Origin of the sequence: Blattabacterium sp. (Periplaneta americana) str. BPLAN (assembly GCF_000093165.1) — a bacterium.
Taxonomy (GTDB): domain Bacteria; phylum Bacteroidota; class Bacteroidia; order Flavobacteriales; family Blattabacteriaceae; genus Blattabacterium.
The window spans coordinates 57,672-115,342 of sequence record NC_013418.2; the positions used below are offsets into that span (position 1 = coordinate 57,672).

The 57,671-nt window shown below is 27.7% G+C and carries 55 protein-coding genes, 2 tRNA genes and 1 pseudogene (2 of these 58 cut by a window edge); 34 read left to right on the plus strand and 24 right to left on the minus strand.

Annotated elements, in window-relative coordinates; genetic code table 11:
• Nucleotides 1-697: the 3' portion of a 2-oxoglutarate dehydrogenase complex dihydrolipoyllysine-residue succinyltransferase gene (gene odhB / locus BPLAN_RS00230; RefSeq protein ID WP_012821210.1), read on the plus strand. It extends 530 nt beyond the left edge of the window; only the last 697 of its 1,227 coding nucleotides appear in the window; its start codon lies off the left edge, out of view; it ends in the stop codon at nucleotides 695-697.
• 23 nt (nucleotides 698-720) lie between these two features.
• On the opposite strand, the gene BPLAN_RS00235 is transcribed toward odhB, so the two are convergent.
• The 3 genes and pseudogenes from BPLAN_RS00235 to BPLAN_RS00245 all read right to left on the minus strand — a co-directional run bounded on the left by BPLAN_RS00235 (nucleotide 721) and on the right by BPLAN_RS00245 (nucleotide 2,625).
• Nucleotides 721-1,275 (minus strand): hypothetical protein, encoded by a 555-nt coding sequence (locus BPLAN_RS00235; RefSeq protein ID WP_012821211.1) that lies wholly within the window; start codon nucleotides 1,273-1,275, stop codon nucleotides 721-723.
• Nucleotides 1,276-1,279: 4 nt separating this feature from the next.
• Nucleotides 1,280-1,939 (minus strand): alpha/beta hydrolase, encoded by a 660-nt coding sequence (locus BPLAN_RS00240; RefSeq protein WP_012821212.1) that lies wholly within the window; start codon nucleotides 1,937-1,939, stop codon nucleotides 1,280-1,282.
• Between the two features lie 12 nt (nucleotides 1,940-1,951).
• A pseudogene (locus BPLAN_RS00245) lies at nucleotides 1,952-2,625 on the minus strand (ABC transporter ATP-binding protein).
• Between the two features lie 93 nt (nucleotides 2,626-2,718).
• Between BPLAN_RS00245 and sucC the strand changes: the two are divergent.
• The 4 genes from sucC to nth all read left to right on the plus strand — a co-directional run bounded on the left by sucC (nucleotide 2,719) and on the right by nth (nucleotide 8,539).
• Nucleotides 2,719-3,948, plus strand: a complete 1,230-nt coding sequence (sucC, locus tag BPLAN_RS00250) for an ADP-forming succinate--CoA ligase subunit beta (protein WP_012821213.1) — start codon at nucleotides 2,719-2,721, stop codon at nucleotides 3,946-3,948.
• A gap of 6 nt (nucleotides 3,949-3,954) precedes the next feature.
• Entirely contained in the window at nucleotides 3,955-5,679 is a 1,725-nt protein-coding gene (dnaX, locus tag BPLAN_RS00255; RefSeq protein ID WP_012821214.1) for a DNA polymerase III subunit gamma/tau, read from the plus strand.
• 89 nt (nucleotides 5,680-5,768) lie between these two features.
• Complete coding sequence (locus BPLAN_RS00260) at nucleotides 5,769-7,886, plus strand: ATP-dependent Clp protease ATP-binding subunit (RefSeq protein ID WP_012821215.1); 2,118 nt, start codon at nucleotides 5,769-5,771, stop codon at nucleotides 7,884-7,886.
• Nucleotides 7,887-7,897: 11 nt separating this feature from the next.
• On the plus strand, nucleotides 7,898-8,539 hold the full coding sequence (nth, locus tag BPLAN_RS00265; protein WP_012821216.1) for an endonuclease III: 642 nt from the start codon (nucleotides 7,898-7,900) through the stop codon (nucleotides 8,537-8,539).
• Here the strand turns inward: nth and BPLAN_RS00270 are convergent.
• From BPLAN_RS00270 to BPLAN_RS00290, 5 genes are read right to left on the minus strand one after another with little or no spacing between them, the layout of a single operon-like run.
• Entirely contained in the window at nucleotides 8,528-8,878 is a 351-nt protein-coding gene (locus BPLAN_RS00270) for a DUF3127 domain-containing protein (RefSeq protein WP_012821217.1), read from the minus strand. The genes nth and BPLAN_RS00270 overlap by 12 nt on opposite strands.
• Before the next feature lie 6 nt (nucleotides 8,879-8,884).
• A complete protein-coding gene (locus tag BPLAN_RS00275) occupies nucleotides 8,885-9,832 on the minus strand; it encodes an SPFH domain-containing protein (protein WP_012821218.1) in 948 nt (315 codons plus the stop codon).
• 15 nt (nucleotides 9,833-9,847) lie between these two features.
• A complete protein-coding gene (locus tag BPLAN_RS00280) occupies nucleotides 9,848-10,165 on the minus strand; it encodes an iron-sulfur cluster assembly protein (protein ID WP_012821219.1) in 318 nt (105 codons plus the stop codon).
• 10 nt (nucleotides 10,166-10,175) lie between these two features.
• A complete protein-coding gene (locus BPLAN_RS00285; RefSeq protein WP_012821220.1) occupies nucleotides 10,176-11,549 on the minus strand; it encodes a pitrilysin family protein in 1,374 nt (457 codons plus the stop codon).
• Nucleotides 11,550-11,609: 60 nt separating this feature from the next.
• Entirely contained in the window at nucleotides 11,610-12,896 is a 1,287-nt protein-coding gene (locus BPLAN_RS00290) for a pitrilysin family protein (RefSeq protein WP_012821221.1), read from the minus strand.
• 190 nt (nucleotides 12,897-13,086) lie between these two features.
• Between BPLAN_RS00290 and BPLAN_RS00295 the strand changes: the two genes are divergently transcribed.
• Genes BPLAN_RS00295 through BPLAN_RS00320 form a run of 6 tightly spaced genes read left to right on the plus strand, consistent with a single transcriptional unit; the run spans nucleotide 13,087 to nucleotide 21,211 of the window.
• Nucleotides 13,087-14,400 carry a c-type cytochrome gene (locus BPLAN_RS00295; RefSeq protein ID WP_041178294.1) on the plus strand — a complete coding sequence of 438 codons (1,314 nt, stop codon included), beginning with the start codon at nucleotides 13,087-13,089 and terminating at the stop codon, nucleotides 14,398-14,400.
• Nucleotides 14,401-14,440: 40 nt separating this feature from the next.
• Nucleotides 14,441-17,371: a 4Fe-4S dicluster domain-containing protein gene (locus tag BPLAN_RS00300; RefSeq protein WP_012821223.1), complete on the plus strand. Its 2,931-nt coding sequence runs from the start codon at nucleotides 14,441-14,443 to the stop codon at nucleotides 17,369-17,371.
• Between the two features lie 15 nt (nucleotides 17,372-17,386).
• Nucleotides 17,387-18,784, plus strand: coding sequence for an NrfD/PsrC family molybdoenzyme membrane anchor subunit (gene nrfD, locus BPLAN_RS00305; RefSeq protein ID WP_012821224.1), 1,398 nt, complete (start codon nucleotides 17,387-17,389; stop codon nucleotides 18,782-18,784).
• Nucleotides 18,777-19,313, plus strand: coding sequence for a DUF3341 domain-containing protein (locus tag BPLAN_RS00310; protein WP_012821225.1), 537 nt, complete (start codon nucleotides 18,777-18,779; stop codon nucleotides 19,311-19,313). The genes nrfD and BPLAN_RS00310 overlap by 8 nt, the downstream gene beginning before the upstream one ends.
• Nucleotides 19,310-19,915, plus strand: coding sequence for a cytochrome c (locus tag BPLAN_RS00315; RefSeq protein ID WP_012821226.1), 606 nt, complete (start codon nucleotides 19,310-19,312; stop codon nucleotides 19,913-19,915). The genes BPLAN_RS00310 and BPLAN_RS00315 overlap by 4 nt, the downstream gene beginning before the upstream one ends.
• A gap of 9 nt (nucleotides 19,916-19,924) precedes the next feature.
• Nucleotides 19,925-21,211: a hypothetical protein gene (locus BPLAN_RS00320; protein ID WP_012821227.1), complete on the plus strand. Its 1,287-nt coding sequence runs from the start codon at nucleotides 19,925-19,927 to the stop codon at nucleotides 21,209-21,211.
• Between the two features lie 16 nt (nucleotides 21,212-21,227).
• Here the strand turns inward: BPLAN_RS00320 and BPLAN_RS00325 are convergent, their stop codons facing one another.
• From BPLAN_RS00325 to tsaB, 5 genes are all read right to left on the minus strand, one after another.
• Nucleotides 21,228-21,575 (minus strand): uroporphyrinogen-III synthase, encoded by a 348-nt coding sequence (locus BPLAN_RS00325; protein WP_041178270.1) that lies wholly within the window; start codon nucleotides 21,573-21,575, stop codon nucleotides 21,228-21,230.
• A 290-nt stretch (nucleotides 21,576-21,865) separates the two neighbouring features.
• On the minus strand, nucleotides 21,866-22,561 hold the full coding sequence (locus BPLAN_RS00330; protein ID WP_012821228.1) for a TrkA family potassium uptake protein: 696 nt from the start codon (nucleotides 22,559-22,561) through the stop codon (nucleotides 21,866-21,868).
• Nucleotides 22,562-22,568: 7 nt separating this feature from the next.
• Nucleotides 22,569-24,200: a TrkH family potassium uptake protein gene (locus BPLAN_RS00335; protein WP_238523119.1), complete on the minus strand. Its 1,632-nt coding sequence runs from the start codon at nucleotides 24,198-24,200 to the stop codon at nucleotides 22,569-22,571.
• A gap of 154 nt (nucleotides 24,201-24,354) precedes the next feature.
• Nucleotides 24,355-25,287 (minus strand): hydroxymethylbilane synthase, encoded by a 933-nt coding sequence (gene hemC, locus BPLAN_RS00340; RefSeq protein ID WP_012821230.1) that lies wholly within the window; start codon nucleotides 25,285-25,287, stop codon nucleotides 24,355-24,357.
• A 15-nt stretch (nucleotides 25,288-25,302) separates the two neighbouring features.
• Complete coding sequence (tsaB, locus tag BPLAN_RS00345) at nucleotides 25,303-25,944, minus strand: tRNA (adenosine(37)-N6)-threonylcarbamoyltransferase complex dimerization subunit type 1 TsaB (RefSeq protein ID WP_012821231.1); 642 nt, start codon at nucleotides 25,942-25,944, stop codon at nucleotides 25,303-25,305.
• Nucleotides 25,945-25,999: 55 nt separating this feature from the next.
• Here tsaB and nadE point away from each other — a divergent pair, with 55 nt between their 5' ends.
• From nadE to cysS, 3 genes are all read left to right on the plus strand, one after another.
• The gene (gene nadE, locus BPLAN_RS00350; RefSeq protein WP_012821232.1) at nucleotides 26,000-26,803 is read left to right on the plus strand and encodes an NAD(+) synthase; all 804 of its coding nucleotides are present in this window, start codon (nucleotides 26,000-26,002) and stop codon (nucleotides 26,801-26,803) included.
• A 93-nt stretch (nucleotides 26,804-26,896) separates the two neighbouring features.
• Nucleotides 26,897-27,571 carry a GTP cyclohydrolase I FolE gene (gene folE, locus BPLAN_RS00355; protein ID WP_012821233.1) on the plus strand — a complete coding sequence of 225 codons (675 nt, stop codon included), beginning with the start codon at nucleotides 26,897-26,899 and terminating at the stop codon, nucleotides 27,569-27,571.
• A gap of 4 nt (nucleotides 27,572-27,575) precedes the next feature.
• Nucleotides 27,576-29,030 (plus strand): cysteine--tRNA ligase, encoded by a 1,455-nt coding sequence (gene cysS / locus BPLAN_RS00360; protein WP_012821234.1) that lies wholly within the window; start codon nucleotides 27,576-27,578, stop codon nucleotides 29,028-29,030.
• A 5-nt stretch (nucleotides 29,031-29,035) separates the two neighbouring features.
• Here the strand turns inward: cysS and BPLAN_RS00365 are convergent, their stop codons facing one another.
• Entirely contained in the window at nucleotides 29,036-30,181 is a 1,146-nt protein-coding gene (locus BPLAN_RS00365; RefSeq protein WP_041178295.1) for a PLP-dependent aspartate aminotransferase family protein, read from the minus strand.
• A 125-nt stretch (nucleotides 30,182-30,306) separates the two neighbouring features.
• On the opposite strand from BPLAN_RS00365, the gene atpB reads away from it, so the two are divergent.
• The 15 genes from atpB to ilvA all read left to right on the plus strand — a co-directional run bounded on the left by atpB (nucleotide 30,307) and on the right by ilvA (nucleotide 45,759).
• The gene (gene atpB / locus BPLAN_RS00370) at nucleotides 30,307-31,362 is read left to right on the plus strand and encodes a F0F1 ATP synthase subunit A (RefSeq protein ID WP_012821236.1); all 1,056 of its coding nucleotides are present in this window, start codon (nucleotides 30,307-30,309) and stop codon (nucleotides 31,360-31,362) included.
• A gap of 15 nt (nucleotides 31,363-31,377) precedes the next feature.
• Complete coding sequence (gene atpE / locus BPLAN_RS00375) at nucleotides 31,378-31,605, plus strand: ATP synthase F0 subunit C (RefSeq protein WP_012821237.1); 228 nt, start codon at nucleotides 31,378-31,380, stop codon at nucleotides 31,603-31,605.
• A gap of 9 nt (nucleotides 31,606-31,614) precedes the next feature.
• On the plus strand, nucleotides 31,615-32,109 hold the full coding sequence (gene atpF / locus BPLAN_RS00380; RefSeq protein WP_012821238.1) for a F0F1 ATP synthase subunit B: 495 nt from the start codon (nucleotides 31,615-31,617) through the stop codon (nucleotides 32,107-32,109).
• 2 nt (nucleotides 32,110-32,111) lie between these two features.
• Nucleotides 32,112-32,666 carry an ATP synthase F1 subunit delta gene (gene atpH, locus BPLAN_RS00385; protein WP_012821239.1) on the plus strand — a complete coding sequence of 185 codons (555 nt, stop codon included), beginning with the start codon at nucleotides 32,112-32,114 and terminating at the stop codon, nucleotides 32,664-32,666.
• Between the two features lie 13 nt (nucleotides 32,667-32,679).
• Nucleotides 32,680-34,260, plus strand: a complete 1,581-nt coding sequence (gene atpA / locus BPLAN_RS00390) for a F0F1 ATP synthase subunit alpha (RefSeq protein ID WP_012821240.1) — start codon at nucleotides 32,680-32,682, stop codon at nucleotides 34,258-34,260.
• A 10-nt stretch (nucleotides 34,261-34,270) separates the two neighbouring features.
• Nucleotides 34,271-35,149 (plus strand): ATP synthase F1 subunit gamma, encoded by an 879-nt coding sequence (gene atpG / locus BPLAN_RS00395; RefSeq protein ID WP_012821241.1) that lies wholly within the window; start codon nucleotides 34,271-34,273, stop codon nucleotides 35,147-35,149.
• A gap of 82 nt (nucleotides 35,150-35,231) precedes the next feature.
• Nucleotides 35,232-36,221, plus strand: coding sequence for a tryptophan--tRNA ligase (trpS, locus tag BPLAN_RS00400; RefSeq protein ID WP_012821242.1), 990 nt, complete (start codon nucleotides 35,232-35,234; stop codon nucleotides 36,219-36,221).
• Nucleotides 36,222-36,299: 78 nt separating this feature from the next.
• Nucleotides 36,300-36,851 (plus strand): nucleotide exchange factor GrpE, encoded by a 552-nt coding sequence (locus BPLAN_RS00405; protein ID WP_012821243.1) that lies wholly within the window; start codon nucleotides 36,300-36,302, stop codon nucleotides 36,849-36,851.
• A gap of 15 nt (nucleotides 36,852-36,866) precedes the next feature.
• Nucleotides 36,867-37,985, plus strand: a complete 1,119-nt coding sequence (gene dnaJ, locus BPLAN_RS00410) for a molecular chaperone DnaJ (protein ID WP_012821244.1) — start codon at nucleotides 36,867-36,869, stop codon at nucleotides 37,983-37,985.
• Nucleotides 37,986-38,055: 70 nt separating this feature from the next.
• Nucleotides 38,056-39,240 carry a tRNA 2-thiouridine(34) synthase MnmA gene (gene mnmA / locus BPLAN_RS00415; RefSeq protein WP_012821245.1) on the plus strand — a complete coding sequence of 395 codons (1,185 nt, stop codon included), beginning with the start codon at nucleotides 38,056-38,058 and terminating at the stop codon, nucleotides 39,238-39,240.
• A 358-nt stretch (nucleotides 39,241-39,598) separates the two neighbouring features.
• Nucleotides 39,599-41,284 carry a dihydroxy-acid dehydratase gene (gene ilvD / locus BPLAN_RS00420; RefSeq protein WP_012821246.1) on the plus strand — a complete coding sequence of 562 codons (1,686 nt, stop codon included), beginning with the start codon at nucleotides 39,599-39,601 and terminating at the stop codon, nucleotides 41,282-41,284.
• Nucleotides 41,285-41,290: 6 nt separating this feature from the next.
• Nucleotides 41,291-42,985, plus strand: coding sequence for a biosynthetic-type acetolactate synthase large subunit (gene ilvB / locus BPLAN_RS00425; RefSeq protein WP_012821247.1), 1,695 nt, complete (start codon nucleotides 41,291-41,293; stop codon nucleotides 42,983-42,985).
• A gap of 23 nt (nucleotides 42,986-43,008) precedes the next feature.
• A complete protein-coding gene (locus BPLAN_RS00430; protein WP_012821248.1) occupies nucleotides 43,009-43,323 on the plus strand; it encodes an acetolactate synthase in 315 nt (104 codons plus the stop codon).
• A gap of 27 nt (nucleotides 43,324-43,350) precedes the next feature.
• Nucleotides 43,351-44,397, plus strand: a complete 1,047-nt coding sequence (gene ilvC, locus BPLAN_RS00435; RefSeq protein WP_012821249.1) for a ketol-acid reductoisomerase — start codon at nucleotides 43,351-43,353, stop codon at nucleotides 44,395-44,397.
• 96 nt (nucleotides 44,398-44,493) lie between these two features.
• Entirely contained in the window at nucleotides 44,494-45,759 is a 1,266-nt protein-coding gene (ilvA, locus tag BPLAN_RS00440) for a threonine ammonia-lyase (RefSeq protein ID WP_012821250.1), read from the plus strand.
• A 5-nt stretch (nucleotides 45,760-45,764) separates the two neighbouring features.
• Here ilvA and BPLAN_RS00445 read toward each other — a convergent pair.
• The 3 genes from BPLAN_RS00445 to BPLAN_RS03255 form a co-directional block, all read right to left on the minus strand.
• Nucleotides 45,765-45,849, minus strand: a tRNA-Leu gene (locus tag BPLAN_RS00445).
• A gap of 7 nt (nucleotides 45,850-45,856) precedes the next feature.
• Complete coding sequence (locus tag BPLAN_RS03250) at nucleotides 45,857-46,189, minus strand: SDR family oxidoreductase (RefSeq protein ID WP_083773717.1); 333 nt, start codon at nucleotides 46,187-46,189, stop codon at nucleotides 45,857-45,859.
• Between the two features lie 25 nt (nucleotides 46,190-46,214).
• Nucleotides 46,215-46,529: an SDR family NAD(P)-dependent oxidoreductase gene (locus BPLAN_RS03255; protein WP_083773718.1), complete on the minus strand. Its 315-nt coding sequence runs from the start codon at nucleotides 46,527-46,529 to the stop codon at nucleotides 46,215-46,217.
• A 75-nt stretch (nucleotides 46,530-46,604) separates the two neighbouring features.
• Here BPLAN_RS03255 and dapB point away from each other — a divergent pair, with 75 nt between their 5' ends.
• Both dapB and lepB read left to right on the plus strand, forming a co-directional pair.
• The gene (dapB, locus tag BPLAN_RS00455; protein WP_012821251.1) at nucleotides 46,605-47,315 is read left to right on the plus strand and encodes a 4-hydroxy-tetrahydrodipicolinate reductase; all 711 of its coding nucleotides are present in this window, start codon (nucleotides 46,605-46,607) and stop codon (nucleotides 47,313-47,315) included.
• 13 nt (nucleotides 47,316-47,328) lie between these two features.
• Complete coding sequence (gene lepB / locus BPLAN_RS00460; RefSeq protein ID WP_012821252.1) at nucleotides 47,329-48,846, plus strand: signal peptidase I; 1,518 nt, start codon at nucleotides 47,329-47,331, stop codon at nucleotides 48,844-48,846.
• Nucleotides 48,847-48,850: 4 nt separating this feature from the next.
• Here the strand turns inward: lepB and BPLAN_RS00465 are convergent, their stop codons facing one another.
• The 6 genes from BPLAN_RS00465 to mutY form a co-directional block, all read right to left on the minus strand.
• The gene (locus BPLAN_RS00465) at nucleotides 48,851-49,552 is read right to left on the minus strand and encodes a rhomboid family intramembrane serine protease (protein WP_012821253.1); all 702 of its coding nucleotides are present in this window, start codon (nucleotides 49,550-49,552) and stop codon (nucleotides 48,851-48,853) included.
• Entirely contained in the window at nucleotides 49,549-51,312 is a 1,764-nt protein-coding gene (gene mutL / locus BPLAN_RS00470; RefSeq protein ID WP_041178271.1) for a DNA mismatch repair endonuclease MutL, read from the minus strand. The genes BPLAN_RS00465 and mutL overlap by 4 nt, the downstream gene beginning before the upstream one ends.
• Entirely contained in the window at nucleotides 51,312-51,788 is a 477-nt protein-coding gene (ribH, locus tag BPLAN_RS00475) for a 6,7-dimethyl-8-ribityllumazine synthase (protein ID WP_012821255.1), read from the minus strand. The genes mutL and ribH overlap by 1 nt, the downstream gene beginning before the upstream one ends.
• A 7-nt stretch (nucleotides 51,789-51,795) precedes the next feature.
• Nucleotides 51,796-52,437 (minus strand): hypothetical protein, encoded by a 642-nt coding sequence (locus BPLAN_RS00480; RefSeq protein WP_012821256.1) that lies wholly within the window; start codon nucleotides 52,435-52,437, stop codon nucleotides 51,796-51,798.
• A 73-nt stretch (nucleotides 52,438-52,510) separates the two neighbouring features.
• Nucleotides 52,511-53,815, minus strand: a complete 1,305-nt coding sequence (gene gldE, locus BPLAN_RS00485; RefSeq protein ID WP_041178296.1) for a gliding motility-associated protein GldE — start codon at nucleotides 53,813-53,815, stop codon at nucleotides 52,511-52,513.
• A 26-nt stretch (nucleotides 53,816-53,841) separates the two neighbouring features.
• Nucleotides 53,842-54,897: an A/G-specific adenine glycosylase gene (gene mutY / locus BPLAN_RS00490; protein ID WP_012821258.1), complete on the minus strand. Its 1,056-nt coding sequence runs from the start codon at nucleotides 54,895-54,897 to the stop codon at nucleotides 53,842-53,844.
• 85 nt (nucleotides 54,898-54,982) lie between these two features.
• On the opposite strand from mutY, the gene BPLAN_RS00495 reads away from it, so the two are divergent.
• The 3 genes from BPLAN_RS00495 to BPLAN_RS00505 all read left to right on the plus strand — a co-directional run bounded on the left by BPLAN_RS00495 (nucleotide 54,983) and on the right by BPLAN_RS00505 (nucleotide 57,085).
• Nucleotides 54,983-55,276, plus strand: a complete 294-nt coding sequence (locus BPLAN_RS00495; RefSeq protein WP_012821259.1) for an HU family DNA-binding protein — start codon at nucleotides 54,983-54,985, stop codon at nucleotides 55,274-55,276.
• Nucleotides 55,277-55,460: 184 nt separating this feature from the next.
• Nucleotides 55,461-56,984: an Rne/Rng family ribonuclease gene (locus tag BPLAN_RS00500; protein WP_012821261.1), complete on the plus strand. Its 1,524-nt coding sequence runs from the start codon at nucleotides 55,461-55,463 to the stop codon at nucleotides 56,982-56,984.
• Nucleotides 56,985-57,002: 18 nt separating this feature from the next.
• Nucleotides 57,003-57,085, plus strand: a tRNA-Leu gene (locus BPLAN_RS00505).
• A gap of 57 nt (nucleotides 57,086-57,142) precedes the next feature.
• Here the strand turns inward: BPLAN_RS00505 and BPLAN_RS00510 are convergent.
• Nucleotides 57,143-57,671, minus strand: the 3' portion of a protein-coding gene (locus BPLAN_RS00510) for a GYDIA family GHMP kinase (protein WP_012821262.1). Its footprint extends 446 nt past the window's final position; the window shows 529 of its 975 coding nt (coding positions 447-975); its start codon lies beyond the right edge, outside the window — the gene reads right to left on this strand; it ends in the stop codon at nucleotides 57,143-57,145.

Consider the following 57,671-nt stretch of genomic DNA (forward strand, 5'->3'; position numbering starts at 1 on the left):
AAGAAAACTATCTGAAAGATTGGTATCTGTAAAAAATCAAACGGCCATGCTGACCACTTTTAATGAGGTGGATATGCAGGAAATTTTTATTATAAGGAAAAAATATAAAAATATTTTTAAGGAAAAACATGGAGTTAATTTAGGTTTCATGTCTTTTTTTACTCTCTCTTGTGTGAGAGCATTAAAATTATATCCAGATGTTAATGCTATGATTAGTGGATCAGAAAAGATTAATTTTGAATATTATGATATTAGTATTGCTATATCTGGACCTAAAGGACTAATGGTCCCTGTTATTAGAAATGCTGAAGATCTATCCTTTCGTGGAATAGAAAAGGAAATTCATAGATTATCTACAAGTGTTCGTAATGGAAAAATTACTATAAATGAAATGACGGGTGGAACTTTTACTATTACTAATGGCGGAGTATTTGGGTCTATGCTTTCTACTCCAATAATAAACCCGCCACAAAGTGCTATTTTAGGAATTCATAAAGTAGTAGAAAGACCTGTGGTTATTAATGGGTCAATAGAAATACGTCCTGTAATGTATTTGGCTTTATCTTATGATCATAGAATCATTGATGGAAGAGAATCTGTTGGATTTTTAGTTTCTGTAAAAGAAGCAATAGAAAATCCAATAAAATTTTTAATGGAAGGAAGTGAAAATAACATTGAGAGAGTATTAGAATTATAAAAGATAAGAAATTAGAAAAAATATCAGAAATTTTTTCTGATAAAAGGGTTTTGCCTATTTCCTATATTCATTTTTTTCATTTGGATTTTTATGATCTGAATCTGTTCATGTAATAAACCATGAATATCCGTTTTTTTTGCTTCCAATAATAATAATTCAGCTTTTTTTTTATTCCCTTTTGATAAAGAAGCTATGGCTATATTTAATTTAGCTATAGCTATATTTTGTTTAAATTTTAATCCAAGATCTAGAGCTTTTTCCATATATTTTTCTGATTGATGTATATTAGATTCTGAATATAGAATTCCATGAAGAAAATAGTAATAAGCTAGTTGACTTTTCATTAGTTGTAATTTTGGATTTTTTATATATTCCAAATACTTTTTTAAACCTTTCATATCTCTTTTTTTTATTTTAAAAAAGGCCAATAACAAAAATTCATTTCTAAAAAGAAAAAAAACAGGAAGAAAACTTAATAATAAAAAAATTGCTCCATAGAAGTAATTTTTCTGCAAAAAAAAATAAATACTACCTATTATTATTATCAAGAATAAAACTATTTTTGTAGATTTTTTCATGATTTTAATGTTTTTTAATCCAATTAATTAAATCCTGATAATTGGAATCACATAGGACATGTCCAGAATCATATTCTTTATAGTGTAAAGAAAGTATTTGACGATTCTTAAGAAAAGACAAACCTTTTTTTACCCAATGGATAGGAATAATAGTATCATATTTCCCATGAGAAATAAAAAATTTTAAATCTGCATAAGAATCTTCACATATTTCTTCTTTTGGGAAAAGATTTTCTTCGAAATAACCACTTAAAGCTATAACCCTTTTTACCTGATTAACTTTTTTTAAAGCGATAGCATAACTTAAAATAGCTCCTTGACTAAATCCGCATAACCATACCTTATTTTTGTTTAATTTATATTCTTCAATGGCTTCATCTATAAAAGAAGATATTTTTTCAATTGTATCTTTAGCCTGTGAAATATTGATAAATTTTTTTTGATCTTGAAAATTAATATTATACCATGAATATTTTTCCTTACTCATGGGATATATTCCTTGAATACTGATTATAAAAAATTTTTCTGGAATATCCTTATGCAAGGAAAAAAGATCCTTTTCATTACTTCCATATCCGTGAATCATTAAAAAAAGAGGAGGATAATTTTTTTTATTTATTGGTTTTTTTATAATATGTTTAATAGAAAGTTTATTTAAAAGCATTTTTTTTATTTTTTACTGAATCTTATTCACTTTTCCATTTTTTATTTTTAGTTTTTCATCTGCCATATCAGCTAATTGAAGATTGTGTGTTACAATTAAAAAAGTTTGTTCTAATTCTTCTCTTAGAGAGAAAAAGAGATCGTGTAGATCTTTAGCATTTTTTAAATCTAGATTTCCGGAAGGCTCATCCGCAAAAATAACTTTAGGATCATTAATTAATGCTCTGGCTACTGATAATCTTTGTTTTTGACCTCCAGACAATTCCTCAGGTTTTGAATTTTCGTATGGAGAAAGATGCAATTTTTTTAATAATTTTTTTGCTTTTTTTTTACATGTCCTCTATCTTTTATTTTTATAAATCTTGGTAAACAAACATTTTCTAATGCGGTAAATTCAGGAAGAAGTTGAGGAGATTGAAAAACAAAACCGATTTTTTCATTTCTAATAATGGAAAGTTTTTTTTCCGATAAGGATAGGACATTTTCTCCATCTATTTTTAAAACAGTTTTTTCCTTTTTTTTGAAAGTAGGTTTTTCTAGAGTTCCCAATATATGCAATAATGTACTTTTTCCAGCTCCAGATTCCCCTAATATGCATACTATATTTCCTTTTTTCACTCTAATATTGATTCCTCTCAAAATCTCTTTTTCTCCAAAAGATTTGTAAATGTTTTCAGCTTGAACCATAAAATTTTCTATAAATTTAGAAATCTTCTCGTTAAAAAACGTTTCAAAAATAAACGAATTTTAGTTTAAATTTACTTGTAAAAACTTTTTTAAATGAATTTACATGAATTCCAAGGAAAGGAAATATTAAGATCTTTTTCTGTTAAGATCCCTGATGGAGTTTTGGTTACTACTCCAGAAGAGGCAGTTCAGGCTGCAAAAATGATTTTCAAAAAAACTAATAAAAATTCTTTAGTCATTAAAGCACAAATACATGCAGGTGGTCGTGGAAAAGGAGGAGGAATACAAATAGCCAAATCTTTGGAAGAAGTATATGAAAAATCAAAAAACCTTTTAGGAAAGTATTTGATTACTCCACAAACTTCTAAAAAAGGAAAATTAGTTCGAAAAGTACTCATTTCCGATGATGTCTATTCTACTCCTAATAGGATGGGAGAGATAATGAAAAATTCTTTTTTTTCTCCTAAAGAATATTATTTATCGATATTAGTAAATCGTGATATAGAAAAAAATGTCATTCTCTATTCTAAAGAAGGAGGAATAGATATAGAAGATATATCTAAGAAACGTCCAGATAAAATCTTTCTAGAAGAAATAGATCCATTTTTGGGTTTGCAGTTATTTCAAGTTAGAAAGATTGGATATAATTTAGGATTAAATGAAGAAGTTCTAAAAGATTTCAGAAATTTTTTAATTTCTCTATACAATGCTTATTTGTCTTGTGATGCCTTATTATTGGAAATTAATCCTTTAATTCGAACTTTTGATCATCAAATTGTGGCAGTAGACACAAAAATGGTTTTGGATGATAATGCGTTGTTTCGTCAAAAAAAATATGCTAGTTTTCGTGATCAAAAAGAAGAAGATCCTGTTGAAATAGAAGCTTTTGAAGCAAAATTAAATTTTTTAAAATTAGAAGGAAATGTAGGATGTATGGTAAATGGAGCTGGATTAGCTATGGCTACCATGGATATGATTAAATCTTGTGGAGGAAATCCGTCTAATTTTTTAGACATAGGGGGATCTGCTGATAAAGAGCGTGTTGAAAAAGCGTTTCAAATTATCTTGAAAGATCCATCTGTAAAGGCTATATTCATAAATATTTTTGGAGGAATTGTTCGTTGTGATACAGTTGCAGAAGGAATTATTAACTCATATCATAACATTGATCATAAAATTAAAATACCGGTAATTGTTCGTTTACAAGGAACCAATGAAATGGTCGCAAAAAAAAGACTTGAAAATAGTCAATTGCCTATTTATTACACATCCACTTTAAAAGAGGCAGCTGATAGAATAAAAAAAATTTTAATGACTAGATAATATATTATGGATAAATGTTTTTCATACATTGTATGGAGTTTAAAGTATAGACCTGTCAGATGGGAAGATGTCATTGGACAAATGGATGTTACAACCATTTTAAGAAATTCCATAGAAAAAAATCGTTTATCTCAAATTTTATTATTTTTGGGACCTAGAGGAGTTGGAAAAAATACCTGTGCACGAATTTTGGCTAGTGAATTGGACTCTTTTTCAAATGTTTTCGAAATAAGTGGATTTTTGAATCATTCAGTGGAATCTATATGTGAAACAATCCGTAAAATCCGTTTCTATCCAAAAGAAGGAAAATATAAAATACTTATAATCAATGATTTTAATTTTTTTTCTCAAGATTCTTTCAATATTATTTTGAAAACTCTAGAAGAACCTCCTACACATGTATTATTTATTTTTTGTGCAACAGAAAAAAATAAAATAAATTCTATTATTTCACGTTGTCAAGTCTATGAATTTAGATTTATTTCTTTAAGAGATATTTTTTTTTACTTAAAAAAAATAGCGGAAAAAGAACGTATAGAAATAGATAATGAGGCTTTGTTTCTAATTTCAAAAAATGGAAATGGTTCACTTAGTGAAGCGCTTAATACTTTCGAGAAACTTACTTTTTATGACCAAAGAAAGATTTCTAGAGAATTAGTTATGGAAAAATTAGGAATTCTGGATACTAGTTACTATTTTAAAATAATTGATTATCTATTAGATCAAAAAATCTCTCAGATATTAATTTTATTAGATAAAATTTTTCAATTCGGAGTGAGTTCTATTAATTTCATAAGTGGATTAACTAAACATTTTAGAGATCTATTGTTATCGAAAAATCCTGAAACTTTATTCCTTTTAAAATTAAAAAAGAAAACTATACAATTTTATATACAGCAATCCAGAAAAATACGTTCTTCTTTTTTAATTAATGCTTTGAGAATTTGTCGTCAAATGGAAAAAGAATCTCTAACATATAAGAATTCTAGATTAACAATAGAAATCTATCTGATCCAATTAGCCAATTGTCTATTTTCTATTCAGAAAAAAGATCCTGAGGAAATTTCTATTCAGAAAAAAGATCCTGAGGAAATTTCTATTCAGAAAAAAGATCCTGAGGAAATTTCTATTCAGAAAAAAGATCCTGAGGAAATTTCTATTCAGAAAAAAGATCCTGAGGAAATTTCTATTCAGAAAAAAGATCCTGAGGAAATTTCTATTCAGAAAAAAGATCCTGAGGAAATTTCTATTCAGAAAAAAGATCCTGAGGAAATTTCTATTCAGAAAAAAGATCCTGAGGAAATTTCTATTCAGAAAAAAGATCCTGAGGAAAAAAAAAAAATTCAATATTTACAAGAAAACTGGATAAAGTTCATCCAAAAGTTTTCTGAAAAAATTCATCCTACTTATTTAAATTCACTAAAACATGAAATAAGATTTCATATTTATAAAAATAAAATACTTCTGGTGGTCCCCCCACAATTAGAAAATCGTAATTTTTCTTTCATACAAACACATTTTATAAAATATTTCAGAAATAAATTGAATAATCCACATTTAGAATTCAAAATTTTAGTAAAAGAAAAAGATTTGGAAAATTTTCCAATAGAACAATACAATCTTTTATCCAGAAAGAATAAGTGTGTAGATAAATTGATAGAAAGATTAAATTTGAAAATTTTATCCTCTATTCCAACTAAACTATACAATAAAAAAATATCCTTATCGTAAGTAAACATTGGAATGATCCGTTTATTTATTTGTACAAATGAAAGAGATCATTTATCTTCTCAGATAAACATTTTTAATGATTTTAATTTATGATTCATAATTTTTTTATAAATGAAAAAAAGTATTTAAAAAGAATTTTTTTTTCTTCTGCTTATTCAGATGAAGATATTGAAAATGATAGTTCCACTTCCTATGGATCTGGGGGAAGTGGAACGGGATCAAGTTATTATGGAGGAGCTTCAATACGAAGTAAAACTCCAGTATTAGATAATTTTGGAAGAGATCTAAACGCCATAGCTATTCAAGGAAAATTAGATCCCGTAGTGGGAAGAGACAAAGAAGTAGAAAGGGTCTCTCAAATACTGAGTAGAAGAAAAAAAAATAATCCTCTTCTCATAGGAGAACCAGGGGTTGGGAAATCTGCTATAGCTGAAGGATTAGCATTACGTATTGTGCAGAGAAAAGTATCTAGAGTTTTATATAATAAAAGAGTAGTTGTTTTAGATTTAGCTAGTTTAGTAGCTGGAACTAAATATAGGGGGCAATTTGAGGAAAGAATGAAAGCTATCATAAATGAATCCGAAAAAAATACAGATTTAATTCTTTTTATCGATGAAATTCATACAATGATTGGAGCTGGAGGGACTACAGGTTCATTAGATGCTTCTAATATATTCAAACCTGCTTTGGCGAGGGGAGAGATTCAATGTATTGGAGCTACTACATTAAATGAATATAGACAATATATAGAAAAAGATGGAGCATTAGAACGGAGATTTCAAAAAATCATCGTACAACCCTCTTCTGAAGAAGAAACTATTGAAATTTTAAAAAAAATAAAAGGAAGATATGAAAGTCATCATAATGTAATTTATACAGAAGATGCGATAAAGGCTTGTGTACACTTAACTGGGCGATATATTGTAGATCGTTATTTTCCTGATAAAGCTATTGATGCATTAGATGAGGCAGGATCTCGTGTTCACATTAAAAATATTAAAGTTCCACAAGAAATAGTTCTTCTGGAAAAAGAATTGGAAAATATTCGTGAAGAAAAATCCCAAGTAGTTAAAAGTCAAAAATATGAAGAAGCTGCACGTCTTCGTGATACGGAAAAACGTATAGAAAAGCAATTAATACAAGCACAAAAAGCTTGGGAAGAGTCTTCCAAAGAGAATAGAGAAACTGTTTCTGAAGAAAACGTAGAAGAAGTAGTATCTATGATGAGTGGAATTCCGGTAAATAGAATAGCTCAAGCTGAAATGAAAAAGTTGAATAAAATGATAGATCTTCTAAAAGAAAAAATAATCGGACAAGATGAAGCTGTGGAAAAAATAGTGAAAGCAGTTCAAAGAAATAGAACAGGATTAAAAGATCCTAATTGTCCTATAGGATCTTTCATTTTTTTAGGACAAACTGGTGTAGGAAAAACTTATTTAGCAAAGGTTTTTGCTAGGGAATTATTTGATTCAGAAGAGTCATTAGTCCGCATTGATATGAGTGAATATATGGAAAAATTTTCTGTTTCTAGACTAATAGGAGCACCTCCTGGCTATGTTGGTTACGAAGAAGGGGGGCAGCTAACAGAAATTATACGTCGCAGACCTTATTCTGTCATTTTACTGGATGAAATAGAAAAAGCGCATCCTGAAGTATTTAATGTTCTATTACAAATGTTGGATTATGGATGTGTGACAGATAGCCTTGGAAGAAAAGTCAACTTCAAAAATACCGTAATCATTTTTACTTCAAACACGGAAATCCAAAAATTAAAAGAATTTGGCCATGAAATTGGTTTCTATACTCAGGCTAGGAAATCGAATAATTATAAAAATATTTTAGAACATGCTTTAAAACGTACTTTTTCTCCAGAATTTTTAAATAGAATAGATGACATTATTCTTTTTAACTCTTTGAAACCAGAGGATATATCTAAAATAACTCATCTAGAATTAGAAAAAATAAATACTCATATATCTAATTTAGGATATCAATTAATACTGCTTCCTGAAGTAAAAAATTTTATTGAAAAAAAAGGATTTGATAAAGAATATGGAGCTCGTCCATTAAAAAGAATTATAGAAAAATTCATAAAAAATCCTATATCGGAATGTATCATTAGTGAAACCTTAAAAAAAGGAAATCAAATTACATTGAAAATGAATGAAAAAAAAGATGGTGTTCAAGTTATCATTCAAAAACTATAGAATAGAATTTAATGTTAGAAATAGAAAAAAAAATAAAAATTATCACAGATATTTTAAATTTTATTTATCCTAATCCAATTAGTTCCTTATACTACACTAATGAATTTACTTTACTTATAGCAATCCTATTAACCTCAAGAAGTCAGGAAAAAAAAGTGAACCAAATAACAAAACTCTTGTTTAAAACAATTCAAAAACCTCAAGATATTATTCAATTATCTGTGATAAATATTCAAAATCATATAAAACATATTGGACTTTATAACAGAAAGTCTAGAAATATTTATGATTTATCCATTACTTTAATAAAAAAATATGATGGAATTATTCCAAAAAGTATTTTTGAATTAGAATCTTTACCAGGTATAGGCCATAAAACAGCCTCCGTTTTCTTGTCTCATGTATCAAAAGAACCTGTATTTCCTATAGATACTCATATTCATCGAATGATGTTTCGATGGGAACTAAGTAACGGAAAAAATATAAGACAAACAGAAAAAGATGCCAAACGTTTTTTTTCGAAAAAAAATTGGAAAAAATTACACCTTCAAATCATTTCTTACGGAAAAGAATATTCTCCATCTAGGGGATGGAATCCTAAAAATGACATTATCTATCAAAAACTGATAAACAACAATCTATTAAAAAGGTAAATCATCAAAATCCTCCGAAGATGAGGATAAAGATGGAGATATAGATGTTTTATTTTCTATAGTATGCTGAATTTCTTCAATTTTCCATCCTTGGATCGAATTAAAATATTTGATAATTCCTTCTGGATTTGTCCATTCTCTTCCACGAATATTGATAAAAACTTTTATTTTGTCCTCTGGTCTTATAGATCCTAGTAAATCCACTTTATCTTGAATAAATTCTATCAATATATTTTGAGGGTACGGTTCTTCCGTAGTAAGAACCATTTCTCTTTTTTTAAATCCACTATCAAATTTTTGAATATCAAATAATTTCTTAACTCTTCCTATTATTTCCATGTAATTTTATTTATTTTTTTTACTATTTTTATTGTCATTTTTCTTTTTTATAGATTCTCCAATCTGACTAGATATATTAAATGAAGTTATCATATTATTCAACATTTCACTAGCAGCTCCCGGAGAATTAGGCAATAAAATTAAATTAGCATTGGAACTTTCTCCCATAGATTGAAGGGTATCATAATGTTGCGTAACGACAATTAAAGCAGATGCTTCTTGTGAATTGATTCCTACATTGTTTAAAACTTCTACAGATTCTAAAATTCCTCTAGCTATTTCTCTACGTTGATCTGCTGTTCCTTTTCCTTGTAATTTTTTACTTTCAGCCTCTGCTTTAGCTTTAGCCACTATTTTAATTCTTTCAGCTTCCGCTTGATATTCAGCAGCTACTTTTTCTCTTTCAGCTGTATTAATGCGATTCATTGCTTGTTTCACCTGTTCATCTGGATCCAAATCTGTAACTAAAGCTTTAATAATAGAATATCCATAATTTAACATGGCACCTTCTAGCTCTCCCTTTACAACAAGAGCTATATGATCTTTTCGTTCAAAAACATCATCTAAACGCATTTTTGGAACTTCAGCTCTCACAACATCAAATATATAGGAAGTAATTTGTGAATGAGAATTATCCAATTTATAAAAAGCTTCATATACTTTATTTTTAATCACTTGGAATTGAACCGATATTTTTACTTTCACAAAAACATTATCTTTAGTTTTTGTATCCACTAAAATATCTAATTGTTGAATTTTCAATGTTAATTTTCCTATTACATTATCTATGAAAGGAATCTTTAAATGTAATCCCGCTTGACGAATACTATGAAATTTTCCAAGTCTTTCAACAATAGAGGCTGTTTCTTGATGAACTATAAAAACAAAACTAGAAAAAAAAGAAAAGATTAAAAGAATTAATAATCCATAAAATAGTAAACTAAAAATGCTCATATATATATTAAAGATTTACAACATTCCAAGTTCTAAACGAGCTTCTTCACTCATAAATTCTCTACTCCAAGGAGGATCAAACGTTAAAATTACATCCACCTTTTTAATTCCCTCAATAGACTGAACTTTCTCTTTGACTTTTATAGGCAAACTATCTGCAACGGGACAATTCGATGTAGTGAGTGTCATGACTATTTTGACCTCTTTTTCATGAAAAACTTGTATATCATAAATAAGACCAAGTTCATAAATATCTACCGGTATTTCTGGATCATATATTCTTTTCAATACAGAAACAATACGATCCTCTAAGGAGGAATAATCTTCTTTCATTTTATTATACTCATTTTAACATTGTTCCAAATTTATCAAAAAAACGAATAGGATAATCAAAATTTCTCAAAATGGGTAAAATCTCATTAGCTTTTCCTATAATTAAAATTCTCCCATTTTTTACAGAAAAAAATTTTTTACATGAAGAATGTACATCCGAAATAGTTACAGACTGAACACTATTCAAATAATTTTTGTAGAATCCACTTGGAAGATTGTTTTTTAATTCACTTATAAAAAGATCACTAATTCTATTTGGATCTTCTAAATCTAGAATAAATAAACCACAAATTTCTTTTTTCTTAATATTCAATTCTTCTGGGGTAACTTTATTGGTAGTAATTTCTACAATTTCTTTTAGAATATCTTTTATAGCTTGATCTGTTACTCCATTTCTTACTTGAGTATAAACAGAAAAATAACCTATATCCCTATCTGATTTTAAAACAGAATAAATTCCATATGTATAAGCTTTTTTTTCTCGAAGATTTAAAAATAAACGACTTTGAGGTCCTCCTCCAAGAATTCCATTAGCTAAAATAGAAGAGAAATAAGTCGGATCATTTTTCTGAAAATAGATAGGTCCCCCATAACAAATGGTAGATTGAGTAAGAGAAGGAATATCCACTAAATCTATTTCTATTTTTGGAGAAATATTTGATTTTTTTAAAATCTTTTTTCCTTGAGAACAAGATCCTTTTTTCCATTTAGATAAATAATGTTCACATAATTGTTTCGCTTCTTTTAAAGATACATCTCCTATAAAAGAAAGATAGGAGGTATTTGGAATGTAATATTTTCGATACAATTTCTTTAAATCTTTAAGAGTAATGTTTTTTATTGTATCGTAAGTTTCATATTCTCCATAAGGATGATCTTTTCCAAAATACAAAACATTTCGTACCCGTTGCAAAATGGCATTTGGATCCTTTTCTGATAAGTTGATATCTATAATCTTTTGTTTTACTATTTTTTCCAATTCTTTAGAATTATCAAATTGACTATTCATCAAAATATCACTCATAATAGCAATAGACTTCTCTAAATGTTTTTTTAAAGTAGAAATAGATATTCCTGAAAAAGAAGTATACATAGTGGTTCCTATATAATCAATTATTTCATCCAATTCTTCCTTAGAAGAATTCTTTGTTCCAGAACGAAGCATTTGTCCAAAAATTTTTTTTATTCCAGCTTTGTCTTTTTCCAAAAAAGGTTTATAGTCCAATTCTAAACCTACTCTAACTAAAGGAAGTTTATGATTTTCTACAACTAAAACTTTTAACCCATTTTTCATTTGAAAAAATTTAGGCTTTTCAATATTGATAACAGTCTTTCTTGTTAAAGACTTAGGAGGAAAACTACGATTAACTATTTGAGAAAACATACTTGTATGAAAAAAAATGTTGATGGTTATTACAAAAAAATAATTTTTTGATTAAAAAATTTAACTAACTGGAACATTATATAAACGTACTCTACTATTTTTATTTAAATATTTATTAGCAACTATCTTAATATCTTCTACAGATATTTCACGATATTTTTCTATATCTGTATTAATTAAATCTGCATCTTTATAGTATAAATGATAATGAGCTAAATTTGCTGCTATTCCACTCATAGAATAATTATCGAAAAGAAATTTTTTTTCAAAAAAGTTCTTGTGTTTTTCTAATTCATACGATGTTATTCCATTTTTTTTTAAATTTTCTATCTCTTTATCTATAACTTTTGTTAATTTGTCTAAAGTCACTCCAGGATTTATTAATCCGTATATAATAAAAATCCCGTAATCCTCCATCGCATCCAAAAAAGATCCTGCATAAGAAGCTAACTGTTTTTTATTTACTACATTTTTCATTATCCGTGAACTTTCTCCAGAAGAAAGGATATGATCTATAATTTTTAATACATAAGAATCTTTATCCGTTATTTTTGGAAGTCTATACGACAAAAAAACACCGGGAACTTTAGTGTTTTTATCTACATAAGTAGAAAAAATTTCCTTTCTAATAGGATTTTCTTCTATCCTCTTCATGTGAAAATCTATTTTTCCTTTTGGAATAGGAGAAAAATATGTACTAATCAAATCTCTTGCTTCTTTCATATCAAAATCACCTGCTACCACTAAAGTGGCATTATTGGGAACATAATAAGTTTCATAAAATCTTTTATAATCCACTTCTGTAGCAGAATCTAAATCTTTTTCAAAACCAATAATAGGATATTTATAAGGATGTTTATTAAATAATAAAGAAGGAATAATTTCTGAGATAGCTTTAGCATACGGTTGATTTTCTATTTGCATTTTTTTTTCTTCTTTAACTACTTCTCTTTGAATATTAATGCTTTCTTTATCTATTTTTGCGTGAAGCATCCTTTCAGATTCCAACCATAAAGCTAAAGGAAGGCGATCTGATGGCAAAACTTCGTAATAACAAGTCTCATCATGATTAGTATAAGCATTATTTTTTCCTCCATTGGAAGCTATATGTTTGAAAAATTCTCCTCTTTTAATATTTTTAGAACCTTCAAACATTAGGTGTTCAAAAAAATGAGCAAAACCGGATTTTCCGGGAGATTCATTTTTAGTTCCTACATGATATAAAACAGAAATAGATACCAAAGGATTTGTGTTATCTTGGTGTAAAATAACATGTAGTCCATTTGACAGGATTTCCTCAAAAAATCTAATTTTAGGTACTTGATCAGCTTTCAAAGAATTAAACATTATTATTGTTATGATGATTAAGAAAAAAATTCTATTCATATTGCATAGAATAAAAAACAAATTTAAAAATAAATTAAAGGAATTTACGAATTTTTTTTCCCAAAAAATGGGATTTTTTTCTTTTATTCTATTAATTTGTGGAATTAATGTAGAGTCTATAGAGATAATGTATGTATTCATCAATATAACTATGAAATATTTTTTATTTCTTTTCCTTTTTTTCTTTTCTTTTTTTCTAAAAATTGAAGCAAAAAATATAGAAGGAAATGCAAAAAAAGGAGCAGAACTTTTTAAGAAGAATTGCACGTCTTGTCATTCTATAGATTTAGAAAAGAAAATGATAGGACCCCCTTTAGCTGGTGTAATAGAAAAAAGAAGCAGAGAATGGTTGCATAAATGGATTGTGGATAACAAATCTCTTCGAGAAAGTGGAGATAAAGACGCTATAGCTATTTACAAAGAATATGGAAATGTGGAAATGAATTTATTTCCTCAATTATCCGAACAGGAAATAGATGATATATTATCTTTTATCAAAAATCCTGTCATCAAGAAAGAAAGTACCGCTGAGGAGAAAGAGGAAAAAAATGCCAAGTTAGAATTGGAAGAAGATCCATTTTTAATTAAAATAATTGTTTTTGGACTTAGTATTTTATCTGCAATTTTACTTTGGATTTTATACAAAATTCAAGTTTTAACTAAATTATTACTAAACGAGGATCTCCTTTATCAGAAAAAAGATAAAAAATATTTTTGGATATATACTGTTTTATTTAAATTTTTAGGAAAGAAGAGAAAAAATTTCGCTTTCCTATCTTGTTTTATAGGATTTTTATTCATATTAGGAATATACGGAATTTGGATATTTTTAATGAAAATAGATATAAATAAAGGATACAAACCAGAACAACCCATTTATTTTTCTCATAAAATTCATTCTGGAATTAATGGAATAGATTGTCAGTATTGTCATACTTCAGCAAAATATAGCAAAGTATCTGGAATTCCTTCTGCAAATATTTGTATGAATTGTCATATTACTATCAATGAATATAAAGGCGATTATATTGAAAATGGAAAGAGTAGAGAAGTCTATAATCAGGAAATCCAAAAAATATACCATTCGGTGGGTTGGAATCCAGAAAAAAGAGAATATTCTAAAAAAATAAATCCTATTCAATGGATCCGAATACACAATATGCCTGATTTTGTTTATTTTGATCATTCTCAACATATAATAACAGGAGAAAAAATGATCAAAAAATCAAACAAAGTAGATTTAACTTGTAATGCTTGTCATGGAGATGTTCAAAATATGGATCAAGTAGAAATGTCTCAAAATTTTACCATGGAATGGTGCATTTCTTGTCATAGAAAAACAGAAATAGACATTAATAATCAATATTATCAAGAATATTTTTCCAATTTTATCCAAAAAAGAAAAGGAAAAAAAATAACCATAGATATGATTGGTGGAACGGAATGTGCTAAATGTCACTATTAAATGACTTAATCCGTCATTTATTTTTCTTAATAAACTATTTATGATGAAATCAAATAAAAAAGAAAACGCTATTTCTAAAATAGATATCCCAATTAAAAATTTTTTAAAAAATAGAACCTCTAGACGTGATTTTTTGAAATGGATAGGTTTTAGTACAGCTTCTGTTACTTTAGCCGCATGTAAAGGTCCAGTCATAAAATCTATTCCTTATGTCGTTAAACCAGAAGTGATTACTCCAGGACTCCCTACCTATTACGCATCTACCATGATAGATTCCTTCGATATTGGAAGTGTATTAGTTAAAACAAGGGAAGGACGTCCTATAAAAATAGAACCTAATCTAACTTCCAATTATTTCAATACCACATCAGCTAGAATTCAATCCTCTTTGTTATCTCTTTATGATGAAAAAAGATTAAAAAATCCTTTCATTAAGGGAAATAAATGCTCTTGGAATCAAATAGATAGTTATGTCATTTCCCATTTAGAAAAAATATCAGAAATAGAAAAAGATATTGTGATTCTTTCGTCCTCTTATCCAAGTTTTTCGACAAAAAAATTAATCCAAGATTTTACAAAAACCTATCCAACCACAAAATGGATTACTTATGATGCTATTTCTTATTCAAAAGCTTTAGATGCTGCGAAAGAAATATTTGGATTCCGGGCTTTTCCACTTTTTGATTTATCAAAAACTGAATTAATAGTATCTTTCAATGCGGATTTTTTAGGAGATTGGAGTCCGGAAAATATGAGTAATTCTTATGCAAGGAATAAAAATCCAGAAAAATCTATGATACAACATATTCAGATAGAAAGTAATATGAGTCTATCTGGAGCAAATGCTGACATTCGTATTTCAAAAAAGCCATCAGATATAGAAAAAATGTTGTTTGAAGTTTACCAAAAACTAGTTCTTAAAAAAGATACTAATAGTGAAATGGGAAAAAAAATAACTGACTTAATTCAAAAAAAAGGATCAAAAAGTGTAGTTTTTGCAGATGGAAGTAAAGAAGCATATATTTTTTCTTTTTTAATAAACAAAAAAATTCATAGTCAAGCTTTACAAAAAAATAAATTTGTTTTATCAAAAGAAAGTGATGATGATAAACTAAAAGACTTTATAAAGAATTTAGAAAAAGAAAAAGTTGGAGCTTTATTAATTCATAACACTAATCCAGTCTATAGTCTTCCTTATTCTCTTTCTCATTCTCTAAAAAAATTTTTAAGAAAAATACCAGTTACTATATCTTTTTCTATGAAAAAAGATGAAACCAATGAATTAATGGATGTATTAACTCCTATTCCTCATTGGTTAGAAAGTTGGGGAGATACTCATCCTGTCACAGGGATTTACACCCTCATTCAGCCTACCATTCAGTGTATATTTAATACAAGACAATTTCAAGATTCTTTAATGATTTGGGGAAAAACTCCAGAAAAAAATTATTACGAATACTTAAAAAACATTTGGGAAAAAGAAATTATTCCAAAATCCAATGTTTCCTCTTTTCAGGAAGCTTTGTTTCACGGAGTAGTGGAAAAAAAAGAAAATATTATCCAGAAAAAAAATCTTCTATCTAATAAGAAATATTATATAGATGAAAAAAATCAATTAGATAAAAATTTTGAACTTAGATTATACACAAAAACAAGTCTAGGAGATGGCCATCAACATGACAATCCATGGCTTCAAGAACTTCCAGATCCGATTACGCGGACTACTTGGGAAAATTATTTAACTATATCATATGATGATGCAAAAAAAATAGGAATAAAAAATTGGTATACAGGAACAGGAGCTATGAATGGCCATTGTGTGGATTTAATCAAAGATCATAAAATCTTGATTAAAGATCTACCTGTTTATATTCAACCTGGACAAGCTATAGGTTCTATAGGTTTATCTTTTGGATATGGACAAAAAATAGGAAAATTTTCTAAAATGATCAAAGGAAAAAATGCTTATGTACTTTACGAAAATTTTCATTTGATACAAAAAAATATACAGATAAAAAAAGTAAATAAAATACATAAATTTGCTTGTATTCAATTACAAAATACAACTGCAGGAAGAAACTTAGTCAAAGAAACAGATTTAGAAACTTTTTTAAAACATTCTAAAGAAATTTGGAATGAAGAAGAAAAAATTTTTACTCACAAAGGAATGCTTCCACCAGAGAATATTTCTATTTGGAATGACCCTGTCGTAAAAGAAAAAGATAAAAAAGGTCATCATTTTCATCTATCTATAGATTTGAATGCTTGTATTGGATGTGGAGCTTGTATTATTGCATGTCATTCTGAAAATAATGTTCCTATTGTGGGAAAAGAAGAGATTAGAAAATCTAGAGATATGCATTGGTTACGTGTGGATAGATATTATTCTGAAAAAGAAAATTCTAGGGGTGAATTTTTAAAAGATCCAAAGGTTTCTTTTCAACCTGTCATGTGTCAGCATTGTGAGAATGCTCCTTGTGAGACTGTATGTCCGGTTGGAGCTACATCTCATGGAGAGCAAGGTCAAAATATGATGGCATATAATCGTTGTGTAGGAACACGTTATTGTGCAAATAATTGTCCTTATAAAGTAAGACGTTTTAATTGGTTTAATTATACTAATAACCAAAAGTTTGATTTTCATATGAATAACGATCTAGGAAAAATGGTTCTTAATCCAGATGTTGTTGTTAGAAGCAGAGGAGTTATGGAAAAATGCTCTTTGTGCATACAAAGAACACAATCTGTTATAGGAGTTGCAAAAAAAGAAAATCGAAAGATAAAAGATGAAGAATTTGAAACAGCTTGCAGTATTTCTTGTCCTACAAAAGCAATTACTTTTGGAGATGTTAATGACAAAAATAGTCATATTTTAGAAAAAATTAAAGATCAAAGAAATTATAAACTTCTGGAATTTCTCGGAATACGTCCGAATATATCCTATCAATTAAAGATTAGAAACTTGAAATAGAAAGAAGGGATTATTATGTTAAAACTAAATAAAAACCATGAACCCTCTATAAGAGAACCATTGATTATAGGAAATCAAACATTTCAAAATATTACCGAGGATATTTTGAGACCTATAAAAAATAAAGCTGGAAAGCTATGGTGGATTTCTTTATTAATCTCAATTATGGCTTTTTTGTGGGGTTTAGGATGCATCTTTTATACTATAGGGACGGGAATAGGAGTATGGGGTTTAAATAGAACTATAAATTGGGCTTGGGATATTACTAATTTTGTTTGGTGGGTTGGAATTGGTCATGCTGGAACTTTGATTTCTGCTGTTCTATTATTGTTTCGTCAAAAATGGCGTTTATCTATTAACCGATCAGCTGAAGCTATGACTATTTTTGCGGTTATTCAAGCTGGATTATTTCCTATTATACACATGGGAAGACCATGGAATGCTCATTGGGTTTTACCGATTCCAAATCAATTTGGTTCTTTGTGGCCTAATTTTAATTCTCCACTTTTATGGGACGTATTTGCTATTAGTACTTATTTTTCTGTTTCTACTGTTTTTTGGTTTATGGGATTAATTCCAGATTTTGCTATGATCAGAGATAGAGTCACAGATCCTATACAGAAAAAAATATATGGCATTCTTAGTTTTGGGTGGGGAGGAACATCTAAAGATTGGAAAAGATTTGAAGAAATTTCTTTGTTGCTAGCTGGACTATGCACTCCATTAGTTTTTTCAGTACATACTATTGTTTCATTTGATTTTTCTACTTCTGTGATTAAGGGTTGGCATAGCACTATATTTCCTCCTTATTTTGTAGCTGGAGCTATATTTTCAGGTTTTGCAATGGTCCAAACTCTATTAGGAGTAGCTAGAAAAGTCCTTTCTTTAGAAAGTTATATAACTAGAAATCATATTGAGTATATGAATATGATTATTTTATTAACAGGAGGAATAGTTTTATTAGCTTATATATCCGAATTTATTCTTGCATGGTATTCTAGCAGTCCTTTTGAAGAGTTCACTTATTTTTCTGCAAAAGCTGCAACAGGACCATTTTGGTGGGCTTTTTGGGCGTTAATTATTTGCAATGTATTGATTCCCCAATTTTTATGGATTAGATCTGTAAGAAGGAGTTTTTTTTGGTCTTATATAATAGCAATTTTCATCAATATTGGAATGTGGTTTGAGAGGTTTGATATTATCGTTTTAAATCTAAGTCATGATTATTTGCCTTCTTCTTGGACTGGTTTTATGCCTTCATTTGTGGATGTAGGAATATTTATAGGAACTATTGGTTTTTTTTTCGTTCTTTATTTGTTATACATACGTGTATTTCCAGTTATATCACAGGCAGAACTAAAAACAATATTGACGTTGAAATGTTCCAAAAAAAATATAACAAAAAATGATTAAATCCGTATTTAATATTCAGGCATTATATGATCATGAAGATTTAATGATAAATCATTTAAAAATTCTTCGAAAAAAGAACGTAAATATACATGAAGTTTATTCTCCTTTTCCCATTCATAATTTGAATAAATTACTTGAATTAAAAAAAACAAATTTGTCCTTTTTATCTTTTATTTATGGACTTCTAGGATTTGTTACATCTAGTATACTTACTTGGTATACAATGATTTATGATTGGCCGCAAAATATTGGAGGAAAACCATCTTATTCTTGGATTCGCAATCTTCCTTCTTTTATTCCTGTAATATTTGAATTGTCTATTTTTTTTTCTGCACATTTTATGTGCATCACTTATCTTTTTCAATGTAAATTATTTCCAGGATCTCCTCCAAAAAATCCGGATCCTAGAACTACTGATAATATGTTTCTAATAGAAATTTATACAGAAGAAAATGCTGAAAAGTTACGGAATTTTTTAAAAGAAAATGGAGCTATGGAAGTGAATATAACTAAAATAGTTCAAACATGAAAAATCAATATCTTTATGTTCTTATCCTTTTTATGACACTGAATTCTTGTTGGTTTGATAAATCAAAACCTAATAGAGTATATATGCCTGATATGTACTACTCAGATGCATACGAGCCTTATTCAGATCCATATCCAAATTATAAAAAAACTCTTAAAAAAAGTGGAATTCCTCTTTTTATAAAAGGGAAAACTTCATCTCTTTTGCCTGTGAAAGGAACTATTCCAAGAAATTCTTATGGATTTAATTTTTACCAACCTGATGGGACCCAGAAAGGATATAATCTATCTAAAAAAATATTGAAATCTCCTTTACAAAAGAGTAATAAAAAAGAATTAAATAAAATCATAGAAGATGGAAAAAATATCTATAAAATTAATTGTTCTATATGTCATGGAGAAAATGGAGATGGACAAGGTTTTTTAGTAAAAAAAGAAAAAATATTAGGAATTCCCAGTTATAAGGATAGAGACATTACTATTGGAAGTATTTATCATGTGATTACTTATGGAAAAAATAACATGAGTTCCTACGCCTCTCAATTAAATGAAACAGATAGATGGAAAGTAGCAGAATATATAATGATTCTAAAGAATAAATAAAAATAAAAGATGTATCAATTTTCTCAAAAAAATAAAAAAATTATTATTTTTATAATGCTCATAGGTTTTTTTCTTCTTTTTTTTGATCAAATTCTTTTTTCAAAGAAAATTTTTTTTTCCAAAAAAAAAGAACTTTTCTTAGAAAGGAAATCCACGGAAAATAAAAAAAATGCTTTCCAAAAAGCCGAAAAAACAGAAAATAAACCTTGGATAGGATTATATATGTCTCTATTTTATTTTACCAGTATTTCTCTAGGATCTTTATTTTTTTTAGGAATACAATATGTATCAAAATCAGGATGGTCCATTATCATCCATCCTATCATGGAAGAAGTTTCTTCTTTTCTTCCATATGGAGGAGTGATGATTCTAATAATATTATTATTAAATGCTATGGATTACATTCATATATTTCATTGGATGGATCCCACTTTATATGATCCGACCTCTTTAGAATATGATAAAGTCATTGCAAGTAAAAAGTTATTTTTAAACATTCCCTTTTTCTTAATCAGAAGTTTTATTTATATAATTGGCTGGTGTTTTTTTTATTTCAAAATAAAAAAAACATCTTCTATTTTAGATAAAACATGTTCTTTGAAGGATTACAAAAAACTAAATTTTTTATCTATCATATTTATAATATTTTTTTCTATCACATCTATTTTTATGGGATGGGACTGGATAATGTCCTTGAATCCTCATTGGTTTAGTACTTTATTTAGTTGGTATGTTTTAAGTACCTATATAGTAACAGGAATAAGCACCATTACTATAATTGCTATTTATCTAAAAAAGAAAGGATGTTTACCTTTCTTTAATGAAAATCACTTACATGATTTAAGTAAATATCTTTTTTCCACTAGTTTACTGTGGACTTATTTGTGGTTTTCACAGTTTATCCTTTATTGGTACGGAAACATCCCGGAAGAAATTTCTTTTTTTCTAAAAAGAGAAGAAGTCTACGGATCTATTCATTTTTGGATGCTCATTTCAAATTTTTTGATTCCTTTTTTAGGTTTAATGAGCAGCAGATGTAAAACTAATCCAAGAATAGTCTTTACAATTGCTAGTATATTACTTTTTGGACATTATATAGATATATACAATTTAATAGCTCCAGATGTAAATGGAATCTTTGATCCTAAATTTGGATTATCTGAAATTGGATCTTTCCTATTGATAGGTTCTATTTTTTGCTATATTTTATTTAGCAACTTAAACAAGAAAAAACTTCATTCTATTGGAAACCCTCTTTTTCAAGAAAGTAAAAAATACAAATATCCTTATATATAAATAAAAATGACGGTTTTTACTTATGGAAACAAAGTTTTCTTACAAAAAGAAGAACTTCTTTCATAGAAGGGATATCTGGAATCCAGATTTCTTTATTCAAATATCTTGAAACAGATTTTGCTGTAGTTCTTCCTATAGCAAAAAATTCTGTTTTGTAGTCATCCAGTATTTTGTTTTTTAGAAAAAACGATTTTACTCCAGAAGGACTAAAAAATATGATTCCATGATAACTGGATAGATTTTCTATTTTATGAGGAAGAAAAAAAGTTTGATAAACTTCATATCGATTTAAAAGAATATTTTTTTTGGAAAACTTTGTCATTACTCTTTTTAAGTAGATTATTTTTTCCACAAAACCAATCATAAGACTTATTGGAATTTTTTATAAAAATGTCATCTATAAGATCTTGTACATAATTTTTTCTCAAAATAAAAGAAAAATTTCCAAATTTTTTTTTTCTTCAAAAGATCTTTTCCAAAATTATATATAAATCCTTTTACTCCATTATAACTAGTAAAAATAAATCGATCATTTAATAGAATAGGTTTTTTTTGTAAAATAGAATACTTTACGGATAAAAAATCACAAGATTTAATAAAAAAAACTTTTTTGAAAAAAAAGAAGGAAAATTTACAGATTTAGTGATAAGAATTTTAATCATAATTTTTTTCTTTTACAAAATTCATTATGGATTTATTAGATCCAAAAAGTGTTAATATATCTCCTTTTTGCAGAATCGTATCTCCAGTCACCAATCCGATCACTTTTCTTGTGGATGAATTTCCCTTATGCGACATCGGAATTTTAATATCTCGTATTACAGTGATTAAAGAAACGGAATATTTTTGTGTTAATTTTAGACTTTTCACAGACTTTCCATTAAAGGAATATGGAGAAAAAACTTCTGCAATAGAATATTTATTATCCACTCTAAAATAATCTAAAGCATAATTAAAGGATATTTGTTTAGTTAATCGGAAAGCGGCGTCTTGTTCTGGATGTACAACATCGTTAATCCCCATGGCCTCTAATATAGTATCATGTATTTTTGATAAAGATCGACTAACTATTCTAAGATGTTTATATTTTTTTAGTATCGCCGTAGTTACTATTGATGATCCTTCGTTTTCTCCAATAGCTACAATTCCTAAATCAGCTTGTTGTATCGGCAAGACTTTATAAGCGGCTTCATTATTAGCATCCATACATACAACATTAGCTATATGATCTTTTAATAAGTCCACTTTTTCCATTTTATGGTCTACTCCAAAAACTTCATGACCATTGTCTGTTAAATTGAGAGCTAAAGATCTTCCAAAATTTCCTAAACCGATAATAATAATTTTCATAATATCATTAATTTATGAGAATATTTCCTTGAGGAAACCGATAATAATAATGACTATTTATTCTATTTTTTAATAATCCTACCATAATATTAAAAACTCCAATTCTTCCTAATAACATTAAAATGATTAACACTAACTTACTTCCATTAGATAAATTAGAAGTAATTCCTAAAGATAATCCTACTGTTGAAAAAGCGGAAAAAACTTCAAAAGAAATGGATAAAATCTCTTTTTCTGGATCCAAAAAAAGAATAATCAAAATGCTTATATATATAACAATTAAAGATAATATGATAATAGCAAAAGAACGTCTAACAGATTCTGAAGAAATCTCTTTTCTTTGAATTTCTAATCGATTCTTTCCTCTAGATAAAGAAATAACATTCATTAAGGCTAATGCAAAAGTACTTGTCTTAATTCCTCCACCTGTAGAAGCGGGGGATGCTCCAATCCACATCAAAAAAATAGTAAATAATATAGTAAGAGGAGTCCATTTATTCAGGTTCAATACTTGAAATCCTGCTGTTCTAGATGTGGCAGAAGAAAAAAATGAAGCAATCCATTTTCCAGTAAAAGAAGGATGTTCGATAAGAGAGAAATGCAATTCACTGAAATAATAAAAAATGGTTCCAAAAAAAAGTAAAATAAAGGTTGTGAATACAACAATTTTTGTATTCAAAGTAACAATATGAGCAGGATGTCTAAAATATTCCTCTTTAAAAACTTTATAAAAATATTTTTGGAATGTAATCCATATATATGTAAAAAAATTAAATAAAATATTAAAACCTATTCCTCCCAATATTAATAAACAGGCAATAATAAATTGTAATAGATAATTAAACCTAACAGATTCAGAATAAAGACCTTTACTAAGAGTAGAAAATCCACTATTACAAAAAGCGGATATGGAATGGAAAATAGAAAAAAACAAAGGACTATCAGTTTCTATGAAATTTTTTTCCTTATTAATAGAAAAATAAATTAACAAAGTTCCTATAATTTCTACGGTTAAAGTAAACAGAACAACTTTTACGGCTAAACTAAGAACATTATTAGTAGTTTTTGTATTCAAAAAATTGCTAATGTATATTCCTTCTCTAAAAGAAAAACCATCTCTAAAAAAATAACTAAAAAAAGAAGTGATGGTTAAAATTCCTAAACCTCCGAGTTCTACTAACGTTAGAATAATCACTTTCCCTAAATAGGTAAAATCTTTTGCGGTATCTAATACTACTAGACCTGTCACACAAACGGCACTAGTAGAAGTAAACAAAGCATCTATAAACGAGATGTTTTTAACTGTAGAAGTCGGAAGCATAAGCAAGACTGATCCTAAAAAAGATAGAAATACAAAACTAGTAATAAAAATAAAAGCAGGATTATGTATTTTTACATATATTATTCGCATGAAATAAGTAATACGAATCAATATGTATAAAGTCAAACAAATTAATAAGGTTATTTGTATATCTGTTATCTTATCAGTTTTGAAAAAAAAGAATTGTCCAACAGAAAAAATAAAAGAAGTAATTAAAATAAAAAAAGATAAAAAAATCATGGATTTATATCCCTTATAAAGACTCCTTTCGAACAAAAAACAAAAATGAAAAATGCTAAGTATGAATACTATTCCCATGAGGATCCCTATATCTAAAACAGGATTTAGAGATGTTTTCCACCCTAAAGAAATAATTATATAGAAAAATGTGATTGGAGTTATAAATGGTAATATATTTCGGAATATAATTTGGGTCATGACTTTCTATGCTTACTTACTCCTCTTACTCTTACTATGAAATATTTTTTATTCTCATATTCTCCAATATTTTTTTTCCTCCTTCCTCCAATATTTCCTTTGCACACTGATATCCTATAACATTATAATTAGTTCCTATTTTTTTTTTTCTTATTTTTTGCATGCCATCTAAACTGAATAATATTCCGGTAAAATAAATAATTTTATTTTTAATGATTGCATGGGCCCCAATAGGGGTCACACATCCACCTCCTAAAGTTTTCAAAAATTGACGTTCTATATTTGCAGATAATCTAGTATTCCTATCATCTAATTCTTTAGTTAAATAATGAATCCATTCATTGTCTTTCCGTGTAGAAACAACAATAATTCCTTGTCCAGGAGAAGGAATCATCCAATCCAAAACTTTAAAATTAAAACCTTCTAAATCATTTAATAATCCCAAACGTTCCAATCCTACCTTAGCAAAAATAGCTCCTTTCCAAGAGTTATTATATAATTTTTTTAATCGAGTATTTATATTCCCTCTTAAATCCACAATGGTATGATGAGGATAACGATTCTTCCAAAATGCCCTTCTTCTAAGACTTCCGGTAGCTATAACGGCTTCTATTTTAGAATTCAATAAAAAATTACTGGATCCTTGATATATTAATAAATCGGAAAAACTTCCCCGCTTCAAATAAGCAGAAAGAACTATTTTTTCTGGAAGACTAGTAGGAACATCTTTTAAAGAATGCACAGCCATATCAATTTTTCCAGAAAGAAGAACATCAGTTAAATTTCTAGTGAAAATACCTACTTTTTTAAATTTATAAAGAGGAATATTTTGAATTAAATCTCCTTCAGATTTTATAAAAAACAAATGAGAACAATAACCTAGTCTATGAAGGACTTTTTGAACTTCTATTGCTTGAGAAATAGCTAGTGGACTATTTCTTGTTCCTATTCTAATAATTTTATTCAAAAAACTCTTTATTTTTTATAAATAACAAGGAATAAATTCTTCAATGTTATTGAATTTTTTATTACAAAATTTCACGTAGGAAAGAGAAGACATATCCATTGCAGATGGATAAATAGGAAAAATAAAACGAAAATTATCCGTAAATAACTTCTCTACTTTTGGACAAATTATATTTCCAAATAAATATACTTTTTTATTCTCTGTTATAGACTTGAAAAAATCACCACAAAACTTCTTTATAGAAATAGGACATAATCTTTTTTTATATTTATTAAATAAAGTGGTATAAAAAAGATCTGATTTTGCATGTATCATAGGAATTAAAAATCCATCTTGGACATCTATTTTTTGACTCAAAATAGTTAATGAATCTAATGATAATAAGGGAATTCCTAAAGCATAACATAAACCTTTAGCAGCAGAAACTCCTATTCTTAAGGAAGTGTAGGACCCTGGACCTTGACTTACACAAATGGATTGTAAATCATTTATATTAATTTTGGAAATTTTTATAGCATATTGTATAAATGTATGTAATTTTTCTGAATGAAGATGTTTATCCGTATGTTCTTCTATGGAGATTAAGCATATACCGTTTCTTGCTATGCTAACCGAGCAATTTTTTGTAGAAGTTTCCAAATTTAGGATCAAAGTCATCTTTATTTTATTTATTATTTTTTTTCACAACCAAAATATCTAAAATCTATTTAAAATGATAAATAATGCAAAAAAAATAGTTCGCTATATTGTGCAGTGGTTAAAAAAATACATCAAAAAAACTCAATCAAATGGTTTTGTTATTGGAATATCCGGAGGTATAGATTCTGCTGTGGCCTCCATGTTAGTCGCTATGACTAAATACCCAACTTTCACATTAGAAATGCCTATTTTAGAAAAAAATCCAAATTTTCTATCTGAACAACATGTAAATTTTTTAAAATCTAGATTTTTAAATGTTCATCATCTAAAAAAAGATCTATCTTCTTTATTCACTTCTTTTATTCACACTATGAATGATAATATTACAGAAAAAAAAAATAAACCTTTGGCCTTAGCCAATGCAAAATCTCGTATCCGTATGTTAACTCTATATTATTATGCAAATATAGAGAATTATTTAGTGGTAGGAACTGGAAATAAAGTAGAAGATTTTGGAGTTGGATTTTTTACAAAATATGGAGACGGAGGTGTCGATATACATCCTATAGCAGATTTAACTAAAAGTGAAATCCGTTTTCTTGCCAAAGAATTAAATATTATTGATGGAATACAAAAAGCTGAACCTACAGATGGATTATGGGAAGATCAAAGATCAGATGAAGATCAGTTAGAAGCTACTTATGAAGAATTAGAATGGGCCATGAAAATCGCAGAAAAAAAGGAAAAAAATTTTCATGAAACCTTTAAAGGGAGAGAATATGATATTTTGAAAAAATATCAATATCTACACAAAAAAAACGAGCACAAAATTAGACCTATTCCTATCTGTGAAATTCCTAATATTTTTAAGAAATAGAAAAATAATCTCCTAATTCTTGGAAAAAAAAAGAGAAACATATCAATCCAAAAACCTTTTCGTACCTTTGTTTTTCATGGATTAAGTTAAATTATGATGGGAGAAGAGTATAAAAAATTTTTAGAAAAAGATAATAAGGATACTAATTTTTTAGAAAATCATGAAACTCCACTACGTGATGATGCTTTTCTTATAAGCGATGAAAAAAAAATTGATAAAATAGAAAAACATTTTTTCCACATTATGGAAATTTTAGGTTTGGATATGAATGATGATAGTTTACGCAGTACACCTAAACGTGTAGCAAAAATGTTTATAAAAGAAATATTTAGCGGACTAAATCCAAAAAATCATCCTCATTTATCCACTTTTGAAAATAAATATAAATATAATCAGATGTTGATAGAAAAAAACATAATAGTTTATTCTACTTGTGAGCATCATTTTCTACCTATTGTTGGAAAAGCACATGTTGGCTACATTTCCAATGGAAAGGTTGTGGGTCTTTCTAAAATTAATAGAATCGTAAATTTTTACGCAAAAAGACCACAAGTTCAAGAACGTTTAACTATGCAAATTGTTAAATCTTTACAAAAAATACTAGATACAAAAGATGTTGCTTGCATTATAGACGCAAAACATTTATGTGTAAATTCTCGTGGAATTCGAGATATAGACACCAGAACGATCACTACTGAATTAGTAGGAGCATTTAAAAAAGATTCGGAAATTCGAAGAGAATTTTTCCATTATATTGGAAGATCCTAATTTTATGAATATAGAAAATTATATACGCTATATACGAGATCATATACAAATATATAATTCTTTTACCGGAAAAAAAGAATTATTTAAACCTATTCATAAGGAATATATAGGAATTTATGTTTGTGGCCCTACTGTTTATAATCATCTTCATTTGGGAAACTGTCGGACTTTTATATTATTCGATTTAGTTTTCCGTTATTTTAAACATTTAGGTTATAAAGTACGCTATATCAGAAATATTACGGATGTAGGACATTTAGAAAATGATAGTGATGATGGAGAAGACAAAATTCATCAAAGATCTCGTTTTGAGGGTATTGAACCTATGGAAATTGTTCAAAAATATACTTTATCTTTTCATCATATATTAAATATTTTCAATACTTTACCTCCAAGTATTGAACCAACAGCTACTGGTCATATTATAGAACAAATTGATATGATTCAAAAATTGATTCAAAAAAATCTAGCTTACGAAAATAATGGATCTGTTTATTTTGACGTAAAAAAATATAGTCAATTATGTTCTTATGGAATATTGAGTCATAATAGAATCGATCAACTTTTTAAGAAAGAATCTAATTTTCTGGGTGAAAAACGACATTTTCAAGATTTTTCTCTTTGGAAAAAAGCTAAACACAGTCATATTATGAACTGGAACTCTCCATGGGGAAAAGGAGTACCAGGTTGGCATATAGAATGTACCACTATGAGTACAAAATATTTAGGAGAAGTTTTTGATATTCACGGTGGAGGAATAGATCTTAAATTTCCCCATCATGAATGTGAGTTAGCACAAGCAATAGGAGTTTATAACAAGAATCATCTTGCACATTATTGGATGCATACGAATATGCTTACTTTAAATGGAAAAAAAATGAGTAAATCCACAGGGAATTACTTATCCACAAAAGATTTAGTCTCTAAATATCATCCAATAATCATTCGATTCTTTATATTACAATCTCATTATCGTAGCCTTTTAAACTTTTCTCAAAAAGGACTTATAGATGCAGAGAAAGGATATCATCGTTTAATTAATGCAATAGAAAAATTAGAATTTTTTTCTAAAAGTGATAAAAAAAATATATCAAAATTTGATGTAAATAAATGGATAAAAAATTGTTATGAAGCTATTAATGATGATTTTAACACCCCTTTATTAATCTCCCATCTCTTCCAAGTGATTCACATTTTGAATCATTCTATTAACTATATAGGGGATTCTATACATTTATTAAAAAAATATATGAATCATTTTTTATTTGATATACTTGGTCTTCAAAAGATAGAGAAAAATCCCTTTGAAAAAACGTCTAAAAAATTAAAAATACTTACTGAAATATTAATAAAAATTCGAATAGAAGCAAGAAAAAAAAGAAATTGGGTTCTTTCAGATTTAATTCGCGAAGAACTATCGCGCATAGGGATTTCATTACATGATGACAAACTTGTTTAGTCTTTTTAATTTAAAGCTTGATCTATATCTTCAAGAAGATCTTCTTCATTCTCTATTCCAAAAGATAAACGGATAAGAGAATCTTGAATTCCTGCGTTTCTTCTAACCTCTAAAGGAGTAGATTTATGTGTCATAGTTGCCGGATGACAAATTAAACTTTTTGTTCCTCCTAAACTTTCTGCTAGTTTAAATAATTTAGTAGAGGTTACAACTTTTTTTGCCGCTTCTATAGTATCTTCTTTAAGACTAAATGACACTATTCCTCCGAAATAGAGTTGTTGTTTTACTGCTATTCTATGATTTTTATGCTGAGATAATCCAGGATAATAAACCTTATCAATACAGGTATTTTTTTCTTCCAATAAAAAAGAAGCTATCTTAAATGCATTATCAGACTGTTTCTTAATACGTAGATACAAAGTTTGACACCCTCTTATAGTTAACCAACAATCAATAGGAGACAAAATCCCTCCAGTAGCATTTTGAATGTATTTTAATTGTTCATATAAATCTGGATTTTTCACGGTAATTAGTCCAGCTAATACATCTGAATGTCCTGCTAGATATTTTGTAGCACTGTGAATAACTATATCTGTTCCTAAACTGAGAGGATTCTGAAGAGCTGGAGTAGCAAAAGTATTGTCTACAACAACTAAAATGTTTGGGTTAATTTTTTTAGAATTTTCACTAATATACTTAATATCAGATATTTTCAAAGTAGGATTAGTAGGAGATTCTAACCAAACCATCTTAGTTTTAGGAGTAAGGATAGAAATAACATTTTCTGCATAGGTAGTATCCACGAAATGGGTTTTAATTCCTAATTTTTTATACAAATTTAATAAACGAAAAGTTCCCCCATAAATATCATCCACAGCAACTATTTCATCTCCAAATTCTAATAATTTTAAAACAGCATCCACAGATGCTAACCCAGAAGAAAAAGCTAAACTGGCATAGCCTTTTTCTAAATCTGTAATTAATTTTTCCAATATTTTTCTTGTAGGATTATTGGTTCTTGTATAATCAAAACCTTTATGAACTCCAGGAGATTTTTGAACATAAGTAGAGGTCTGGTATATGGGAGTAGAGATAGCTCCTGTTAGAGGATCTGATAAAATGTTTTGAATTAGTTTTGTTTCTTCCTTCATCGTCATTGTATTTTGCACAAATTTATATACAAATGTACTCTTTCAATTCAAAAATTCAAATTTTATAAGAGAATATTTACCTTCTTTCTGGAAAAAAATATAAATTTGTTTCCTACTTTTTTTGAATGACTTTAGCTTTAAAAAAATTAGGATTATATTGCTTTTTTTTGATTTTTATTTTTCTTACAAATCTTTTTGCTAATGAAAATGAAAATAAAAAAAATATAGATGTAGCTAAGACTATTCTTGAACATGTAAGTGATTCTCACGAATGGCATGTTGTAGGAAATCATGAAAAGGGAATTATATTTTCTTTACCAGTGCTTTTGTGGAATAATGGATGGGAATTTTTTTTATCCTCTCAATTTTCTCATGGAAAAGTAGTAAAAGGAAAATATGGAAATTATAAAATGTTTCAAGAAAAAATATATAAAACAAATTCTATTGGAAGTTTATATATAGATGCAAGAGGTTTTCCTAAAAATGATAGACCTTTGGATTTTTCTATTACAAAAAATGTAGTGTCTATTGGAATATCCTTTTTAATATTATGTTACATTTTTAGGAGAATGAGATATAGCTATAAAAATTATCAAACGAAATGGAATTTCGGAATTTTCTTAGAATTCTTAATCTTATTTATTCGTAATGAAATAGTTATTCCAAATGTTGGAGAAAAAAAATATAAAACCTATTTTCCTTTTTTGTTGACTGTGTTTTTTTTCATATTGGTTAATAATTTAATAGGTCTTTTACCAGGATTTCCAAATGTTACAGGAAATATAAGTGTCACATTGGTTTTAGCAGTAATTACTTTTATAATCATCAATATGAAAGCCAATAAAAATTATTGGAAACATATTTTTTGGATGCCAAATGTTCCCATAGGGATAAAGTTTTTGTTAGCACCCATAGAATTTATAGGGATTTTCATTCGTCCATTAACTTTATGTATTCGTTTGTTTGCCAATATTACTGCTGGACACATCATTATTTTAAGTTTTATTTGTCTTATTTTTATTTTTAAAAATTTTTTTATTGCTAGTTTTTCCATTATTTTCGGCTTTTTTATTTCCTTGTTGGAAATTATGGTGGCTTTTTTGCAAGCCTTTATTTTTACGAATTTATCTGCTTTACTTATAGGAATGGCCGTAAAGGAATATGAACATAAAACGTATTAAAATAATATTATCATTATGGATATAGATTTAACTTATTCAGGTTTAGCCGCTTTAGGTGCTGGAATTTCGGTAATAGGAGCTGGTTTAGGAATTGGGAAAATTGGAAGTTCCGCAATGGATGCTATTGCTAGACAACCTGAAGCTTCAGGAAAGATACAAAATGCCATGATTGTTGCTGCAGCTCTTATTGAAGGGGCAGCTCTTTTTGGAATAGTAACCGCTTTATTAGCTGTGTTTAAATAAGTTTTTGTAATGGATTTGGTTACTCCTTCTATCGGTTTAATTGTTTGGCAGACAATAATATTTCTGATATTGATCTCCTTTCTTTCCAAATATGCATGGAAACCAATTATGAAATTCATTGATCAAAGAGAGGAAAAAATTAGAATTTCTATGGAAAAGGCTGATTTAGTTCAAAAAGAATTGAAAATGGTAGAAAATAAAAAAAATCAAATTTTGAAAGAAACTCGCATAAAAAGAGATAGAATTTTGGAAGAGGCCATTCAAATTAGAGAAAAAATAAAACATAAAGCTATAGAAGAAGGTGTTTTGGAGAAAAAAAAGCTTATAGAAGAGACAAAAAAAATTATGCAGGTAGAGAGAAAAATGGCCATACAGGAATTGAAAGATCAAATAGGTGATATTTCCATAATCATTGCCGAAAAAATCTTAAAGAAAGAGTTGGAGACAAATCAAAAAACGAATAAACAAGAAAAATTTATCAAAGAATTAGTAAACAAATTATAAAAATGTTTTCGAAAAAAAAAGTGACTAGACATTATGCTAAAGTTCTTTTTGAGTATTCGATGAATAACGAAAAAAAGGATTCTACTTATCATAAAATTAAAAAAATATCCTTCCTCTTATCTCAAAGCATTGAATTGAATAAGGTTTTGTGTACCTCTTTGTTAAGTTCTGCAAGAAAAATACAAATTTTAGAAAAAATTTTCTATTCTTTCGATCCTTTTATTTTTCATTTTATAAAAATTTTAACAGTACGAAAAAGAGAACATCTTTCCAAAAAGATTTTTTTGGAATATCAAAAAATTTATCAGGAAAAAAAAGGATTGTTAAAATTCCACCTTATTTCTGCTTTTCCATTAAGAATGGATCTTCAAAAAATGATTATAAATAAAATCATTTCTTTAGAATCAAAAAGAAATAATAAAAAATATCAGATTTTTAATAAAATAGATGAATCCATTCTTGGAGGTTTTTTGCTTCGTATAGGATACAAAGAATGGGATTTTAGTGTGAAGGGACAATTATTTAGTATTCAAAAACTATTGAAAAATTCAGTTTAAAGCATTTATTTTCATGTCCGATTTAAAATATTCTGAAATATCATCGATTCTTAAAAAACAATTATCGGATTTTCAATATGAATCAAAATTATCTGAATCAGGGGTTATTGTTCAAGTAGGAGATGGGGTAGCTAGATCTGTTGGATTGAATTCTGTATTTTCTGGAGAAATAGTGGAATTTCACACCGGAATAAAAGGAATAGCCTTGAATTTGGAAGAAGATCATGTAAGTATAGTATTAGTAAATTCATCAAAAGATGTCAAAGAAGGAGATATTGTAAAGCGTACAGGGAAGGTTCTTTCTATCCCAGTTGGAGAAGGGATGCTAGGTCGCGTAGTGGATGTATTAGGAAATCCGATTGATGGAAAAGGTCCTATAGAAGGGAAATTATTTGATATGCCCTTGGAAAGAAAAGCTCCAGGTGTTATTTATAGAGAACCTGTAAAAGAACCTCTTCAAACAGGAATTAAATTTATAGATGCTATGATTCCTATAGGGAGAGGACAAAGAGAATTAATTATTGGAGATCGACAAACAGGAAAGACCACTATAGCCATTGATACTATTCTTAATCAGAAAGAATGGTATAATACAGATAAACAAGTTTATTGTATTTATGTAGCTATAAGTCAAAAAGGATCTACAATAGCAAGAATCACGAAAACTTTAGAGGATAAAGGGGCCATGTCCTATACAGTTATAGTCGCAGCAAATGCTTCTGATCCAGCATCTATACAAGTTTTTGCTCCGTTTTCTGGGACAGCTATTGGAGAATACTTTCGTGATACGGGTCGTTCTTCTTTGGTAATTTATGATGATCTATCCAAACAAGCTGTTTCTTATAGAGAAGTCTCTTTGTTATTACGACGTCCTCCTGGAAGAGAAGCATATCCAGGAGATGTTTTCTATTTGCATTCTAGATTATTAGAACGCGCAGCTAAAATAATAAAAGATACAAAAATAGCTCAAAAAATGAACGATATTCCAGAATCTATCAAAGAATATGTAAAAGGCGGAGGTTCTTTAACCGCACTTCCTATTATTGAAACACAATCTGGAGATGTTTCTTCTTATATTCCTACCAATGTCATTTCTATAACAGATGGACAAATTTTTTTAGAAAAAGATCTATTTCATTCTGGAGTACGTCCTGCAATTAATGAAAGTATTTCTGTTTCCCGGGTAGGAGCTTCTGCTCAAATTCAATCTATGAGAAAAATATCTGGAACTTTGAAATTAGACCAAGCTCAATTTCGAGAATTGGAATCTTTTTCAAAATTTGGTTCTGAATTAGATCCTATAACTATGGAAATTATAGAGAAGGGAAGAAGAAACATAGAAATATTAAAACAACCTCCTCATTCTCCATATAATATATCCGATCAGATTGCTATTATTTATGCTGGAACTAAAAATTTTTTGAAAAAAGTACCTATTGAAAAAATATCCTCTTTTGAAAAGGAATATCTTTTTTATTTAAATGAAAAACACCAAGAATTATTGAAAGATTTGAAAGAAGGGATTTTTAACAAAGAATTAGCTGAAATTCTGAAAATAATAGCCATGGAACTAAGTGAAAAATATTCTTCTTAAGAGAACTTTTATGTCTAATCCAAAAGAAATCAAAAAAAGAATTTTATCTATAGATTCCGTTGTAAAAACAACGGAAGCTATGAAAATGATTTCTATCGTGAAATTACGAAAATCCAAAGAATTGCTTTTACATATAAAAAGATACTCAGAATCTATAGAGCAATTATTTCAACATTTTCTGTTATCATTCCATGATAAATTAGAAAATATTCAGGATAAAAAATATTTTTTTTCTTCAGGAAAAAAGAAATTGTTTATAGTCATAACTTCTAATCGTGGATTATGTGGAGCTTTCAATTCCTTAATTTTTGATAAAATTCATAGATATATTCAAGAAAACGGTTATTTGAAAAAAGATTGTATTTTTTTTTCTATCGGAAAAAAAGGATTTGATTTTTTATCGAGAAAATATAATATGTATAAGAAAAAAAAAAAAATACCAAATAATTTTACTTATAAAGATGTAATCATTTTGGTCAAAGAATTAATTGAAGATTTTTTTTCCAAAAAATTTCATTCAATATATTTGATTTACAATCATCTAAAAAATTCATTCTTTCAAGAAATAATTATAGAACAATTTCTTCCAATTATTTTTACAGATTTTGAAAATAAATCCTCTAATTATTCTATTTTAGAACCATCTAAAGAAGAAATTTTGGATTATATTACTCCTAAATTTCTTAGCGTGAAACTATTTAAAAGTATATTAGAATCATCTACTTCAGAACATACTGCACGTATGATGTCTATGCATAAAGCTACAGAAAGTGCCTCTGACATTAAAAAGAATCTTATGTTGAATTATAATAAAGAAAGACAAACTTCCATTACTAAGGAAATACTTGAAATTATTAGTGGATTAGAAGCTTTAAGTGAAACTAATTAATTAATGGGAGTGAAGGACATTCCGTTTATTGATTACATTTGTTGTTAAGTAATAAGGTTTTTTATTCAACATAAAAAAAATTATGAAAAAAATATTAACAGGAATTCAAAGTACAGGAACTCCTCATTTAGGGAATATTTTGGGAGTTATAATCCCATCTATAAATATGGCTAATAATTCCAAATACTCTTCGTTCATATTTGTGGCAGATTTACATTCACTGATACAAATGAAAGATCTGGAAACTATCCGTTATAATACTTATCAAATTGCGGCAGCATGGTTAGCTTTTGGTTTAAATACAGAAAAAAGCATATTTTATAGACAGTCGGATGTTTCCGAAGTAACTGAATTAGCTTGGTATTTTAATTGTTTTTTTCCTTATCAAAGACTTACATTGGCTCATTCTTTCAAAAGAGAAATCAGTCGGAAAGGGAAAATTAATGTAGGTTTGTTTACATATCCTATGTTAATGGCAGCTGATATATTGCTTTACAATGCAGAAGTCATTCCCGTAGGAAAAGATCAGTTACAACATATAGAAATAACACGCCATATAGCCAGTCATTTAAATAAAAAAATAGGTCAAAAATTATTTGTTTTACCTAAAGCTTTTATACCAATAAAAACTGGATTAGTTCCTGGGACAGATGGAAAAAAAATGAGTAAATCCCAAAAAAATTGGATTAATATTTTTTCTTCAGATGAAATTCTGAAAAAACAAATTATGAGCATTCATACGGATAATAAATCTTTAAAAGAAAAAAAAAATCCGGATAAAGATTGTATAATGGCTTTGTACAGATTGTTAGCTCCACTTGATAGAGTAGAAGAAATGAAAAAAAGATATATAAAGGGAGGATATGGATATTTAGAGGCTAAAAAAGAATTGTATGAGTGTATTCTAAAAAAATTTTCATCTGAAAGGATGAAATTTTCTTCTTTTGTAAAGAATAAATCTTTATTAGATCGTATTTTTTATTTAGGAGCTAAAAAAGCAAGAAATATAGCTTATGAAAGATTAAATAAGATTCGAAAAACTTTCAAATTTAATTCTTTATTTAAGATTTGACATTATGACACAATTATAAAACATGGCAAATCTTTTGCTCCTAGAGCATAAAATTGTTTTCTAAATATTTTTTATGTTATGAATATCAATCAAAAAAATATTGATTCTCAGGATGAAAAGAATCCTGTAGATCTATCTGAAATGGAAAATTCTTGTCAAGAAAAAACAGAACATTCATTAAAAGAAGTAGAAATTTTTAAAGAAAAATTGGAAAAAGAAAAAGATAAATTTTTACGTCTTTTTGCAGAATTTGAAAATTATAAAAAACGTATTCAAAAAGAAAGATTTGATCTTTTTAGATCTGTTCATCAACAAATTATTATAGATTTAATCCCTATTTTAGATGATTTTGAAAGAGGACTTAAAGAGCTGAAAAAATCAAAAGACGAAGCTCTCATTCAAGGAGTATCTCTAATACAGGAAAAACTCATAAAAATTTTAAAAGAAAAAGGATTGAATAAAATAAAAATCAAAAAAGGAGATGATTTTAATACTGATTTTCATGAGGCCATTACACAGATTCCAGCTACAACAGAAAATTTAAAAGGAAAAATTATGGAAATTATAGAATCTGGATATATCCTACAAGAAAGAGTTATACGACATGCCAAAGTTATTACTGGAAAATAATTAACTTTTATCTTCATGGTGAAAAAAGATTATTACGAAGTATTAGGTGTTTCTAGAAATGCTTCTTCAGAAGAAATTAAAAAAGCTTATCGAAAATTAGCCATTAAATATCATCCAGATAAAAATCCGGATAATAAAAAGAAAGCAGAAGAAAAATTCAAAGAAGCAGCTGAAGCTTATGAAATATTAAGCAACCCGGAAAAAAGACAACGTTATGACAAATTTGGACATGCCGGTGTTAAAGGAAGTAGTTCTGGATCGGGAATGAATATGGAAGATATTTTTGCAAATTTTGGAGATATTTTTGCGGATGCCTTTGGAGAGGGATTTTCTAGTTTTGGATTTGGAAAATCAACACGAAATAGAACTATTAAAGGAAGCGATTTGAGAATCAGAGTAAAACTGACCTTAGAAGAAATAGCTAATGGAATAGAAAAAAAAGTAAAAGTAAAAAGATTGAAAGTAGCTAGTGGCGTTCAATTTAAAAATTGCACTTCTTGCAATGGAACGGGTCAAATTACCCGTATAGCTAATACCATTTTAGGGAGAATGCAAACAACTTCTCAATGTTCCATATGCTCTGGAACTGGAAAAAGTATTGATAATATCCCTTCTGGTGCTAATAAACATGGATTAATTAAAGAAGAAGAACTAGTAAATATACAAATACCTGCAGGGCTTACAGAAGGGATTCAACTTAAAGTTTCTGGAAAGGGAAATGAAGCTCCATTTAACGGAATTCCCGGAGATTTAATTGTATTAATTGAAGAAATTCCTCATCCAAAATTAAAAAGAGAAGGCTGTAATCTTCATTATGATTTATATATTTCATTCCCAGACGCAATATTAGGAGCCTCAAAAGAAGTCCCTACCATTAATGGAAAAGCCCGTATTAAAATAGATCCAGGAACACAATCCGGAAAAACTCTCAGATTAAAAAATAAGGGATTACCTAATCTTGAAGGATATGGATCTGGAAGTCTTTTTATTCACGTGAACGTTTGGACTCCAAGAAAAATCAATGAAGAACAGAAAAAATTCTTTGAAAAAATGAGAAAAAATGAAAATTTTCTCCCTCATCCTGGAAATTCAGAAAAATCTTTTTTTGATCGCGTTCGAGAAATGTTTTCTTAATGTGCTCCTTTAAACTTTACAAAAAAAATCTATTCTTTATGAAAACTCCATTTTTTATCTTTTTATTCTGATGCAAAAAAAAAGAGTAGTAGTAGGACTTTCGGGAGGAGTTGATTCTAGTGTGGCAGCATTACTTCTCAAAAAACAAGGTTATGAGGTGATCGGTTTATTTATGCATAACTGGGATGATTCTGTTTTTAATCAATGTACTTGGAAAGAAGATAGTATTGATGCTTTATTGGTAGCTAAAGATTTAAATATTCCTTTTCAAGTAGTAGAAATGAAAAAAGAATACGAAGAATCTATTATTAATTACATGTTTGACGGATATAGATCTGGGAAAACTCCTAATCCAGATATTTTGTGTAACCGAGAAATAAAATTCAATGTTTTTTTGAAAAAATCCATTGATTTAGGGGCTGATTTTATTGCAACAGGTCATTACGTTAATAAAAAAAAAATTATAAAAAATAATAAAATCATATATCGTCTTCTTGTTGGAAAAGATTCTAATAAAGATCAATCCTATTTTTTATGTCAGTTAACACAATATCAATTGAAAAAATCTCTATTCCCATTAGGTTCATTGACTAAAAATCAAGTTCGGAAAATAGCGGAAAAAAATGGATTATGTAATGCATATAAAAAAGATTCTCAAGGATTGTGTTTTGTAGGGAAAATTCAATTATCCAGATTTCTTCAAAAAAAAATCTTTCCAAAAAAAGGAGAAATCGTTATGATTGATTCAAACGCCTTAATGTATCATCCAAAAAAAAAATCCTTTTTGTCAAAGGAAGAAGAATTGTTTTTTTTATCCAAAAGAAAAAAATATCAGAAATCAGATGGAAAAGTAATTGGATATCATCAGGGAGCTCAATTTTTTACAAAAGGACAACGAAAAGGGATTTCTATAGGAGGATATAAGAAAGCTCTTTTTGTGATTGAAACCGATATTAAAGAAAATATAGTTTATACAGGGATGGGGAAAAATCATCCAGGTTTATATAAAAAATCCTTATTTATTCAGGAAAAAGACATTCATTGGATTCGGGAGGACATAGCTCTCTTAAATGGAGAAAAAATGGAGGTTTTTTGTAGAATTCGTTACAGACAACCTTTGCAAAAAGCCTTGTTATACAAAATCAAAAACGGAATGTTTATAGAATTTGAAATTTTACAATGTGCTATTACCGAAGGACAATTCGCTGTATGGTATTTGGATAAAGAATTAATAGGATCAGGCATTATTTCATAAATTATTATAATATTTATCAGGATAGATTTATTTTTTTAAATATTGAATCTATTTTTTGAGATAAAAATTGTATTATTTCAAAAAAAAATGTGTTTTTTTTTTTGAAATAATAAAATACTTTATACAAACGAATTCTCAATTATAAACTTTACAATATTTTCATTAATAAATAGAAAAATCAATGATATTATAAAAATAAATACAGAAAAAACACTTTTATATAATCTATTTTTTTCATATTTTTGCATATTATATAATTTATGATATGCATAAGTAAATTTTCTTAAAGGAATAGTATTTTTTTTAATCCCTACTTGATAATCGATTCAGTAGGGCTTTTTGATTTATAAAACATCTCATGAAAAAAAGAATTAATAATTTTAGCAGAAAAATTACGGAAGAACCTAATTTACCAGCTTCACACGCTATGCTTTATGCCACAGGGTTAAAAGAAACGGATTTTTGTAAAGCTCAAATAGGAATAGTTAGTAACTGGTATGAAGGAAATCCTTGTAATATGCATTTGAATCAACTAGGAAAAAAGATAAAATCTTCGATCATAAATAAAAATTTAATAGGATTTCAATTTACTACTATAGGAGTGAGTGATGGAATTACTATGGGGACCTATGGGATGAGGTATTCACTTCCTTCCAGAGAATTAATAGCGGATAGTATAGAAACCGTGGTAGATTCACATCATTATGATGGAGTCATAGCTATACCTGGATGTGATAAAAATCTGCCAGGAGTTATGATGGCTTTACTAAGATTAAATAGACCTTCGATTATTGTCTATGGAGGTAGTATCTCTTCAGGTTATTATAATGAAAAAAAATTAGACATTGTTTCTTCTTTTGAGGCTTTAGGTAAAAAAAATACTTGTAAAATATCAGAAAAAGAATATAAAGATATTGTAAAAAATTCCTGTCCAGGACCTGGAGCTTGCGGAGGAATGTACACAGCTAATACCATGGCTTCTGCTTTAGAAGCTATGGGAATGACCTTGCCTTATTCTTCGTCTTCTCCATCCACAAGTGAAAATAAAAAAATAGAGTGTGAAGAAGTTTCGATTTTTATTAAAAAACTTCTAGAAAAAAACATAAAGCCTAAAGATATTGTCACAAAAACTTCTATAGAAAATGGAGTGAAACTAGCTATGTGTTTAGGTGGATCTACTAATTTAGTTTTACACTTTTTAGCTATTGCTAAATCCGCAAATATAAATTTTACTTTAAAAGACTTTCAAAAAATTAGTAATCAAGTCCCTCTTCTTGGAAATCTAAAACCAAGTGGAGTTTTTTTAATGGAGGATATCCATATGTATATTGGAGGGATGCCCGTTATTATAAAATATTTATTAAATGAAGGAATTTTATCTGGAGATTGTATAACAGTGACGGGGGAAACTTTATCTGAAAATATGAAAAATGTCCCGAATATGACTTTTAATCAAAAAATTATTTATTCCTTAAAAAAACCAATCAAGAAAGATGGACATATCCGAATTTTATATGGAAACATTTCTCCAGAGGGATCCATAGCAAAAATTACTGGTAAGGAAGGAATAATTTTTAGAGGAAAAGCGAATGTTTTTAATTCAGAAGAAGAGGCAAATCAAGCTATTTTAAATCATCAAATTCATCATGGAGATGTTGTGGTCATTAGATATGTAGGTCCAATAGGAGGCCCAGGAATGCCTGAAATGCTTAAACCAACGTCTTATATTATGGGTTCTGGATTAGGAAAAAATGTAGCTCTTATTACGGATGGAAGGTTTTCTGGGGGATCACATGGATTTGTTGTCGGACATATTACTCCAGAAGCCCAATCTGGAGGACCAATAGCTTTGATTAAAAATGGAGATTTCATTAAAATAGATGCAGAAAATAATACTCTAACTCTTGAAGTAGAAGATGAGGAAATAAAAAGAAGAAAGAAAATTTGGACGCCACCTGTATTAAAAGTGAAAAGAGGGTATCTATATAAATATATAAAAACCGTTTCTCCAGCTTCCGAAGGTTGTATTACAGATCAATTTTAATTGTGTATGGAAAAAAAGTTATTCTCTGGTTCAGAAATAGTAATAAAAACTCTTTTATATGAAGAAGTAGAATATATTTTTGGATATCCAGGTGGAGCTATTATGCCTATATATGATTCTTTACACGATTATTTAAATATGATTTCTCATATCTTAATGCGTCATGAACAAGGATCTATTCATGCCGCACAAGGTTATGCTAGAGCTACTGGAAAAATAGGTGTATGTTTTACGACATCCGGTCCTGGAGCTACCAATTTAATTACTGGATTAGCAGACGCCTTAATAGATAGTACTCCTATCGTGTGTATTACTGGACAAGTATCTTCTCATCTTTTAGGTACTGATGCTTTTCAGGAAACGAATATTATAGATATTTCTATTCCTGTAACCAAGTGGAATACTCAAGTTTTGAAAGCGAAAGATATTTGTGAGTCTATTCAAAAAGGATTTTTTATAGCTAAAAAAGGGAGACCAGGACCCGTATTAATAGATATCACCAAAGATGCTCAATTTCAAAAAACTGAATTTCTTTATAATCGTTGTAAATATGTTAAAAATTTTCATCCATATCCTTGTATAAAAGAAAAAAGAATAAGAGAAGCCGCTGATTTAATCAATTCGTCTAAAAAACCTTTAATTCTTGTAGGACAAGGAGTGATTTTAGCTCATGCAGAAGATGAATTTAAAAAATTTATCGAAAAAACTGGAATTCCAGTTGCTAGTACCCTTTTAGGATTAGGAAGTTTAGAAAGTCATCATCGCCTACATGTAGGAATGCTAGGAATGCATGGAAATTACGCCCCTAATATTCTAACCAATCAGTGTGATATTCTTATTGCTATAGGCATGCGTTTTGATGATCGTGTTACAGGAGATGTAAAGAAATATGCGAAACAAGCTAAAATTATCCATTTAGAAATAGATCCTTCTGAAGTTAACAAAAATATATTATGCCATATTCCTATTTTAGGAGATTGTAAAATTTCCTTAAAGAAATTGACTTCTTATGTCAAAGAATCTACTCATGAAAAATGGATAGAAAAATTCTATCAATTAAGAAAAAAAGAAGAAGAATTCGTCATAGAAAAGGATCTTCATCCAATGAAAGAGGGAATGACCATGGGGGAAGTGATTAAGTGGATAAATCAATATAAACAAAAAAATGCCATACTTGTCACAGACGTAGGGCAACATCAAATGATAGCTTCTAGATATTTTGATTTTACCTATAAAAAAAGTCAGATAACTTCTGGAGGTCTAGGAACCATGGGGTTTGCTTTACCTGCTTCTATAGGAGCAAAATTAGGGGAAAAAGAAAGACAAGTCATCTGTATTGTTGGAGATGGAGGGATTCAAATGACTATACAAGAAATGGGGACTATTTTACAGAATAACATTCCTATAAAAATTATATTACTAAATAATAATTTTTTGGGAATGGTTCGTCAATGGCAACAACTTTTTTTTGATAAACGTTATTCTTGTACAGAATTAGTTAATCCAAATTTTGTAAAATTAGCCGATGCTTACAATATTGAAGCAGAAAGAGTCAATAAAAGAGATGAATTAGAAATGGCTGTTAAAAAAGCATTAGGGAAAGAGAATGCTTTTTTGTTAGAAATAGTAGTAGAACAAGAGGATAATGTTTTTCCTATGATTCCTGCAGGAGCTTCTGTAGATGAAATTCGTTTAACATAATAATAATAAATAATAAAAATACTATGAAGCATCAATTCAGAATAATAATTTTAGTGGAAAATCAAATAAGATTGTTGAGTAGAATACTTGTTATATTGAATCGTAGAAATTTAAAAATTAATCATATCAATGTCTCTCATAATGAAAATGATCCCATAGATATGGATAACGTTCAATATATTCTCGATTTAGAATGTCACGAGGAACAATTGATTAAATTGACAAAATTAATTGAAAAATTAATTGGCATCATTCATGTTTACTCTTTCAAAATCAAAGAAAAAAATTCCAGAGAAAATTCCTGGAAACAAATAGATTTACCGTTAGCAACATCTTAATTAAGAAAATTAAATTTTAAATAAATCATGAAAATAAAATTTGGATCTGTAGAAGAAACGATTGTAACAAGAGAAGAGTTTCCATTATCGAATGCTAAAGAAATCTTAAATAAAGAAACTATTTCTGTATTAGGATATGGAGTTCAAGGACCTGGTCAATCTCTTAATCTAAAGGATAATGGTTTTAGAGTCATTGTGGGACAAAGAAGAAATTCTTTATCTTGGAAAAAAGCTTTAGAAGATGGATGGATTGAAGGAAAGAATCTTTTTTCCTTAGAAGAGGCTTCTGAAAGGGGAACTATACTGATGTATTTGCTATCAGATGCTGGTCAAATTTCTTTTTGGCCTACTCTTCATAAAAATCTGACCAAAGGAAAATCTTTATACTTTTCGCATGGATTGGGATTAACATTTTGTGAAAAAACTAAAATTCATCCTCCTAAAGATATAGATATTTTTTTAGTAGCCCCAAAAGGTTCAGGAACAAGTTTAAGGAAACTTTTTAAACAAGGAAAAGGAATTAATTCTAGTTATGCCATTTATCAGGATTATAGTGGAAAAAGTTTAAAAAAAGCTCTTTCTATAGGTATAGGAATTGGATCTGGATATTTATTTGAAACAACTTTTCAAAAAGAAGTCTATTCTGATTTAGTAGGAGAAAGAGGAACTTTAATGGGAGCCATACAGGGAATTTTTTCCGCTCAATATCAGATTTTAAGAGAAAAAGGGCATTCTCCTTCGGAATCTTTCAACGAGACAGTAGAAGAATTAACTCAAAGTCTTATGCCATTAGTTTCAGAAAATGGAATGGATTGGATGTATGCTAATTGTTCTACCACTGCACAAAGAGGTGCTTTAGATTGGTGGAGAAAATTTAGAGATGCTACTTTACCTGTATTTAGAAGTTTATATCAAGAAGTTTCTTCAGGAAACGAGGTTGAAAGAATTATAGAGGAGAATAGCCTTCCAGATTATAGATTGAAATTAGAAAAAGAATTGACTTCTCTTCGAGAAAGTGAATTATGGAAAGTAGGGAAGATGATTCGTGATCTCAGACCAGAAGAAAAAAAGTAAATATATAGTGAATTAATTAATTCACTATATATTTAACTACATAAAAAGAAAAGAAACAAGAAATTATTTTATTGACATTTTTTTATTTTTAAAATATTGAAAAATAAATTCTATTTTCCTTCTTATGAAGAAGTTGTTAAGGCTAAAAACCTATTAAAAGATATTATTTATGAAACTCCCTTGCAGAGAAATTCTCTTTTGTCTGAAAAATATCAAGCTAATATTTTTTTGAAAAGAGAAGATTTGCAGATTATACGTTCTTATAAAATTAGAGGAGCATATAATAAAATAAAAAGTTTATCCCATATAGAAGAACTAAAAAAGGGAATTGTTTGTGCTAGTGCAGGAAATCATGCACAAGGTGTAGCTTATTCTTGTAATATATTACAATTACCAGGAAAAATTTATATGCCTAGTACTACTCCTAAACAAAAAGTAGAAAGAGTTAAAATGTTTGGAAAAGAAAATGTGGAAATTGTTCTTATTGGAGATACTTTCGATGCGGTAAGTTATGAAGCAATGAAAGATTGCAAAAAGAATAAAAAAATATTCATTCATCCTTTTGATGATATTAAAATTATTGAAGGTCAGGCTACTGTAGGTTTAGAAATTTTAAAACAATCTAATGATCACTCTATTGATTACGTTTTTCTTCCTATTGGAGGAGGAGGTTTGGCTTCAGGCGTAGGAAGTATTTTTAAACAATTTAGTCCAAAAACTAAAATCATAGGAGTAGAACCTCAGGGCGCTCCATCTATGAGTTATTCTTTAAAAAAAGGAAAAGTAATAGAATTAAAAACCATAGATAGATTTATTGATGGGGCTTCAGTAAAAAAAGTAGGAGAATTAAACTTTAACATATGTAATCGAGTTTTATCTGAAATAAAGACAGTCCCGGAAGGGAAGGTTTGTACTACTATTTTAGATTTATATAATTTGGAAGCTATTGTAGCCGAACCAGCTGGAGCCCTTTCAATATCTGCATTAGATTTTTATTCTAAAAAAATAAAAGGAAAGACTATAGTTTGTGTATTAAGTGGTGGAAATAACGATATTACTAGAACAGAAGAGATAAGAGAAAGATCCCTTTTATATGAAGAAAAAAAACATTATTTTATTGTAAAGTTTCCACAAAGAGCAGGATCCTTAAAAGAATTTGTTAATAATATTTTGGGTCCAAAAGATGATATTGCTTATTTTGAATACTCGAAAAAAAATTCTAAAGAAGAAGGGCCAGCCATAATAGGAATAGAATTAGCAGATAAGAATGAATTTTCTGGATTACTAGGAAGAATGAAAAAATATAAAGTTCATTTTCAGTATCTAAATAAAGATCCGGATTTATTTCGTGTTCTTATATAAATTTGTACCCACGACTGGATTTGAACCAGCACATCCTAATCGGATACCACCCCCTCAAGGTGACGTGTCTACCAATTCCACCACGTGGGCTTTTAGATTAAGAAGAAATAGGGATTGTTTTTCCATTAAAAAAGGAATAAATACATTTTTCCATTTTTTTAGAAGAAATAGAAGAATTATACCAACAAGGAAAAGCTGTTTTTAACATTTTAGATTGTCCTGCTCCTAATGCTAAACAATTTACACGAGGTCCATTTTTTTCCTCTTTAAATTCTTCAGCTAGAACTTCTGTTAGATTAGATAAGGCCGCTTTAGAAGAACTATATACAGATAATCCAGAAAATTTTTTAGTATTTGGAATTCCTCCCATGCTGCCAATATTCACAATATGACTTTTTTTTCCCATATAGGGTTTTACTAATTGTATCATTTTTATAGGAACAAAAATATTTACTTCATAAGAATAAATAATATATATCTTGGTCTTTTAATTTATCGAAATTTTTTTTCACTAAAAAACAGGCATTATTAATAAGTATATCTACGAACATCCATTCCCATAAAATTTTTTCTATTTTTTTATAGGAATATTTTTTGGTTAAGTCCATTTCTAATGGAATAAAAATTCCAAATGGGTGATTTTTTAATTTTAATAATTTACTTACATCTCTGGATATAGCTAAAACATCATGTCCCATATTTAAGAATTCTTTTGCTATTTCATATCCTATTCCATTTCCTCCACCTGTAATTATTACTTTTTTCTTCATCCTTTCGTAAAGATAATTTATTTTTACTTAATAAAATTGATTTATATTATTATACATTAATTTAAAAAAAAGAATATGAATATAGCAATAATAGGATATGGAAGAATGGGAAAATCTGTAGAAAAAATAGCGAAAATTAGAAATCATCAAATTTCCTTTTTTTCTAATGAAAGTCCTAATTACATTTCCTTGAAAAATACGGATGTGGCTATAGAATTTACTCAGCCAGACTCTGCTTTTAAAAATATAAAAATTTGTTTGGAAAATAATATCCCTATAGTATGTGGAACTACAGGATGGCTAGATAAATTTCATTTTATTAAGAATCTTTGTGAAAAAAAAAACGGAACTTTTTTATATTCTTCTAATTTCAGTATAGGGATGAATATATTTTTCGAGATCAATCATCAACTATCAAAATTTTTATCTAGATACGCCACAGATTATGAAGTAAAAATTGAGGAAATTCATCATAAAGAAAAAATAGATAAACCTAGTGGAACGGCTATTTCTTTAGCAAAAGATATTATTAATAATAAAATGAAAAAAGCATGGATTTTAGATAAGAAAGATACAAAAGATCAAGTCTTAATCATTTCCAAAAGATTGGAAAAAATTACGGGAACACATATAGTGACATATCAATCTAAAATAGAAGATATAGAAATACAACACAATGCTCATAGCAGAGAAGGATTTGCATTAGGAGCCATTATAGCTGCAGAATGGATTAAAAATAAAAAAGGATTTTTTTCTATGAAAGATGTATTAGGATTAGGAATATAGATTGATATGTATTATGTATCAATATCTTTTTTTTAGTGGAATTTTTTTATTTTTTGAACATATTATTCATGTTTTAGGGACATGGAGACTTTTAAAAAAAATGGGAATCAGTTATCTTCAACAAATAATTCCTATATACAATATTGTTTTTCTTTTAAAAATTTCTCATAGACCTATTTGGTGGATTTTTCTTTTATTTATTCCATTAACAAGTATTTTTTTGCTTATAACTTTATGGATAGATTTACTTCGTCTTTTTGGAAATACAAGTAAAAAAGATATTTTTTTATTTTTTCTATCTCTAGGAGGATATATCTATTATATAAATTACTCTAAAAAACTGGAAACATCCAAAATAATCTATAAAGAGAAAAAAAATACAGGATCAAATATCCTATTTGCTATGATTCTTTCTTTTCTGACACACACTTATATAGTTCAACCATTTGCCATTCCTACTTCTTCTATGGAAGGATCTTTACTAGTAGGTGATTTTATATTAGTCAGTAAAATTCATTATGGATTGCGAATGCCTATAACTCCAATATTTATCCCTTTTACACATAACACTATTATAGGTAAATGGAAATCTTATATTTCTTTTTTTCAATGGCCTTATTTCCGTTTATCTCCTATACAATCTATAAGAAGGAATGATATTGTAGTTTTTAATTTTCCTAAAGATTTAAATCATCAAGTGATAGATAGAAAAGAAAACTATGTCAAACGTTGTGTAGGTTTACCGGGAGATATAATTTCTATTAAAAATGGAATTTTATTTGTAAATAAAAAACAGGAACAAGAAAATGGGTCTCCCTATCAGATAAAAAAACAACAAGTTTATCTTATTAAAACAAAAAATATTCCATTAAATATAGAATTTCTTAAAGAAAATATGGATATAGAAGATATTGATATAATAGGGGAAAAAAATGACGAATATTTTTATCAAATTATGTTGACTGAAAAGAAAGCAATACAGATCAGTAATTTATTTGAAAATATAATTTATATCAAGAAATACCTATTACCAAGAAATTTTTCGGAAGATTCTATATTTCCAAGCTATTTTGGTTGGAACAGAGATTTTTTTGGCCCTTTGTATATCCCTAAGAAGGGAGATATTATTAAATTAAATTCAAAAAATATTCATATCTATTATGATATTCTTGTATATGAAGGAAATAAAATAAAAAAAGAACGTTCATGTTTTGTCATCAATAATAAAAAAAATAATCATTATAAAATACAAAAAAACTATTACTTCATGATGGGAGATAATAGACATAATTCTTCCGATTCTCGTTATTGGGGGTTCGTTTCGGAAGATCATATAGTAGGAAAACCCATATTCATATGGATGAGTATAGATTGGGATCGAAAAAATCCTTTAAATTTTCTCAATTGGAAATTTCGTTGGGATCGTATTATGACTACAGTAGATGGAAAGAACTCCTATTTATCCTTTTTTTTTGCATTTTTATTTATATATTTTTCTTATTTCCTCTTTTATAAAAAAAATCCTGAATGATTTCTTAAAAGCGATTTTCTTTTTTTAGAAAAAAATTTCCTATAAAATAACCAGATAATATTCCTCCGATGTGAGCAAAATGTGCTACTCCAGGCGCCAAATTAAAAAGAGCCGAAATCAAACTCCCAAAAATAAAAATCAGAAGAGCTTTTCGTACAGCAATTGGAAAAGGGAATGGTAAAATAAATATTTTATGTTCTGGAAAATATCTAGCAAAAGCCCCTACTATCCCACTTACAGCTCCAGAAGCCCCCATCATTGGAGAATACATAGAACTGTAAAGATTGATACGTTGTTCTTGATTTAAATAATCAAATGTTCTTTTTGCTTGGGAAAAATCCAATGAATGAACGAAATAATAAAGAATACTAGTATTGAACACTAATTGTAATAACGCAGCTAAAATACCTGATAAAAAATAGGTGACCAAAAATTTTTTAATTCCTAACAAAGTTTCCATTTGGCCTCCAAACATGAATAAGGCTAACATGTTGAAAACAATGTGCAGAAAAAGACGCTTGGAATGTACAAACATATGAGTAAAAATCTGATAGAATTCAAATCTATTATCCAAAGGATGATATAAAGAAAGAATATTTTCTATTTTATATTGTGAAAAAACAAAAGTAGCTGTATATACAAGTATATTAATACTAATTAAGTGTTTGACAGCATCTGAATTAAAATTTGATATATAAAAATTCACTTACGAAATTGTTTTTTTAAAAAATTGTTATTTAACACAAAAAATACAGGATCTCCTGTATACGTGTAACTTGTATTTTCACAAGAAAAAAAATCTCTAATTAAACATTTCATTTTATTAGAATGTAATTTTGTCCCGTATTTTATGGCAGCAGATTGAGCTATAGATTTAATAAGTATTTTTTTGTTATTTTTTTCTCCTTTAGCAAAATTATATGTTAAAATATTGTGAAAAATTTCAACCAGAATATTTTGATGTATCTTTTCCGGAATAGAATATAAGTAGGCAGATTTTTTACAAAAGTATAAATGAAATCCCATTTCAATTAAGTCATCTTTAATGTTATTTAATGAATTTAATTCATGCTTTAACAGTCTCACTTCAATTGGAAAAAGAAACTGTTGGCTTATTAATTTTTTTTTTCTTTTTTGAAAAAAAAATTCAAATAATATATTTTGATGAGCTCTATGTTGATCTACCAGGATGAGATTTTCCTCCTTCCATGGAAAAATTATATATTTTCCATTTATCTGAAAAGTTTTTATATCTTTTTCATTAGAAACATAGCTAGATAATTTTTTTGTAAAATGAATATCGATAAAAAAATCTGATTTTTTCATTTTTTGGATCAAATTCTCTAACTGAATTACTTTTTTTTTATAAGAAAGATCTTCAAAAAAAGAATTATAATGATTCATTAAAAAAAATGGTTCTTTAGAGGAATTACAAGAAAATGAAAAATCTGAATGATTTAAATCCTCTTTTTTGACCTTATATTGACAACATAAAACATTTTTTATTTCCTGTTGAATCATATTTCCAACTAGATCTTCTTCCTCCAATTTTGCTTCTTTTTTTGTAGGATGAATATTCCAATTTACTAAACTGGGATCTATATGAATAAAAATAAAATAGGAAACTGTTTTTAAATTTTTTAAAATTCCATCATAAGCGGAAAGAATTTTTCTATGCAAGAAATTATTTGTGATGCTCCGTTGGTTAACAAATAGAAATTGATCTCCTTTTCGTTGTACATAAGCATCTGGGTGACTAACAAAACCTTCTATAAGAATTCGACTTTTTTTGATGATAATTGGTATTAATATTTTATTTTTTTTACTAAAAATTTCTTGAATTCTATCCTTTAAAGAAGCCTTTTTAAAAGAAAAAAGAATTTTATCATTATGATAAAAACGATAGACAATATCTCTATGTGCTAAAACGATTTTATAAAATTCATTAACAATATGTTTAAATTCTATTCGGGAAGATTTTAAAAACCGTCTCCTAGCAGGAATTTTATAGAAAATGTTTTTCACAGAGATTCTAGTCCCTTGAAGCATATTTATGGGAATTTGTTTTTTTATTTTTCCTTCTTCTATAAAAAGATGAAATCCCATAACATTTTCTTTATTTTTAGTTTGTATTTCTAGTTCAGAAATGAAAGCAATGGAAGCTAATGCTTCTCCACGAAATCCTTTCGTTCTAATTCTAAAAAGGTCCTCATTGGTTTTTATTTTAGAAGTAGTATATCGCTGAAAACTCATTCTAGCATCATTAAAACTCATTCCATTTCCGTTGTCTATTAATTGAATTAAAGTTTTTCCTGAATCTCTTATAAATACATCAATCATTTTAGCCTTTGCATCTATTGAATTTTCCATAAGTTCTTTTAATACAGAAGAAGGACGTTGTATTACTTCACCCGCAGCAATTTGATTGATCACTTTTTTAGGTAATAATTGAATAGAATTATTCATCATTCAATAGATTTACGAAAAATAGCCATAGATAAAGCTGTTTTAGCGCATTCTATGCCTTTATTTCCTTTTTTTCCACCGGATCTATCCAAAGATTGCTGTTTATTTTTGTCAGTAAGAACACAAAATATAACTGGAACATCATATTGAATATTTATATCCTTTATTCCTTGTGAAACCGCTTGAGAAATATACTTAAAATGAGAAGTTTCTCCTTGTATAAGAGATCCTATGACAATAATAGAATCAAAATTATAACAAAGAGCTATTTTTTTAGCTGAATAAATGAGTTCATAGCTTCCTGGAACTTTCCAGGTTTTGATTCTTTCTTTTAAAATTCCTGATTGAATTAAAGTTTCATATGCTCCTTTATATAGTTTATCGGTAATATCATTATTCCATTGTGACACTATAATAGCAAATCTTAGATTCTTGTTTTTTAATTTATCTATTTGATATACAGGAGTTTTTTTCATGTAAAATTTACAATTTATTTTCAATAAACATGAGATATTTCTCTACATTTTTTTGATGCAGAAAAGTAGGATATTTTTTTTCAATTTTTTTAAGAAAAAATTTAGAATTTTTGTATTTTTTCATAGAAAAAGTTAATAATGCCGCTTTGTAATAATAAAGAGGCGTAGTGATTTCATTTTCTCTTATATTAGCTGCTTTAACGTAATTTTTTAAAGCCTCATTTTTATTTCTAATCTGAGCAAAGGCATCTCCTATCATTCCATATTTGATAGAGGATAAAAATTCATCTTTTGCAGAAAAATTTCTCATCATTTTTATAGATTCTTTATAGTTTCCTAATTTATAAAAACAAATTCCAGCATAAAATTTAGAAATATTACCTGCCTTAGTAAAAGGATACTTAGTAACAATTCCATAAAATCCTAGATAAGGAATTTTTAATTTTTTTTTATTTAAAGCTTTATCTATAGCTCCCTGAGAAAGATATTTTTGTGCATAGTTTAATTCTTCCAGAGCTTTTTCCTCGGATAGAGATAAAAAAAATTTTTTATAAAAGAAACAGCTTCCTGTTGTTATAACAATTATACTCAAAAAAAAAACCATAATTTTTTTCTTTTTTAAAAAAAGACAAAGATTAAAATTTTTCATAAGGATAACAGGATTTTTTTTTCATTTTAAAGAAAATTGACTAAATTTTTTCCTAAAATATACATAAAATCATTTAGTTTTTTTTTCGTATTACTTCTATACTCTTTATTCTTTTATGATCTATGCTTCTTATAATGAAAGAATAGTTCAAAAAATTAATTTTTTGTTTCCGTTTTGGAAATTCTTTATTTATTTCCATAAGAAACCCTCCCAAAGTATCTGCATCTCCTTTTTTTTTTTCGAAAAATACTTCCTCTTTTATTCCCATAATACGATAAAAATTGATCAGAGAAGTTTTTCCATCAAATAAATAATTATTCTGATTTAGTTTGGAATAAGACATGTCTTCTTCATCAAATTCATCTACAATATCTCCTACTATCTCCTCAATAACATCTTCAAGAGTAATTAATCCACAAGTTCCTCCGTATTCATCTACCACAATGGCTAAATGGATTTTTCTTTTTTTAAAATCACTTAAAAGATCATCTATTTTTTTGTTTTCTGGAACAAAAAAAGGAGGATGAATCAGTTTAATCCATTGAAATTCTTTTTCATGAATAAATGGAAGAAGATCTTTAGCAAAAAGCACTCCTTCTATATCATCAATACTGTCTTTATAAATAGGAATTCTGGAATATCCCTGATAACGAACTAATTCTAAAACATGAGAAAAAAGAGTATTACTGTTCAAAGCAAACATATCTATTCTTGGAGTCATGATTTGATGTATTTCTGTATTTCCAAAATTCACAATTCTTTGCAAAAAGAGACATTCTTTAACATTTTTTTGATGAGAAGATGCAATTTTTAAAGCTTTTGAAAGTTGATCCACAGATATTCTATTCTTTTTCTTTCTCATCTTTTTTTCTATAAGTTTAGAAATTAGGATCATAATTTTACTAAAAGGATCTAGGATTTTTCCAAGAAACATCAAGGTTTTTGACATGAAGAGAGCAAAATGAAAATTATTTTTTCGAGCATATATTTTTGGAATTATTTCTCCAAATAAAAGTAAAATAAAAGTTAAAAAGACCACTTCTAAAAGAAAATTTATAGGAATTGAAAAACTTTTTTTCAAAAATTTTGTTATTAAATATGAGCTTAATATAACAATTCCTATATTAGAAAAATTATTGGATATCAGTATTGTAGCTAAAAGTTTTTTTCTATTCTTAAGAACATTTAACACTCTATCTCCTCTAGATGGATTTTTTTTTCTTTCTCTATCAATAGTTTTTTTTTCAAGACAAAAAAAAGCAGTTTCTGATCCAGATATAAGTGCAGAAAATAATAGTAAGATTATTATTAACAAAAAATAAAGAAATATTTGTAGAGTGCTTTCTAAAAAAATGCTCGTCGAAAATTCTTTTTCCAAGAGATTTAATTTTGATGATAACAAAACTAAATCATTTTTTCATGTTTTAAAAACAAGGTAATTGGACGAGGAAAAGGGTATTCAACAATTTTTTCGTATGGAATGAAAAAAAAATTATCAAAGTATTTTTCTTTTTGAACATTTTGTATGGTTCTACAATTTAAAAATTGAATGGATAAAGTCTGATGAGTTAACTTATGTATTACTTGATAAATAATAGAATCAGAAATTATCCTAAACCTCGTCCAAATCTTATCTTTTATTTCGCTAATGGAAAGATTTTTTTCTGATTCTATTAACGGAAAATCATACAACCCTTTCCATATGTCTTGGTTATTTCTTTTCTGAATACAGAGATGGTTCTTTTTATCCCATATAAAAACATAATAAAAAAATCTATGCAAAACAGATTTTTTTATTATGTTTTTAACAGGAAGATCATAGACTGTTCCATTTTTCAATGAAAAACAAGAAGATTTTACTGGACAGGAGAAACATTTAGCTTTCCTTGGAGTGCATAAAGTAGAACCTAAATCCATGACAGCTTGATTGAAAATGCCTGGATCATTATGATCCATTATTTTTAAAATGAAAAATCTAAATATATTTTTTGCTCTAAAAGATGTGATATTATGGTAAATTCCTAGATATCTAGAAAATACTCTATAAGCATTTCCATCCAAAGCAGGAATCACTTCATCGAAACATATAGAAGCTACAGCTGCCCCTGTATATGGACCTATTCCTTTATATTTGATTAATTCTTTATATGTTTTTGGAAAAAATCCACTTGGTTTTTCTTTTACCAATTGTTTAGCAAACAAATGTAAATAGCGAGCTCTTGTATAATAACCTAATCCTTCCCATTCTTTCAACACTTCTTTTTCTTCTGCATAGGCTAATTTTTCTAGATTTGGAAATTTTTTTACAAAATCTAAATAATATTTTAGAGTTTTTGATACTCTTGTTTGTTGCAACATAAATTCCGAAACTAATACATAATATGGATTTTTAGTCTCCCTCCAAGGAAGTTTTCGATAATTATTTTTATACCAGTTTATTATTTTTTTAGAAAAATTCATATCTATGTTAATTTTAGAGCAATTTTATAAAAAATTGGTATATTTAGGAAACCGAATTTTGTTATTCGATATATAATGATTAAACATGACAAAAGCAGATATAATAACAGAAATCATATCAGAAACGGGATCTGAGAGAATTGACACGCAAAAGGTGATAGAAACGTTTATGAAAAAAATAAAACAAAGCCTAACATCTGGAGAAAATGTTTATTTACGAGGATTTGGATCCTTTATTATTAAATACAGAGCGAAAAAACTTGGACGTCATATATCCAAAGATATGTCTATTGTCATTCCCGCGCATAATATACCAGCATTTAAACCTGCAAAAGCATTTACTGAGTTAGTTAAAAAAAACGTTCCTATTAAAAAATAATATGTAGGTGATACACAACGATTTAAAATTATGCCCAACGGAAAAAAAAGAAAAAGACGTAAAATTTCTACCCATAAAAGAAAAAAAAGAAATAGGAAAAATAGACATAAGAAAAAAAAATAAAAATTATTATCAAAAGTTCATCTTTTATAATTTTTAAAACTTTTTTTCCTTGTTTTTGTGTATGAATAAAGAGTTAGTTATAAATGCAGAAGAACAAGAAGTAAAAATAGCCCTTTTAGAAGAAGGGAAATTGCTAGAACTTCATCGAGAAGTTTTCAATAAAAAGTTCTCTGTAGGGGATATATATTTGGGTGTAGTAAAAAAAATTTCATATGGATTAAATGCGGCTATCATTGATATAGGATATTCCAAAGGAGCTTTTTTGCATTATAATGATCTTGGATTTCAAATAGAAAAAATGTTAAGTCTGATAACTCAAAAAAAAAATTCTTTTTTTCTCAAAAAAGAAGATAGGAGTTCTATAGAAAAAATTTTATATCCTGGACAAAAAATTTTGGTTCAAATTTCGAAAGAATCCATTTCCAATAAAGGACCAAAATTAACTGCAAAATTATGTATTCCTGGAAGAAATTTAGTATTAATTCCTTTTTCAGAAAAGATTTCTATTTCTAAGAAAATTAAAAACACGAAAGAAAAAAGTCGATTAATTTCTTGTATAAAGAAAATACAACCAAAAGAATTTGGAATTATTATTCGAACGGCGGCTTATTCCAAAAAAGAACAAGTTTTTAAAAAAGAACTATTCTTTTTAAGAAAAAAATGGAAAAATATATTAAGTAATATAATCAAAATACCTCCAATTAGGGTTTTAAGCGAAAGTAGTAAAACTTCTTGTTTATTAAGAGATACATTCAATGATGATTTTAAATCTATTTATTGTAATAATAGGTTTCTTTGCCAGGAAATTCATTCTTATTTATCTTTAATAGCCCCAGAAAAAACCAGCATTATTAAACATTATAGAGGAGATATTCCCATATTTGAAAAATATGGGATTGAAAAACAGATACAAACTTCTTTGGGGAAAAATGTTCCTCTTGCAAATGGAGCTTATCTTGTTATTGAACATACTGAAGCTTTACATGTTATAGATGTAAATAGTGGGATGATTAATCACATTAAAAAAAATTGTACAGAATCAGAAAGAATAGATACTATATTAAAAGTCAATCTTTTAGCTGCAACTGAAATTGCTAGACAATTGAGATTAAGGGATATGGGAGGAATAATTGTAGTAGATTTTATAGATATGTCTGAGCCCTATCAAAGAAAAAAATTATATGAACATTTGAAAGAAAAAATGAAAAATGATAGAGCCAAACATCAAATTTTACCTCCAAATGAATTTGGTTTAGTTCAATTTACTCGTCATAGAGTAAGACCTGAATTAAAAGCTAATCATCATGATAAAAAACCTCAAGAATCTCCTATAGTTTATATTCATCATTTAGAATTTATTCTAGAAACTCTTGTAAAAGATAAATTTCATAAAGGAATACAATTACATATACATACTTTTGTGGCGGCTTATCTGAAAAAAGGATTTCCTTCTATTCAACATAAATGGCTGTTTAAATATAAAAAATGGATTAAAATTATTCCTAGAGATTCTTTTAAATACACGGAATATAAAATTTTCAATAAAAATAAAGAAGTAGTTTCCTCTTCCTTTAAAAGAAATTAATTTCTTAAATTTATTAATGTGGGCGTGGTGAAATTGGCAGACACGTCAGACTTAGGATCTGATGCCTATCAGGCATAAGGGTTCGAATCCCTTCGCCCGCACATTTTTCCTCCATCCATGGAATGTTTTTTGATCTCTAATAGGTGTCGATCTATCTATTAGACAATCATTTCATCAAATGAAATAAGGGTATAAAATCCTTTTTTTGAAAAATATTTTCTCATTCCATCTCTATAACTGATTAAAACAAAATCACCTCCCCAAGCGCCTAAACTTTTTACCAAACCTAAATAATCTGGAAAATATGTTTCTTTTATAGTAGGGATATCTAATATTTCGGATATAATCTTTTCGTGTTTAAACAAAAGTTCTTCAAATTCTTTTAAAGTTTTACAAAAAGGAATTTTTTGTGTAATAGAAGATATGAAATCCATACTTCTACTAAAGATCTTTAGATCTTTTTTTTTTTTTAGAAAAAATCGGATACTTTCACAAGTATTCTGTTTTTTGTTTAGATATAAAAAAAAAAGTTTTTCTTTAAATGGTGGATTAAAATCTATAGGAATAATATGAGGTCCTTCATTTTTTAATCTTCTAAAAATTATAGGTTTCGAATAATATCCACAAGCAATATCATATCCACTTCCTGGAAAATTTTTTTCTAATAATAAATGAGGTTTTACTCTG

Bases quoted from the DNA above. Each gene is read 5' to 3' on its own strand.
- BPLAN_RS00235 (WP_012821211.1), bottom strand. From the start codon at position 1,275: ATGAAAAAATCTACAAAAATAGTTTTATTCTTGATAATAATAATAGGT.
- BPLAN_RS00240 (WP_012821212.1), bottom strand. From the start codon at position 1,939: ATGCTTTTAAATAAACTTTCTATTAAACATATTATAAAAAAACCAATA.
- sucC (WP_012821213.1), top strand. From the start codon at position 2,719: ATGAATTTACATGAATTCCAAGGAAAGGAAATATTAAGATCTTTTTCT.
- dnaX (WP_012821214.1), top strand. From the start codon at position 3,955: ATGGATAAATGTTTTTCATACATTGTATGGAGTTTAAAGTATAGACCT.
- BPLAN_RS00260 (WP_012821215.1), top strand. From the start codon at position 5,769: ATGATTCATAATTTTTTTATAAATGAAAAAAAGTATTTAAAAAGAATT.
- nth (WP_012821216.1), top strand. From the start codon at position 7,898: ATGTTAGAAATAGAAAAAAAAATAAAAATTATCACAGATATTTTAAAT.
- BPLAN_RS00270 (WP_012821217.1), bottom strand. From the start codon at position 8,878: ATGGAAATAATAGGAAGAGTTAAGAAATTATTTGATATTCAAAAATTT.
- BPLAN_RS00275 (WP_012821218.1), bottom strand. From the start codon at position 9,832: ATGAGCATTTTTAGTTTACTATTTTATGGATTATTAATTCTTTTAATC.
- BPLAN_RS00280 (WP_012821219.1), bottom strand. From the start codon at position 10,165: ATGAAAGAAGATTATTCCTCCTTAGAGGATCGTATTGTTTCTGTATTG.
- BPLAN_RS00285 (WP_012821220.1), bottom strand. From the start codon at position 11,549: ATGTTTTCTCAAATAGTTAATCGTAGTTTTCCTCCTAAGTCTTTAACA.
- BPLAN_RS00290 (WP_012821221.1), bottom strand. From the start codon at position 12,896: ATGTTTAATTCTTTGAAAGCTGATCAAGTACCTAAAATTAGATTTTTT.
- BPLAN_RS00295 (WP_041178294.1), top strand. From the start codon at position 13,087: ATGAAATATTTTTTATTTCTTTTCCTTTTTTTCTTTTCTTTTTTTCTA.
- BPLAN_RS00300 (WP_012821223.1), top strand. From the start codon at position 14,441: ATGATGAAATCAAATAAAAAAGAAAACGCTATTTCTAAAATAGATATC.
- nrfD (WP_012821224.1), top strand. From the start codon at position 17,387: ATGTTAAAACTAAATAAAAACCATGAACCCTCTATAAGAGAACCATTG.
- BPLAN_RS00310 (WP_012821225.1), top strand. From the start codon at position 18,777: ATGATTAAATCCGTATTTAATATTCAGGCATTATATGATCATGAAGAT.
- BPLAN_RS00315 (WP_012821226.1), top strand. From the start codon at position 19,310: ATGAAAAATCAATATCTTTATGTTCTTATCCTTTTTATGACACTGAAT.
- BPLAN_RS00320 (WP_012821227.1), top strand. From the start codon at position 19,925: ATGTATCAATTTTCTCAAAAAAATAAAAAAATTATTATTTTTATAATG.
- BPLAN_RS00325 (WP_041178270.1), bottom strand. From the start codon at position 21,575: ATGATTGGTTTTGTGGAAAAAATAATCTACTTAAAAAGAGTAATGACA.
- BPLAN_RS00330 (WP_012821228.1), bottom strand. From the start codon at position 22,561: ATGAAAATTATTATTATCGGTTTAGGAAATTTTGGAAGATCTTTAGCT.
- BPLAN_RS00335 (WP_238523119.1), bottom strand. From the start codon at position 24,200: ATGGGAATAGTATTCATACTTAGCATTTTTCATTTTTGTTTTTTGTTC.
- tsaB (WP_012821231.1), bottom strand. From the start codon at position 25,944: ATGACTTTGATCCTAAATTTGGAAACTTCTACAAAAAATTGCTCGGTT.
- nadE (WP_012821232.1), top strand. From the start codon at position 26,000: ATGATAAATAATGCAAAAAAAATAGTTCGCTATATTGTGCAGTGGTTA.
- folE (WP_012821233.1), top strand. From the start codon at position 26,897: ATGATGGGAGAAGAGTATAAAAAATTTTTAGAAAAAGATAATAAGGAT.
- cysS (WP_012821234.1), top strand. From the start codon at position 27,576: ATGAATATAGAAAATTATATACGCTATATACGAGATCATATACAAATA.
- BPLAN_RS00365 (WP_041178295.1), bottom strand. From the start codon at position 30,181: ATGAAGGAAGAAACAAAACTAATTCAAAACATTTTATCAGATCCTCTA.
- atpB (WP_012821236.1), top strand. From the start codon at position 30,307: ATGACTTTAGCTTTAAAAAAATTAGGATTATATTGCTTTTTTTTGATT.
- atpE (WP_012821237.1), top strand. From the start codon at position 31,378: ATGGATATAGATTTAACTTATTCAGGTTTAGCCGCTTTAGGTGCTGGA.
- atpF (WP_012821238.1), top strand. From the start codon at position 31,615: ATGGATTTGGTTACTCCTTCTATCGGTTTAATTGTTTGGCAGACAATA.
- atpH (WP_012821239.1), top strand. From the start codon at position 32,112: ATGTTTTCGAAAAAAAAAGTGACTAGACATTATGCTAAAGTTCTTTTT.
- atpA (WP_012821240.1), top strand. From the start codon at position 32,680: ATGTCCGATTTAAAATATTCTGAAATATCATCGATTCTTAAAAAACAA.
- atpG (WP_012821241.1), top strand. From the start codon at position 34,271: ATGTCTAATCCAAAAGAAATCAAAAAAAGAATTTTATCTATAGATTCC.
- trpS (WP_012821242.1), top strand. From the start codon at position 35,232: ATGAAAAAAATATTAACAGGAATTCAAAGTACAGGAACTCCTCATTTA.
- BPLAN_RS00405 (WP_012821243.1), top strand. From the start codon at position 36,300: ATGAATATCAATCAAAAAAATATTGATTCTCAGGATGAAAAGAATCCT.
- dnaJ (WP_012821244.1), top strand. From the start codon at position 36,867: ATGGTGAAAAAAGATTATTACGAAGTATTAGGTGTTTCTAGAAATGCT.
- mnmA (WP_012821245.1), top strand. From the start codon at position 38,056: ATGCAAAAAAAAAGAGTAGTAGTAGGACTTTCGGGAGGAGTTGATTCT.
- ilvD (WP_012821246.1), top strand. From the start codon at position 39,599: ATGAAAAAAAGAATTAATAATTTTAGCAGAAAAATTACGGAAGAACCT.
- ilvB (WP_012821247.1), top strand. From the start codon at position 41,291: ATGGAAAAAAAGTTATTCTCTGGTTCAGAAATAGTAATAAAAACTCTT.
- BPLAN_RS00430 (WP_012821248.1), top strand. From the start codon at position 43,009: ATGAAGCATCAATTCAGAATAATAATTTTAGTGGAAAATCAAATAAGA.
- ilvC (WP_012821249.1), top strand. From the start codon at position 43,351: ATGAAAATAAAATTTGGATCTGTAGAAGAAACGATTGTAACAAGAGAA.
- BPLAN_RS03250 (WP_083773717.1), bottom strand. From the start codon at position 46,189: ATGATACAATTAGTAAAACCCTATATGGGAAAAAAAAGTCATATTGTG.
- BPLAN_RS03255 (WP_083773718.1), bottom strand. From the start codon at position 46,529: ATGAAGAAAAAAGTAATAATTACAGGTGGAGGAAATGGAATAGGATAT.
- dapB (WP_012821251.1), top strand. From the start codon at position 46,605: ATGAATATAGCAATAATAGGATATGGAAGAATGGGAAAATCTGTAGAA.
- lepB (WP_012821252.1), top strand. From the start codon at position 47,329: ATGTATCAATATCTTTTTTTTAGTGGAATTTTTTTATTTTTTGAACAT.
- mutL (WP_041178271.1), bottom strand. From the start codon at position 51,312: ATGAATAATTCTATTCAATTATTACCTAAAAAAGTGATCAATCAAATT.
- ribH (WP_012821255.1), bottom strand. From the start codon at position 51,788: ATGAAAAAAACTCCTGTATATCAAATAGATAAATTAAAAAACAAGAAT.
- BPLAN_RS00480 (WP_012821256.1), bottom strand. From the start codon at position 52,437: ATGAAAAATTTTAATCTTTGTCTTTTTTTAAAAAAGAAAAAAATTATG.
- mutY (WP_012821258.1), bottom strand. From the start codon at position 54,897: ATGAATTTTTCTAAAAAAATAATAAACTGGTATAAAAATAATTATCGA.
- BPLAN_RS00495 (WP_012821259.1), top strand. From the start codon at position 54,983: ATGACAAAAGCAGATATAATAACAGAAATCATATCAGAAACGGGATCT.
- BPLAN_RS00500 (WP_012821261.1), top strand. From the start codon at position 55,461: ATGAATAAAGAGTTAGTTATAAATGCAGAAGAACAAGAAGTAAAAATA.